This is a genomic window from Yersinia pekkanenii (assembly GCF_001152565.1).
Taxonomy (GTDB): domain Bacteria; phylum Pseudomonadota; class Gammaproteobacteria; order Enterobacterales; family Enterobacteriaceae; genus Yersinia; species Yersinia pekkanenii.
This window is the reverse complement of record NZ_CQAZ01000018.1, coordinates 57,672-101,808: the sequence shown is the minus strand read 5'-3', so window position 1 is coordinate 101,808 and position 44,137 is coordinate 57,672. Positions and strand designations below refer to the sequence as shown.

The following is a 44,137-nucleotide window of genomic DNA, read 5'->3' as shown; positions in this document are numbered from 1 at the left end:
AGATCTGTCTAAAATTTGGATTGGGTATCAAAAGCGCTGTCGTTTCACTCAATTGTAAACCATATACTGCCATAGTTGATGAAATCAACGGACGAACCGCACTATTTTGTCTCTGACTTAAGAGCAATCAATGGATCCAACTTCCTAACCATCAAGCGCCGACGGTAAAACCGAGCATCATGCCGGTATCTTCATGTTCCAGCAGGTGGCAATGAGCCATATACGGCATACTGGCCGGTGCGAGATGATTAAAGCGCACTAATATTTCACTGCGCGCGCCTTCCACCCGCACGGTATCTTTCCAACCACGGCGGTGCTCTGCCGGTGGTCGGCCGTTTTCAGTCAAAATACGGAACTGCGTGCCGTGGACATGGAAAGGATGCAACATCATGTCGCCCTCACCGGAAATGGTCCACTTCTCGTACTGGCCCTGTTTCGCGTCAAACGCCGGTTCGGTCATCGAAAACGCTTTGCCGTTAATCATATTGGCATGGCTGAAATCAAAGGCTGGGGTCGCTTTCATCACACTATGATCCATGCCTTTCATCTTGCCGTGGCCCATACCGGCCATATTGCCATTACCACCACTCATGGCACCGTGATCCATACTCATGCCAGCCATGGCTTGCATGCCATAACGGCTCATCAATGCCTGCATTCCCAGCATATCCAGCTTAGGATCCATCATCAGTTGCAACCAACGCTCTTGTAACCCCGTGGCATCGGCCAACGTTGGCACCACTACCAGAGAGTCCGGCAACACTTTACTGCCCGCCGCCAGTGATGGCTGAATACGTAATACCGGCAGCGGTTTATCAAACGGAGCCAATGTCATACCCATTTGTTTCACGGGTAAGGTGACCAGATCAAGCGCCTTGCCATCCGAGGTATCCACCAGCACCTCGAAACGTTCCCCCATCAGTATGGGCAATTCCCGCACGGCAACAGGTTCGGCCAATAACCCACCATCACTGGCAATAACATACATCGGGCGGCCATCGCTGAGTGCTAAATTGAGTGAGCGAGCATTACAGCCATTAAGCAACCGGAACCGCACCCAACCACGCGGGGTAATTTGCTGCGGATAATGTGCGCCATTGGTGAACATCCGATCACCAAACCAGCCAACGGCGGCAGTCATTACATCCAATTGATAGTCAATCTGGCCATCTTTGCCCAGTAATTTATCCTGCAAAATAACCGGGATGTCATCTACGCCCCACTGTTTTGGCAGTGGTAGTTTTTCACTGTCGCTATCCTCGATCAGCACCAAACCGCCCAACCCCATCGCGACCTGATGGCCGGTTTTACCGTGGGTATGGGGATGGAACCAGCATGTGGCAGCAGGTTGATCGACGGTAAATGTGACCTGACGTTTTGCAGCTGGCTGAATCAACGCCTGTGGGCCGCCATCGACTTCGCCGGGGATTTCCAAACCGTGCCAATGTACGGTGGTGGCTTCCGCCAGGGAATTGGTTACATCAATAGTTACCGGTTTACCACGTTGCAAACGAATGGCTGGCCCAAGCAGATTGCCATTATAGCCCCAGGTTTGGGTCGCCGCAGAAGGCTGCCACGCCACAGTGCCGGTCTGAATATTCAGATTAATATGACCGCTGGCATCCGGTTCGAGCAGTGGTGGGATAGGTAAAGGTAAAAAATCTGCGGCCAAGGCCGCACGGCTCCATAAAGGCAGTGAAGTGGCGGCTCCAAGAGCGGCCGTTAGCTTGATGAAATCACGGCGATGCATGGTCGTCTCCATTCAGGATGGTGGGTGAGTGCCAGCTCGGCACAAAACAGTAGCATAGCTGAGCTTAAACCCTCCCCTTACGGGAGGGTCAAGAAATAATCATTCAGTCTGTGAATCAATCTCCACATATTCCCCAGTCACTGGCGTTACAGATAGAAGAGTATAATAAAATTTACTCTGGGCCATCACAGTGTGATAACGTCTGCTAACAATGAATAAGCCTGTTTCCGCCATGAAAAGAACAACGTTAGTTATGCTGCTGCTTACTCTGTGCGGATTCTCATCTGCCAGTTCTGCATTAAGTGAATCTGAAGCTGAAGATCTTGCTGATCTTACTGCCGTTTTTATCTATCTGAAAAATGATTGCGGCTATAACGAATTACCTAATAACGAAATCAAACGGGCAATCGTCTATTTTGCTCAACAGAATCGTTGGGATCTGCGCAATTACAATAGCTTCAATATGAAAGCATTGGGTGAAGAGAGCTATCGCGATCTGCGTGGCATTGCCATTCCAGTTCCGATCAAATGTAAATCTCTGGCGCGTGACTCTTTAAGTTTATTGGCATACGCTAACTAACGATCCAGCCTTTACCCCTTCTGCCTGAAATTCTGCCGTGCAAGCTCAGGCAGAGTTGGCTATGATGTTTCCCCCCATTTTTCATGGCTGTTACTGCGAAGGAGAAGCCCCGAACATGTCACAGAAAGAACTATGGTATGAAACATTACATGCCAACTTCGGCCAGTACTTTTCAGTAGAAAAGCTACTGTACCGCGAGAAAACCGAGCATCAGGATCTGATCATTTTTGAAAACCCGGTGCTGGGCCGCGTAATGGCATTGGATGGCGTGGTACAGACCACCGAGCGTGATGAGTTCATCTATCACGAAATGATGACCCATGTTCCTTTGCTGGCCCATGGTCAGGCGAAGAAGGTGCTGATCATTGGTGGTGGTGACGGCGCGATGCTACGTGAAGTCAGCCGCCATAAAAATATAGAACAGATTACCATGGTGGAAATTGACGCCGGCGTGGTGCAGTTCTGCCGTCAGTATCTGCCTAAGCACAGTAATGGGGCCTATGACGATCCTCGTTTCAAATTAGTTATCGATGATGGTGTCAATTTCGTTAATCAAACCACAGAAAAATTCGATGTCATCATCTCTGACTGTACCGACCCTATCGGCCCTGGTAAAAGCCTGTTTACCTCTGCGTTCTATGAAGGGTGCGCCCGTAGCCTAAACGAAGGCGGCATTTTTGTGGCGCAAAACGGCGTCTGCTTCCTGCAACAAGATGAAGCCGTCGACAGCCATAATAAGCTTAGCCACTATTTCAGCGATGCCAGCTTTTATCAGGCCGCCATTCCGACCTATTACGGCGGCATTATGACCTTTGCTTGGGCGACGCAGAACCCATCGCTGCGTCAATTGGACCTGTCCACGCTGCAACACCGTTTTGCCGCAGCGGGCCTGACCTGTCGCTATTACAACCCAGCCATTCATATCGGCAGCTTTGCCTTGCCGCAGTATCTGCTGGATGCCTTAACGGCCAAATGTTGATAATCCGTAAGGAGGTGAACTAAATTGTCCAAGCTTAAGTTGCATGGCTTCAACAACCTAACTAAGAGCCTGAGTTTTTGTATTTACGATATTTGTTATGCCAAGACCGCAGACGACCGCGATGGCTATATCGCCTACATTGACGACCAGTACAACGCCAATCGCCTGACCGAGATTTTGACCGAGACTTGCTCGATCATTGGTGCAAATATTCTAAATATCGCGCGTCAGGATTACGATCCTCAGGGTGCCAGTGTGACCATTTTGGTCAGCGAAGAACCTGTCGACCCGCGCGATGTTGATACCTCCGAGCACCCAGGCCCCCTGCCGAGTACGGTGGTTGCCCATTTGGACAAGAGCCATATCTGCGTCCATACCTATCCGGAAAGCCACCCTGAAGCGGGGTTATGTACTTTCCGTGCCGATATCGAAGTCTCTACCTGTGGCGTAATTTCACCGCTAAAAGCACTGAATTACCTTATCCATCAATTGGAATCTGACATCGTCACCATGGATTACCGGGTGCGCGGCTTTACCCGTGATATCAATGGGGTAAAACATTTTATCGATCATAAAATCAACTCGATTCAGAATTTTATGTCTGATGATATGAAGTCGCTGTATCACATGATGGATGTGAATGTTTATCAGGAAAACATCTTCCATACTAAGATGATGCTGAAAGATTTCGATTTGAAGCACTATCTGTTTAACGCCAAGCCAGAAGAGCTGAGTACAGCAGAACGAGAACGTATTACCCGCCTGTTATACAAAGAAATGCAGGAAATCTACTATGGCCGTAACCTGCCAGAAATGTGACCTAGTGTGGGTAATATTAGGCTTAAAATCCCGGTTTTTTACCGGGGTTTTTGATTAAGGTCGTTGGATGAGTAAGGGGTATATCAGCCTTTACATCGGCTAAGGGCTAATCGCAATGCGGCACCGATTTCTGCGGGTGAGCTATTGACGGATAGAATCACCTTATCACTCTCACCTCGCCCCGTTCCACTCCAAGCCTCCAGTTTCTCATGGCGGGTAGGTAAGATCGTAATAACGCCATTGATACAGTGAATAGAACAGTTTTTCATACCCTTAAATAAGGCCCGTTTGGTTTTATAGCCATATTTCTGCATTAGCATCGCTATCCAGGCGGCATATTGCTCTTGGCCTTTTTCAAGATCAAAAAAATCAGCTGATTCCTCAAGCGATAATGTCCGGCTGTTGGATAATGCAATAAGGACAGTTTCACCAATACTTTTATCATCAGCATCTGGTGGTAATAGATGGGGAGGAAAAAGTGGATCTCTCCTCATCAACCCAAGTCCAGAGTCTGTATTAATATTCAAAAACTTATTGTTGCAAAAACAACTAGCACAATAATCTTGCCCTTGGTTAAATTTCATTATTTCACCTGTGTTACTGCGACTTTTACGCCGTGATTTTTTCCATACTCGATTGCCCGATTTATCTCCGTCCATTGTGCTTTGGTTGTATTAATGGGTACGGCCAATTGGACTTCTCTACTAGTAATCATCGCTGAATTCAGCCTCCGACCAGAAAGCTCATATGTTTTAAAACTCGCTACCACATCTATATTCCCTTTCAGTGAACTGTAGATTTGCCTTGGGTTCGCCACTCTGGCGGCAGTGGTGGTATCCAGAGTTTTTACGCTGATGGCGGTTCGGCTAATAGGATTATAGTAATCAAATGTTTTAAAATTCTTGGGTAATCGTGTATCTGCCAGAAGCTGTGTTCCCACATAATTTTCCCACGGCATACCTTGCTGATTAATACCTTGCCCCCATTTAATGCCGGTTATCCACCAGCGTCTCGGCGGCGTTCATCTCAGCATCCATCAGCTTTTGTTGATGGTGGCTGAGGTAGTTATAACGGAATGCCATTTCAGCGGCATTAGCACCACTGTATGCCCCTTGCGCTTTTCCCTGCGTTTATAAACAAATCAAACAGGTAATCTAAAAATAAATACTTTATTGAAAGTAGAAATCCCGGTTTAAACCGGGAGCTATTTTTAAGGCAGTTGAGCAAGTAAGGCGTTCACTTCCCTGATATACATGCCAGAACATTTAATATCAGCCTTTACAGCGACTAAGGGCTAAGCGCAATGCGGCACCGATTTCTGCGGGTGTACTATTCACTGAGATAACAACATCATCCGATTCCTTTATCCCTCTACCACCCCACGCCTCCAGTTTTTCATGGCGCGTGGGTGAGATCGTAATAACGCCATTGATACAGTGAATAGAACAGTTTTTCATGTCCTTAAATAATGCTCGTTTGGTTTTATAGCCATATTTCTGCATTAGCATCGCTATCCAGGCGGCATATTGCTCTTGGCCTTTTTCAAGATCAAAAAAATCAGCGGACTCTTCAAGTGATAATGTCCGGCTATTTGATAACGCCAGTAGCACTGCTTCACCAATAGTTTGATCATCTGCATCTGGTGGTAGTTGATGGGGAGGAAAAAGTGGATCTCTGCCTACCATGCCAAGCCCAGAGTATGTATCAACACTGAAAAATTCATTGTTGCAATAGCAACTAGCACAATAATCTTGTTTTTGGTTAAATTTCATTATTTCACCTGCGTTACTATTACGTTCACACCTTGACTTTTCCCATACTCAATTACCCGATTTATCTCCGCCCACTGTGTTTTGGTTGTATTAATGGGTAAGGCCAATTGGACTTCTCTACTAGTAATCATCGCTGAATTCAGCCTCCGACCAGAAAGCTCATATGTTTTAAAACTCGCTACCACATCTATATTCCCTTTCAGTGAACTGTAGATTTGCCTTGGGTTCGCCACTCTGGCGGCGGTAGTGGTATCTAAGGTTTTTACGCTGATGGCGGTTCGGGAGATGCGGTTATAGTAGTCAAAGGTTTTAAAGTTTACCGGTAACCGTGAATTTTGCGGCAGTTGTGTTCCCACGTAATTTTCCCACGGCATACCTTGCTGATTAATACCTTGCCCCCATTTAATGCCAGTTGCTGATTGGTTTACAGTCGCAACGCTTGGCACCCTAAACTTCTCAATCTGCTTACTGGCAAGGCGCGCACCGCCTTTCATTACCCCGCCTGCACCCGCTGCATAACCACCGAACTCAAACAGCAGTTTACCCCCTTCAACCCCTGAATTATAGGCACTAAGGTTACCGGCTTTCTGATAGTGTTCCTCCATTCGGTCAATTCGTGATAGCCAGTCTCGCTTAATACTTTGTCCCACCTGACCCAACACATCATCGCTGTTAACCAGCTCTTTCAGTGCCATAAAGATTTGCTTAGGCTCTTTCAGAACACCCAGTAATTCAACTGCGCTATCGTATAGTCCCTCCGGCACACCGGCGACAATACCGGCGGCAAAAGCGCCCTCTTGTGTGGTACTGGTCAGCCCCCAACGAATAAAAACGTTGCCTTTATCCACCAGCGTCTCGGCGGCGTTCATCTCAGCATCCATCAGCTTTTGTTGATGGTGGCTGAGGTAGTTATAACGGAATGCCATTTCAGCGGCATTAGCACCGCTGTAAGCCCCTTCCGCTTTTCCGGTAAATACCGCACCGGTCACGCCACCCAAGAACCGGACGAACTGGGCCTGACGTTCAGATTTTTCCTGCCACTGCTGCGGGCCGATAAAGTTATCCCCCATCACCACACCGGCAAGCTCGGCAGCCAGTGCGCCCGCAGCAGCGCCTTTAGCATTGCCACCGCCGATTTCAGCCGCAACGCCAGCCACCAGTGCATGGCTGAGCGCTTTGCCCTGCACTCCCAATACACTGCCGTTATTGCCAATTAAATGCGCCCCTTCGGCATGTAACTGACCGCCAATATTGGCAAATAATGCCGTGGTCAGATTCTCTTTAAAACTACCGCCGTTAATGCCGGTATTCAGACTGGAACTGATCATCGACTGACCGGCGACCCGCTGGGCCACCTTGCTCCAGTCACCGTTACTCAGCCGTGGTAATTTGGCGGCACTGGCACCGTCAGCGGCTTTATCCCACCCCATCGCAGCATCAAACCCAGATAAAGCCCCGCCTACTGCCATTGAAGTGACCAATGACTTTACCGACTCTTTACTGCCCAGCTCTTTGAAGGTTTTGGATATATCTCCCTGATTATTCATCAAAGATACCGCCGCCTGCGATGCCAGCGTAGACATTCCGGCAGATACCGCACCGCCTGCTACCCCGCCACCGGCAGCAGCATTCGTGGTTGCCACCAACCCCGATCCCGCAGTGGCGGTGGCCACCGCAATAGCTATCACTACCGCCACCACTGGGTTCAATTGCTCATCGCTATGATCCCAGCGGCTATAGGCATCCATCACTTTTTGCCATTGCACATCATCGCGCAGATTCAGATCGTTAAGCCATTCGTTACCCGGCGTATTGCCCAGCACAGTAATAGCATTGCGTAATGACTCGCTATTTTTTACTTTTATATTGGCACTGATGCCCTGTGCAGCAGCAACAGTTAATTCGCCGCCAGTTTGGATGGTTGGCAGCGCCCACTTCTCTTTCAGATACCCCTTGTCGCTATGTTTGATGTAGAACCCTTTCGCTAGCGTGGTTTTTTGCGCGAAAGAGCTGTTTTTGACCGCTGCGAATATCACTTTGCCGTGGGTACTGGTCAGTTTGGCATTCTGGCCTGCGGCAATTTTGCTGGCCTGATAGGTGCTGTCATCGCGGCTTAGCAGGTTAATGTCACCCTCGGCGGTGAATTCCGTGACTTTATTGGTGGCAGTATGCTGGACATTATGGTGGTGTTTCTTCCTCCCCCACCACTTGCGGGTATCCCAACGTTGTTCCGCGTGGCTGGTTTCTTCCATCGCCTGGGCGAATAAATAACCGCCTTCGGCGGCTACATCCATCACTTTTTTAGCGACCAACTGGGTGGCCTGAAACAGAATGCTGCCGTTTGAAATCAGTGTGAGGATGCCGCCACTTTTAAGTTGAGTCGGTTGCTGGAGCTTGTTATAGCTGAAATTTTCACCCCCGCCCTGATGCTGTTCATTCAGTAGCGATTCAAAGCGCATATTGCCGCCGGAGGTTAGTGTCATATTGCCGCCGGAGGAGAGTTCCGCGCCATAGGTAAGCAGTTGATCGCTTGCCACCACATTAAGCGCTTTCCCCGCCTGCAAACGCGTGACCACATGCTGATCCTGCCGCGGGCCTTCGTCCGTATAGAGTCGTGCCGCCAGTTGGGTATTTCGGCCTGCCAATAAGGCGATATTATCGCCAGCAGCCATATTCGTGGCACCGGCCAGAATATCGCGGCCGCTATTGATTAATAGATTTCCTTTAGCATTTATCTGAGTACTCAGTTCAGGGGTGCGTGAGGCAGGGAAGAATACATAGTAATCATCCTCTGGATGGAAAAAGTCCTCTTTTAGTGGCCCATCAGGCTTAGATAAGATATCACGCGATGTCAGATCAATATCGTGGGCGGCATGTAAGTTAATATCCTGCCTCGCGTCCAATGCAATACCCCGTAATGTCAGATTATTACCGGCATTAAAGGTTATATCTTGGTGACTTTTTATCTTCCCTGGCAAATAAAATAATTTATTAAGATACTGTATATTCTCTTCTCGCGTAAGAAATCTAGCGCTATTAACAGCATATAGCAGTTTTTCACTGTTTATGATGTTAATATCTTTATTTGCCGACATCGTAATATTATTGGCCGGATGCAGTAAAGTATCTGTCAGGTTAATATTTTTACCGGCAATCGCGCTAAAATCCCCATCGGCATCTATCTGATTAATTATTTTATCTCGATCAGGTTGAAGATAATAATTGTGGGAGTCATCCTGCCAGAATTGAATATCACCCTGACGGCTCAGCAACATAATATCCTGACCGGTAATTTCACCGAGCAGCGAGTTAATATCATTTAGCGCAGTAAGGGATATATCCCTGCCACGCAGGGCACTGTTATTTAAATAAATTGTATCATCTGCAATCAACGTAATGTCACCGCTGGCTTGTATCAGATCATTATTGGTGATGGTCTTAGCGTGCAGCACGATATTATTTCCCAGTACCGCGGGCAAGGTCTTTTCTTTTAGTAGGACGCTATCCCCCCACTTGCGTGGGGTTTCCGGCAATAGCGTTTGTAAATGAATGCTGTTATTAAAATCAAGCACCACATTGCCACCCGCAACGATGATACCAAGGTGGTTTTCAGCTTCAGTCCAATAGGTATACCAATCGGTTTGCATGGCATGATTTCGAGGACGCATGCCACCCTGCACCTCATAATCAACAAAGTCATCCTTTATCCAATTACTTGAACTGCTATTTAAAAAATCATTTCCGGTGAGAAAAATATCTTTCTCAGCCCCAATGCCACTAATTTTATTATTGAATTGGCTGGCGTTAATATACAGATTACCCCCGGTGTATATTTTTGCTATAGGGGTTTCACCCGCTATCTGATACAGACTTCTCTCGGTGTTAACTTTATATAAATGCCAGTGTGCACGCTCATGAATAACCCTAAAGTCGGCTATGTCAAACCATGTTTCAGGGAAGCCATCGGCGTATATTTCTTGTGTGAGTTCGGCTGTTTTTTTATGATATTTATAATTTTTATCATAGGCATAAATATTAATAAGGCTAGAGTTTGGTGCTAACTCTAACCATTCGGTGTTGAATTTAAGCCGAGTATTATCCAGTTTATCGGTACGGATAATTAAATCACCACGTCGAGTTTTAATGATGCCAGATTTATTTTCTACCTGTGTATTTTTATTCCCTGCGGCATCTTTTTGTATCCACATCTGATTATGAGCAGAAAGCTCTGCCTGTTGGCCTAAATTAACCAGGTGATCACTGAAGAGGCGCATATCGCGTCCGGCACTCACTTGCCCAGCATTGTAAAGCGCCTTATTAACCAGCGTGATATCCTGGCCGCTGTTCACTTTACTGCCGGGGAACACATATATTTGGGGTGCACTAATATTGAGATCTTTTTTCGCTGTAATATTGCCAGAGATGGCATTATCCGCATCCTTCAACTTACCTACCGACAGATAACCGGCAGTATCGATCCTGATATCACCCTGATGACTGACGATATTTTTAAGTTTGGTACCCACTTCTTTTTCTGTTGATACCAGCCGAATACGGTTGGCATACATCCCACCCAATGCACTGGAGTCTACCGCCAGTGCCAGTGCGGCTCCTACCGCTGGCAAAGGTTGAATATGGCCATTCTGATAATCGACCTGATTGGGCCCCAGTATGATATCAAGCTGATTGGCGCGGATTTCACCATCAAGCTTCAGCGTGCGGCTAATCAATGCAGCATCATTCTGATCAAGGGCATTAAAGCCTTTATTACCTACACTGATGGCTCCGCCCACCACATTTAGCTTGTCCAGTTCACCCCGCGAGTTCAACAGCGGAGTGCCGGTAGTCAAGGCGATAGCGCCCATATTGCTAAAGCGGCAACCATTACAGTTCAAACCATTGGGATTGGCGACAATAACATTGGCTTTGCCACCAAAAACTTCCAGCATACCGCCCATTGATGAGGGCTGACCACCGGTGACCTCATTGATAATCAGTTGTGCACTGTTGCCGGTTAAATGCGGGTTGGCGGCCAAATGCCTCGCCAGCGCTGAGTTCCCCGCCGTGGTGGCGTTATTCAGTACCGCCCCCGCAGAAGTGACATTAAAATCACGATAGTGATTATGAGACACTCCGGCGGCATTTGGGGCAGCAATATCAACCACCGGAATTTGACCGCGAGTTTGGACTTTAGTCCGCGCGTTATCAGGCTGAATACCGGCGGCAATGGCCGGATGAAGGGGTTGTACGGCGGTAAGATAAATCAGGAGCCAACTGGCTATACGCATCCGGGGATTATTGGGTTCTGCCATAACATCACCATCCTGGTGTGAGCGCTAAGTGAGTGGCAGAAGCATGGCCTCTGCCAATTATCTTTGATTCCTTTTATCAAGGTCGCAAATCAGCAACAGCTCAGAGTTTAACCAATTCGGTGGGGGATTATTATCGTAGTTTGGCTGATTTTATTTCCTAACCAATGGGTTATTAGGTTAAAAATTCTTATCCACTCACCAAAAAGTGTCGGTCAGCATTAACTAAAACATCTCAGTGTTAATAATAAAATTCGCCAATAATTGATCTTCAGCTATTCCCATCGCCCTGACTGGCAATGTATAAGAAGATCCTATTTTGTCCGTCTGACATTGCGCAAGGAAGATGCACCGCTAATGAACCGCCTCCCCACGCTGTATGGTATTGTCGCGATTTTACTTTGGAGTATGAGTGTCGCCCTAACCCGTGGGCTGGCTGAAACCTTGGGGCCATTTGGGGCCGGAGCGGCGATTTACACTGTCAGCGGGATTTTGGTGTGGGTGGTGGCAGGCAAGCCGACCGTACGCGGGCAACATCCGGCTTATCTGTATGGCTGTGGTGCATTATTCGTGGTGTATATGGTGGCATTTGCTTTGGCCATCGGCATGGCTAATGATCGTCAGCAAACACTTGAGATTGGCCTAATCAATTACCTCTGGCCAAGTTTGACTCTGCTGTTAGCCGTTCCGTTAGTTAAATTACGCGCCCGATGGTGGTTATGGCCGGGGGCGGCACTTGCCCTGTTCGGCGTTATCTGGGTAGTGAGCGGCGGGGATGGACTGGATATCAAGGTGCTCAGCACCAATGTCAGTAGTAACCCGCTGGCATACAGCCTGGCATTGATCGCCGCCTTTACCTGGGCGGGCTATTCCAATCTGGTGCGAATATACAGCCGAGGGCCGGGGGCGTTACCGCTGTTTTTGCTTGCCTGCGCCCTGTGTTTATGGCTGATGTTCTTTGCATTAACTCCCGGTAAGTTGCATTTTACCCCACGCGCCACCTTTGAGTTGTTACTGATGGGCGCCAATACCGCGCTGGCTTATCTGTGCTGGGATATTGCCATGAAAAAAGGCAACGCCACGCTGGTCGCTGCCCTTTCTTACTTCACACCATTATTATCGATACTGATTGCCAGTTTGTGGCTCAATACTCTGCCGTCGGCCGCTTTCTGGCCCGGGGTTGCAATGGTGGTTGCCGGTTCATTACTCTGCTGGTCTGCCAGCCGCACCGCTATTTAGTAATGATGAAAGCGCGATAGCCTTTCAATACCAAAAGAAAGTCTTCCAGGCCGCACAGGCAGAGGCTTTCTTCATCATAGTAATTCATGCCTTCTTCCATCTCATCGCCTTCAATATCTAATTGATTGGCGCGCACCATCACTTCTTCGCCATCCAGCCATAGGGTGTACTCATGGCCGTCCAATTGCCACTGACGCTCACTGCCTTTGACTTCGGCTGCCGCGGCTTCAATTAGATCCAGTTTCGCCAAATCGCCTTTAATTTCTTCATTGAGCCAATGGCCGATCACTTCATGCCCCATGGAGAATCTGACCAGCACTTGCCCGGTTAAGTCACGCATGAATTCATAGTCCATAGCACGCCCTCTGATGCTCTTATAATTATTGTAACTGTATTTAGCGGCCTCACTTGGTGCAAGCTGGCAAATAGCAGCAAAATTTCAATACGACACGGTTTTTAAAATAGAAACGGGGGGGGGGGGGGGGGGGGGGGGGGGGGGGGGGGGGGGNCCCGTAGTGCTGAAATATAACGGGTTATACGGCGGTTTGGAAGATCACACCGTCAGCTTTCTCAGTATATTGGCTCAACTGATCGAAATTCAGGTAACGATAAGTATCATCTGCGGTTTTATCAACCTGAGCCATGTAAGTCTGATATTCATCAGGAGTCGGCAAACGCCCAAGCAGAGATGCAATCGCTGCCAGCTCAGCCGATGCCAGATACACATTCGCCCCGGTGCCCAAACGGTTCGGGAAGTTACGGGTGGAAGTAGAAACCACCGTTGCCCCATCCGCTACCCGCGCCTGATTCCCCATACACAATGAGCAACCTGGGATCTCAATACGGGCGCCACTCTTGCCAAAGACGCTGTAATAGCCTTCTTCAGTTAGCTGAGCGGCGTCCATTTTGGTCGGTGGAGCAACCCACAAGCGTGTTGGTAGTTGGCCTTTGTGTTGATCCAGTAGCTTACCGGCAGCACGGAAGTGGCCAATATTGGTCATACAAGAACCGATAAAGACTTCATCAATTTTGCTGTTCGCCACATCAGACAACAGACGAGCATCATCCGGATCGTTTGGCGCACACAGAATAGGCTGGGTGATGTCAGACATATCGATTTCGATGACTGCGGCGTATTCCGCATCCGCATCGCCTTCCAGCAGATTCGGGTTCGCCAACCAGCTTTCCATACCATTAACACGGCGTTCCAGCGTACGGCGATCACCGTAACCTTCAGCAATCATCCATTTGAGCAGCACAATGTTAGATTGCAGGTATTCGGTAATCGGCGCTTTATCCAGTTTGATGGTACAACCGGCAGCAGAACGTTCAGCAGAAGCATCGGCCAGTTCGAACGCTTGTTCTACTTTCAGCTCTGGCAAGCCTTCGATTTCCAGAATACGGCCAGAGAAGATGTTCTTCTTGCCTTGCTTCTCAACCGTTAGCAGACCTTCCTGAATCGCGTAATAAGGAATAGCATGTACCAGATCACGCAAAGTGATCCCCGGCTGCATTTTGCCTTTAAAGCGCACTAACACGGATTCAGGCATGTCCAGAGGCATTACGCCCGTGGCCGCCGCAAATGCCACCAGACCAGAACCCGCCGGGAAGGAAATCCCGATTGGGAAACGAGTATGGGAGTCACCACCGGTACCGACCGTATCCGGCAGCAGCATGCGGTTCAACCACGAGTGAATGATACCATCGCCCGGACGCAGCGAGACGCCGCCACGGTTCATGATAAAATCAGGCAAAGTGTGATGAGTGGTCACGTCAACCGGCTTAGGATAAGCCGCAGTGTGGCAAAATGACTGCATCACCAAATCAGCCGAGAAGCCCAGGCAAGCCAGGTCTTTCAGCTCATCACGGGTCATTGGGCCAGTGGTATCCTGTGAACCGACCGAGGTCATTTTAGGTTCGCAGTACTCCCCCGGACGCACACCGGTAACGCCGCAGGCACGGCCAACCATTTTCTGTGCCAGTGAGAAGCCTTTGTTACTCTTGGCAACCGGCTTCGCCACACGGAATACATCGCTAACCGACAGACCCAGTGAATCGCGGGCTTTGGTGGTCAGGCCACGGCCAACGATCAATGGGATACGGCCACCGGCACGGACTTCATCCAGTAACACCTCGGTTTTCAGCTCGAAAGTAGCCAGTATCTCACCGGTATCATGACGGCGAACTTCACCCAAATACGGGAAGATATCAATGACATCGCCCATATTCAGGTTGGCAACATCCACTTCAATTGGCAGTGCGCCAGCATCTTCCATGGTGTTAAAGAAGATAGGCGCAATTTTGCTGCCCAGCACCACACCGCCTGCGCGTTTGTTCGGCACGTTAGGGATGTCGTCGCCCATAAACCACAGTACCGAGTTAGTGGCAGATTTACGGGAAGAACCGGTACCGACTACGTCACCGACGTAAGCCAGTGGGAAACCAATGGTCTTCAGCTCTTCGATCTGTTTGATCGGGCCAACACTACCCGGTTGGTCCGGGTGAATACCTTCGCGGGCATTCTTTAACATCGCCAAAGCATGCAATGGAATATCCGGGCGTGACCATGCATCAGGCGCAGGAGACAAGTCATCGGTGTTGGTTTCACCGGTCACTTTAAAGACAGTTACAGTGATTTTCTCTGCCAATGCCGGGCGGGAGAGATACCATTCGGCATCAGCCCAGGATTGCATCACCTTCTTGGCATGGGGGTTGCCCGCTTTAGCTTTTTCTTCCACATCGTAGAAGTTATCAAACATCAGCAAGGTATGAGATAACGCTTTGCCCGCAATCGGGGCCAACTTTTCATTATCTAACGCATCAATCAGCGGATGAATGTTATAGCCACCCTGCATGGTACCAAGCAGTTCAATCGCTTTCTCGGCGTTAATCAGGGGAGAGTGGGCTTCGCCCTTGGCAATTGCAGCCAGAAAACCGGCTTTAACGTAGGCTGCTTCATCAACACCGGGTGGTACACGGTTAATCAGCAGGTCTAACAGGAATTCTTCTTCGCCCGCAGGCGGATTTTTTAATGATTCAACCAGCGCGGCCATTTGTGATGCATCTAATGGCTTGGGGACGATACCCTCAGCAGCACGCTCGGCTACGTGCTTACGGTATTGTTCTAGCACGACTCTCTCCTCGCTTTAATTATCATATATTTTGCCAGGCTATCTGTGACCACCAGCCATCATCATGATGCAGTAGGTGTAAAGGTAAGATGCCCAGTTTCGCCCAGCCAGCATAGCAGTATTTGAACTCAGAGTTAATTCGTTCACATAAAAGCAACATTAAATTTTTGCTGAATCGTTAAGCGTAGTGTAATCATCTGACGTATTGATAGCGGCTCTCAGTTAGCCCCTTGCGATAGGGAAATATCCATAAAAACGGCCCCCCNNNCCGTTTCATTATCTTGCTGCGTCAGCGAAAACTTATTTCTTTTTCGCTTTCGGGTTAGGCAAGTCGGTAATGCTACCTTCGTAGATTTCCGCAGCCAGACCAACAGATTCATGCAGCGTCGGGTGAGCATGGATAGTCAGTGCGATATCTTCAGCATCACAACCCATCTCGATTGCCAGACCGATTTCACCTAACAGTTCGCCACCGTTAGTCCCAACAATGGCACCACCAATGATGCGGTGAGTTTCTTTGTCGAAAATCAGTTTGGTCATACCGTCGGCGCAATCAGAAGCGATAGCACGGCCCGATGCCGCCCACGGGAAGGTGGAGGTTTCGTAGCTGATGCCTTTTTCTTTCGCTTCTTTCTCAGTCAGACCCACCCATGCGACTTCGGGTTCAGTGTACGCAATAGATGGAATAACTTTCGGATCGAAGTAATGTTTCAAGCCAGAGATAACTTCAGCAGCAACATGGCCTTCGTGAACACCTTTATGTGCCAGCATTGGCTGACCCACGATGTCACCGATAGCAAAGATATGCGGCACGTTGGTACGCAGTTGTTTATCTACGTGGATAAAGCCACGCTCGTCAACTTCTACGCCAGCCTGACCGGCATCCAGCAATTTACCGTTAGGTACGCGGCCGATAGCCACCAGAACCGCATCATAGCGTTGTGGTTCTGCTGGGGCTTTTTTGCCTTCCATCGTGACATAGATGCCGTCTTCTTTGGCTTCCACCGCCGTCACTTTGGTTTCCAGCATCAGATTGAACTGCTTGCTGATACGTTTGGTAAAGACTTTTATCACGTCTTTATCAGCAGCCGGAATGACCTGGTCAGCCATTTCGACCACATCAATCTTCGAGCCTAGCGCATGGTAAACAGTCCCCATTTCCAGACCGATGATGCCACCGCCCATAACCAGCAGACGCTCTGGGACAGTTTTCAGTGCCAGTGCGTCAGTTGAGTCCCAAACACGTGGGTCTTCATGAGGAATGAATGGCAGTTGGATTGGGCGAGAGCCAGCCGCGATAATCGCGTTATCGAAGGTAATAGTCGTTGGGCCATTTTCGCCGTCAACCACTAAGGTGTTCGCACCGGTAAACTTACCAAGGCCGGTCACCACTTTGACTTTACGGCCTTTAGCCATACCAGCCAAGCCACCGGTCAACTGATTGATCACTTTGTCTTTCCAGACACGGACTTTATCAATATCAGTTTTAGGCTCACCAAAAACGATACCATGTTCGGCCAGCGCCTTGGCTTCTTCGATCACTTTGGCAACGTGCAGCAATGCCTTGGAAGGGATACAACCGACATTCAGGCAAACACCGCCCAGAGTGGCATAACGCTCAACCAGAATGGTTTCTAAACCTAAATCCGCGCAACGAAAAGCAGCAGAGTACCCTGCTGGGCCTGCCCCAAGTACCACGACCTGAGTTTTAATTTCAGTACTCATCATGACCTCTTAATTGTTTGTCCGGCGAAATACCCTTCATCTGTCAAACCGTAGGCGCGTTAGCTGCTCTCACTAACCCGAATCACTTACTGGTGTAAGCTCATCGGAGTTATCTCGTTTGCCGCCTTCCTACAACTTGAAATCTATTGGGTATCTTAGGCTAATTAATTTCATAACGCCTTGATCCACCGTGACGCTTGCACCGCGTGCAGTTTACAGAATTGTTAATAATCTGAAAAGCCGCATCGCGTGACGAGTGTCTCAACAACCTTGTCGACTTATGTAACAAGCCGACAAAGCCGGTTCATAGCTGTCTTTTGTCTGTCTGTAATAGTAACAAGGCCGGCGCGAAGCCGGCCTTGACGATTACATCACCAGACGGCGAATGTCGGCCAGCATGTTGTTGATGATGGTGATAAAGCGCGCACCATCAGCACCGTCAATCACACGGTGGTCGAAGGAGAGCGACATCGGCATCATCAGACACGGCTGGAACTCTTTACCGTTCCAGACTGGCTCTATCGCAGACTTGGAGACACCCAGGATAGCCACTTCCGGCGCGTTAACAATCGGCGCGAAGTGAGTTGTCCCGATACCGCCCAAGCTGGAGATGGTGAAGCAACCGCCCTGCATTTCGCCAGCGGTCAGCTTGCCATCACGCGCTTTCTTGGATATAGCCATCAGTTCACGGGACAGTTCAGTGATGCTTTTCTTGTTCACATCCTTGAATACCGGCACGACCAGACCATTTGGCGTATCTACCGCGACACCGATGTTGATGTACTTTTTCAGCGTCAGCTTCTGACCATCTTCGGACAGTGAGCTGTTGAAACGTGGCATCTGCTCGAGAGCAGCTGCAACAGCTTTCATGATGAACACCACTGGGGTGAACTTCACGTCCAGCTTACGCTTGGCAGCTTCGTCGTTCTGCAGCTTACGGAACGCTTCCAGATCGGTGATATCGGTTTTGTCGAAGTGAGTTACATGGGGGATCATCACCCAGTTACGGCTCAGGTTCGCACCAGAGATTTTCTGGATACGACCCAATTCCACTTCTTCTATTTCGCCGAACTTGCTGAAATCAACTTTCGGCCAAGGCAGCATGCCAGGCAGACCGCCGCCAGCAGCAGGGGCAGTTTCAGCACGTTTGACCGCGTCTTTCACATAAACCTGCACGTCTTCGCGCAAGATACGGCCTTTACGACCGGTACCTTTCACTTTTGCCAGATTAACGCCAAATTCACGGGCCAGACGACGGATAACCGGCGTGGCATGTACATAAGCGTCATTCTCAGCAAACTCGCTTTTGCTTTCAGCTTTAGCGGCCGGAGCTGGGGCGGCTTTAGCCGGTGCAGCAGCAGGAGCCGCTGGCTGGGCCGGAGCGGCCGCAGAGGCGGCACCTTCCACTTCGAATACCATGATCAGAGAACCGGTTTTAACTTTGTCGCCAGTGCTGATTTTGATCTCTTTAACCGTACCCGCGAATGGCGCAGGGACTTCCATTGAGGCTTTATCGCCTTCAACGGTGATCAGTGATTGTTCAGCGGCCACTTTATCGCCCACTTTTACCATCACCTCAGTCACTTCAACTTCATCGTCACCGATATCTGGCACTTCGACATTTTTAGCCGCAGTTGCTGCTGGAGCTGACTCAGTAGCCGCTGCCGGAGCAGGGGCTGCGGGTGTTTCTTCCGTTTTTGCCGGTGCCGCAGTGGCTCCGGTGGCTTCAAAGATCATCATCAGTTTGCCAGTAGCGACAGTGTCGCCAACCGCAATTTTGATTTCTTTAACTACACCCGCCTGCGGTGATGGGACTTCCATAGAGGCTTTATCACCTTCAACGGTGATCAGTGATTGTTCCGCTTCAACGGTATCACCCACTTTCACCATAATTTCGGTGACTTCAACTTCATCCGCACCGATGTCCGGTACATTGATTTCGATAGACGCTGTATTAATAGACATAGCTTCTTTACCTCTTATGCCAGACGCGGGTTAACTTTATCGGCGTCGATACCAAACTTGGTAATTGCTTGTGCAACTACGCTGGCGTCGATGTCACCGCGTTTAGCCAATTCACCCAGAGCTGCAACCACAACGTAAGAAGAATCAACTTCGAAGTGGTGACGCAAGTTCTCACGGCTGTCAGAACGGCCGAAACCATCTGTACCCAGAACGCGGAACTCGCTGGCAGGAATAAAGTTACGAATTTGTTCAGCAAACAGCTTCATGTAATCAGTTGAAGCAACTGCTGGCGCGTCGTTCATGACCTGAGCCACATAAGGAACTCGCGGAGTTTCTGTTGGGTGCAGCATGTTCCAACGCTCACAATCCTGACCATCACGGGCCAGTTCAGTGAAGGACGTTACGCTGTACACGTCAGAGCCTACGCCGTAGTCGTTAGCCAGGATCTGAGCCGCTTCGCGCACGTGACGCAAGATGGCACCTGAGCTCATCAACTGCACTTTGCCTTTGCTACCTGCAACAGTTTCCAGTTTGTAGATACCTTTACGGATACCTTCCTCTGCGCCCTGTGGCATTGCTGGCATATGGTAGTTTTCGTTCAGTGTGGTCAGGTAGTAATAAACGTTTTCCTGCGCTTCGCCGTACATACGCTCCAGACCGTCATGCATGATGACAGCAACTTCATAAGCATAGGCTGGATCGTAAGAGATGCAGTTCGGGATAGTCAGTGACTGAATGTGGCTATGGCCATCTTCATGTTGCAGACCTTCACCGTTCAGCGTGGTACGACCTGAAGTACCGCCGATCAGGAAGCCACGCGCCTGTTGGTCACCCGCCGCCCAGCACAGATCGCCAATACGTTGGAAACCGAACATCGAGTAGTAGATGTAGAACGGGATCATTGGCAGATCATTGGTGCTGTATGACGTTGCCGCAGCCAGCCATGAAGACGCCGCACCCAGTTCGTTGATCCCTTCTTGCAGGATCTGACCTTTTTCATCTTCTTTGTAGTAAGCAACCTGTTCACGGTCTTGCGGGGTGTACTGCTGACCATTCGGGCTGTAAATACCAATCTGACGGAACAGACCTTCCATACCGAAGGTACGAGCTTCATCGGCGATGATTGGAACAATCCTGTCTTTGATAGATTTGTTCTTCAGCATCACGTTCAGCACACGCACGAAGGCGATGGTGGTAGAGATCTCTTTATTCTGCTCTTCCAACAAGGCGCTGAAATCTGACAATGCAGGGATTTCCAGTTTCTCGGTGAACTTAGGCATACGGGTTGGCAGATAGCCTTCCAGCGCCTGACGACGTTGGTGCAGATATTGGTACTCTTCGGAATCTTTATCGAAGGTGATGTAAGGCAGTTTTTCGATATCAGCATCAGCCACTGGTACATTGAAACGATCGCGGAAGTGGTGAACCCCTTCCATGTTCATTTTCTTCACCTGGTGGGCGATGTTTTTACCTTCTGCGGTTTCACCCATGCCGTAACCTTTAATGGTGTGGGCTAGGATAACAGTAGGTTTGCCGGTAGTTTCTTGTGCTTTTTTCAGTGCTGCAAAGACTTTCTTCGGATCATGACCGCCACGGTTCAGAGACCAGATCTCGTCGTCGCTCATGTCTTTCACTAATGCAGCAGTTTCTGGGAAACGGCCAAAGAAGTGTTCGCGCACATAAGCGCCGTCTTTGGATTTGAAGGTCTGGTAGTCACCATCCAGTGTTTCGTTCATCAGTTGGATCAGTTTACCGCTGGTATCTTTACGCAGCAGCTCATCCCAACGACTCCCCCAAATCACTTTCAGTACTTGCCAGCCAGCACCACTGAAGATACCTTCCAGCTCATTAATGATTTTTCCGTTACCGGTAACCGGGCCATCAAGGCGCTGCAAGTTACAGTTGATAACGAAGACCAGGTTATCCAGTTTTTCACGGGTGGCGATAGTGATCGCACCTTTGGATTCCGGCTCATCCATCTCGCCGTCACCCAGGAAGGCATACACGGTCTGTGCTGAAGTATCTTTCAGACCACGGTGAGACAGGTATTTTAGGAACTTGGCCTGATAGATTGCACTGATTGGGCCAAGGCCCATAGAGACAGTCGGGAACTGCCAGAACTCAGGCATCAGTTTCGGATGCGGGTAAGAAGAGAGACCCTTACCGTGAACTTCCTGACGGAAGTTGTTCATCTGGTCTTCAGTCAGGCGGCCTTCAAGGAAGGCACGTGCGTAAACGCCTGGAGAGATGTGCCCCTGGAAGTAAACCAGATCGCCGCCATCTTTTTGGTTACGAGCACGGAAGAAGTGGTTGAAGCAAACCTCGTAGAAGGTAGCGGAAGACTGGAAGGATGCCATATGGCCGCCTAAATCCAGATCTTTCTTCGACGCACGCAACACGGTCATCACGGCATTCCAACGGATAGCAGAGCGAATACGACGCTCCAGTTCCAGGTTGCCAGGGTAAGCCGGTTCATCTTCTACTGGGATAGTGTTGATGTAATCACGGCTGGCTGAACCAGCTGCAACACTCACACCACCTTTACGGGCTTCGCCCAAGACCTGATCAATCAGATACTGAGCACGCTCAACACCCTCTTCACGGATGACCGATTCGATTGCCTGTAGCCAGTCGCGGGTTTCGATCGGATCCACGTCATTATTTAAACGTTCTGACATGGTGGTATTCCTTATCTATTTCTAATGGTTTATTTGGAGCCTATCTTCCTGTGCCTTAACCTCAGGCTAAAGCACGTGCCCTGGTGAAAACACCGGAAGATAGGCCCATCAGTTTAGTTGCCGCTAATGATTCTCAAATGAGAATTTATACCCACAGAAATTGGAGTTACAGGTAGGCAGCAAGAGAACGAATCCCGATGAGCTTACTAAGGTAAGTGATTCGGGTGAGTTCACGCAGCTAACAACCCTGCAGCTTCAAGTACAAAGGGTACAAAACGAATTATTAAGGCTTTGCAGAGGCGCAACCTGAATGATTCGTTTCTAGTCCTTGCGCTGTTGGAGCCGACGCAAAGATCGCTCACGGCGACTGTGCTCCCGACTGAGATCCAACAGGATTTCCTCAATAAACGCCAAGTGACGGTGTGAGGCTTCGCGGGCTTTCTCTGGCTCGCGTGCCACAATCGCCTCAAAAATCCCGGCGCGGTGACTGCTCACCGTTGCCAGCATTTCGCGACGCGAGTAAAGCAATTCAAAGTTTTGTCTCACGTTTTGTTCCAGCATCGGCCCCATGCAGCGCAGTAAATGCAGTAAAACCACATTATGCGCGGCCTCGGTGACAGCAACTTGATACTGCATAACGGCATCCGCCTCAGCATCTAAATCGCCGTTGTCCTGTGCTTGCTGGATAACAGTATGACATTCACGGATACGTTGCAGATCTTCATCAGTGCCACGCAATGCTGCATAATAGGCGGCAACACCTTCGAGGGCATGACGAGTTTCTAATAGATCGAATTGTGATTCTGGATGGTCGGCCAGCAGTTCAGCTAGCGGATCGCTAAAGCTTTGCCACAGATTGGTTTGCACGAAGGTACCACCACCCTGACGACGCAGCAGCAGTCCCTTAGCCTCTAAGCGCTGAATGGCTTCTCGCAGAGAAGGCCGGGAAACATCAAATTGCTTCGCCAACTCGCGCTCAGGCAGTAATTTCTCCCCCGGACGCAGCGTCCCTTCCAAGATCAGGTATTCGAGCTGCTGCTCAATGACATCTGATAATTTGGGCTGACGTATTTTGTTGTAGGCCATATTTTTTTATTATAAGTCGTGTTGTAAGTCGCGCTGTTAGCCATATTGAGTGAATCGTCTCTGCGAGTAGCTCGGAGTCAATTGGTAATACCAATTTCAAAAACGTGACGATAAAGTAACAAAGTATTCACTAGCTGTCCATACGGACCTTGACCAAAATCATGAAACCCAGCACATTTTAACAACTTCACTGATAAAGTAATGCAAGGTGATAACTTCGCGATGGTAATACCATTACCTTACATAAACGGGTTTTAACTTTTATGAAACGGATAATTAGGCAAGCTGAAGCGTTATAGTCACTTTATTTGTGAATTTAAATTCTAATTTTATGATTTTAAATTCAATATTAGACAAGAAAAATCTGTATATCCTCTTCCCCTACTTGAACACTGGTATGACCATTATGGAAATAGGCCACTGGTGATTTTTTGTGCAAAAAAGACGCGTTCCTGCTTTTCCTCAAAACAACAGCTTGATCACGCATCAACATTTTTCTTGCCATTTTGGCTAAAACTTCGCTGTTTAAAATAAAAAGCAGATGCAATAATTCTCGCCTACCACTATTCTCTTTTAAACGGTAGCCAAATAAGTAAATTCCATATAAAGCAACCGTAAACAAAATAATACAAACAATGTAATCAAAACCTTACGCATGGCAAAAGGCACTAATTTATACCCACGAGTGTAGCCAGCTTGCAAGATGACGGGTTTGCCAGCGAGAAGTCACAATGACAGAGGATGAAACGATGAGTGTTCAACAGGAAGGCGCAGAGCTAAAACGGGGGCTTAAAAACCGCCACATTCAGCTTATTGCCTTAGGTGGCGCAATTGGTACCGGATTATTTCTTGGTATCGCGCAAACCATTCAAATGGCGGGGCCTTCAGTTTTACTGGGGTATGCGATCGGCGGTTTTATCGCATTTTTGATTATGCGCCAGTTAGGGGAAATGGTCGTTGAGGAGCCGGTAGCCGGTTCGTTCAGCCACTTTGCTTACAAATATTGGGGTAACTTTGCCGGTTTTGCTTCCGGTTGGAACTACTGGGTGCTGTATGTGTTAGTGGCAATGGCCGAACTGACCGCTGTCGGTATCTATATACAATATTGGTGGCCAGAGATCCCAACATGGGTATCTGCCGCTGTTTTCTTCTTGGCTATCAACGTTATCAACCTGGCGAATGTCAAAGTCTATGGTGAGATGGAGTTCTGGTTTGCCATCATTAAAGTGGTCGCCATTATCGCCATGATTCTGTTTGGTGGATGGTTATTACTGAGCGGCCAAGGTGGCCCGGAAGCAACAGTCACCAACCTGTGGGCGCAAGGTGGCTTCTTCCCGAATGGCATCATGGGCCTGGTGATGGCAATGGCAGTAATAATGTTTTCCTTCGGTGGCCTTGAATTAGTCGGTATCACCGCAGCAGAAGCCGAAAATCCGGCCAAAAGTATCCCGAAAGCTACCAATCAGGTTATCTACCGTATCCTGCTGTTCTATATTGGTTCTCTGGCTATTTTGTTGTCACTTTACCCATGGGGAAAAGTGGTCGAAGGTGGCAGCCCGTTCGTGCTGATCTTCCATGCATTGAACAGTAATGTGGTCGCAACAGTATTGAACATCGTGGTACTGACGGCAGCATTATCGGTCTACAACAGCTGTGTTTACTGTAACAGTCGCATGTTGTTTGGCCTGGCTAAACAAGGCAACGGCCCGAAAATGCTGTTAAAAGTAGATGGTCGCGGCGTACCCGTTATTGCTATTGCTGTCTCGGCGTTTGCCACCGCTTTCTGTGTACTGATTAACTATCTAATTCCGGGCCGCGCTTTTGAATTACTGATGGCATTAGTGGTATCCGCATTAGTGATCAACTGGGCGATGATCAGCCTCGCGCACCTTAAATTCCGTGCGGCTAAAAACCGTCAGGGTGTAATCCCACAATTCAAAGCATTCTGGTATCCGTTCAGCAACTATTTATGCTTACTGTTCCTGAGTGGCATACTGGTCATCATGTACCTGACACCTGGCATCCAGATATCAGTACTGTTGATTCCAGCGTGGGTATTGCTGCTGGCTATCAGTTATATCCTGAAAAATCGGAGCCAACGGGCAAAATTCTGATAGCAGAAGTCTCCTTTTTTCCTTAGGAATCTGACGACATTATACCTAACGGGTCAGCCACAGCGCTGGCCCGTCTATTTAATGGTTTAACCAAAACCTCAGGTGGCTAAATGCGGGTTACTTGTTTGCATTCAATTGAGATAGCACTGGCCGGAACCGGACTCCCAAACCAGTGCGATAAATCAAGGCACTATACAAGTGCGCCATAAATTGTCAGTAAGGCCACCACCACAATCATCGTCAGTGTTACTTTTCGTGCCAGCAAGACAGCCGACCTAGGTGTCTGTACGGGGTCTAAATGTGGTTCACGAGCTAAAGAATACTGTGCCAACTTAGTCAGCACTTGATATTGCTGGGAACGGAAGTCACCCAACGAAGCAAGCCATGCTGGCAATGCTCTTTCACCATGCCCCAATAATGCATAAGCTACCCCCACCAACCGCACAGGTATCCAATCCAGCCAATGCAATATATGATCAATACCAGATTGAGAACGCTGTAGAGGCGTGTGATGACGTGCCAGCCAAGTTTGGTACCCCCGTAACATGGCGTAACCCGCCAACGCTACCGGGCCATAATTAGCACACATAACGAACCAGAATATTGGTGCTAAGTAATAGCGGAAGTTTATCCACAATAAGGCATTTTGCAGAGATTGCAGTCGCGTTTTTTCGCCGCTATCCATTGGTAAACCATGGAGTAGTGCTAACTCTTCGGCCATCTTATCAGTAGCATGGACATCATTTTGGCGCGCAGCTTTTAAGTAAGCTCGATAATGTTTACGGATCCCTCCAGCGCCGATGCACAGCAGGCAAATCAGTATCCAAATCAGCAATAGGGGGAAACCAAATAAGATATTTTGTACTAACCGCAAAATTAGCCATACCAAGGCCATCCACACCACAGTGAGCAAAATAGTTTGTACCAACGAAAAACGGTGTAAGCGCGCAAATATCACTTCCAGACGATGATCTAACTGCCAATGTTCGCCCAGTTTAAACAAGCGCTCCCATGCTAGCACCAGCAACAGCGTAAACAGTGTCATTAGCTCTTATTCTCCCTTTGCACTTAACCAGCCCCTGAAGCAGGGCATATGCCTCCCGGCATGCATAAACGGCAATATCATACGAGGCAATAAGCAGATGAGCGCTCGACAATAAACCGCTGTGAATACTGAATTACACCTTCATCACGATGGCAATAACTTCGCCAAACTCTGCTGATACAACGCCCAGTCAAAAGCGGGACCGGGGTCAGTTTTACGTTCTGGCGCAATATCACTGTGGCCCGTCACTCGATCTGCGGTTATTGGATAATAGGCAAATAACAGTGCACTTATCTCAGTTAGGCTGCGATATTGTGCGGGCATAAACGGTAACACATCTGTCCCTTCCAACTCGATCCCAATAGAGAAATCGTTACACCGTTCACGCCCAGAAAAAGTTGATACCCCAGCGTGCCAGGCGCGCTTATCGAACGGAACATATTGAATAAGGTCACCATCCCGGCGAATCAGACAATGGGCAGAGACACGTAAATGAACAATATCAGAAAAATAGGGATGATCATCAGCATTAAGTGTGCCGGTAAATAGTTGATCGATATACGGACCACCGAATTCACCAGGGGGCAAGCTGATATTATGAATCACCAATAGAGAAGGTGCTTCACCTTCTGGCCGCTGATCAAAATGGGGGGAAACCACCCGTTTAGCCCCTAAAATCCAGCCATTTTCTAACTGCATTATTTACCTAAGCCCCCTCTAATAGTACACATCTACCGGCTCTTTTATGGCACTTCGTCCAGCAACAGAGTAGCATGTTTGGACAACTATCTATCCGCCATTTCGGAGTTTTCTATGCCGACCCGTAGCTATAATGCAGACAGCCGCCGTGCCGAGCTATTGGAACGAATTCAACGTGATATCCCTTTGACTGTAGCTCAGGCTTTGAGTGAGGATCTTGGTGGTGAAGTCAATGCAGACCGCGACCTCACCGCACAATTGCTCCCTGCTGACAAACTGGCAAATGCCACTATTATTACTCGCGAACCCGGTATTTTTTGTGGTCAACGCTGGTTGAACCAAGTGTTCATCCAACTTGGTGCCCAAGTATCAGTTGAGTGGTTAGTGAACGATGGAGACAAGCTGGCAGCAAATCAAGAGCTTTGCCATCTGACCGGCCCTGCTCGCATTCTGTTGACCGGTGAGCGCACCGCACTTAACTTCCTGCAAACTTTATCAGGCGTCGCGACCGAAGTGAGTCACTATGTGGCGATGATCTCCGAATTGCATACACAATTACTCGATACTCGTAAAACCTTACCAGGGCTACGTACCGCTTTGAAATATGCTGTACTTTGTGGTGGTGGTAATAATCACCGGCTCGGTTTGTCTGATGCTTTTCTTATCAAGGAAAATCATATTATTGCTGCCGGTTCGATAAAAGAAGCCGTTACCAAAGCACTTTGTATACGTTCCGATGTCCCTGTTGAAGTTGAAGTTGAATCCCTTGATGAGCTGCAACAAGCATTGGACGCTAGCGCAGATATCATTATGTTGGATAACTTTTCTATTCCAATGATGCGCGATGCAGTAAAAATGCGCGACGAACAAGCTAAAACACAAAACAGTGTGCAACTGGAAGTATCGGGTAACGTCACACTTGAAACCCTGCGCAGTTATGCAGAAACCGGTATTGATTTTATTTCTGTCGGTGCGCTAACCAAGCATGTCACAGCGTTAGACCTCTCGATGCGTTTCCAATAAGCCTACCAAATTATCTTCGGCGGATCGTGCCCAAGTTCTGGCCATAATTCAGTTTTGCGAGCACCGCCGAAGTTATCTGTTCCTCCCCTGTAACAACCAAAATAACCGACAGTACATCTCGCAAATCAATGTAACCCCCCTGTTGTTATCAATTTAAATACTGCACCCTGACCTCGTTTTTTAATACACAAGGAGAGTGCTACATGACTAATCAAAAGGGTTTTACATTAATAGAATTGATGGTTTCGATCGCCATCATTGCAGTTCTCAGTGGTATTGGTATTCCGTCCTATCAGCGTTACGTCCAAAAAGCGGCACTCACCGATATGTTACAAGCCATCGTTCCCTACAAAATGGCAGTAGAACTTTGCGCGCTAGAACATGCCAAGTTTGATGGCTGTAATGCGGGCACTAACGGGATACCTGCGGGGCAATCATCACGTTATGTCAGTGCAACGACTATTGTTAAAGGTGTGATTACGTTTACAGGTCAACACACGCTTGCCGATCTGACTTTAGCGATGACACCAACAATCAGTAGCAGTGGAAATATCGTCTGGGCAAGAACATGTACCACCGTAGATAACAGCATTGCTGATAGCTGTAAGACCGTGTTCCGTTTCAATGATAAGGCTTAATTAAATGACCGAATTCATGGCATCCCCACGCGAGATAATAAATGATGAATTACACACACTCTGTCGCCGCCATAGAGCAATAGCTTTAAAACTCGATGGCAAGAGCCTGTCTATAGCCACATCCAACCCAGTGGATGACGAATTACTCACTGCACTGCGTTTTACCTGTGGCCGCAAAATCACAGTGGAATACTGGCCGGAAGCTAAGATTGAGCAATCATTGAATCAGGCGTTATCGGCAAATCAACACCTAAACCGAGGAGTAAAATCCACAGAAAATAACCAAGGCATACGTCAACAAGAAAGGGCGCGGCAAGGCGGAGCGTCGTTAACCCTGGCACAACAGGATTTGGATGAGACTTTGCTTGATAAAGAAAGCGATATACCTGTGATTCAATTTATAACGCAAACACTCAGACTGGCTATTCAGAAACGGGCATCCGATATCCATTTTGAACCTTATCAGCACCATTATCGTATTCGATTAAGAATCGACGGTGTATTACACGAATCCCACCCACCCACAAAGGAATTAGCCGGCCGTATCAGCAGTTGCTTGAAAGTTATGTCCAAATTAAATATCGCTGAAAAGCGGTTACCACAAGATGGTCAGTTAACCCTACTGCTAAATAACACTCGCTATTCAATGAGAATAGCGACCCTTCCAGTGCAATACGGTGAAAAGGTCGTATTACGAATACTGAATATTCAACAACAACCTACCCTGGAAAATCTGGGGCTGACAACAATTGCTCACCAACAGCTAACACGGGCATTATCGGCCCCACAAGGGTTGGTTCTGGTCACTGGGCCGACTGGCAGTGGTAAAACTGTGACCCTTTATTGCAGTTTGGATCAACTTAATCAGCCGCAAAGAAACATTTGTAGTGTTGAAGACCCTATTGAGATCCAGGTTGATGGCATAAATCAGACTCAAACCAACAGTAAAATTGGGCTGGATTTCTCTTGTGTATTACGCGCGATGCTACGTCAGGATCCTGATGTAATTATGCTCGGTGAGATCCGCGATAATGAAACAGCCGAAATAGCAGTTAAGGCAGCACTGACAGGGCATCTGGTACTTTCAACGTTGCATACTAACTCGACCGCTGAAACACTGATACGTCTGACACAAATGGGGATAGAACGTCACTTAATTGCATCCAGCCTGAGGTTAGTTATCGCCCAGCGGCTGGTACGCAGGCTCTGCCCCCACTGCCGGCAGGCATCTCCAACCCTTTTTCAGGCTCCGGCTAAGGTACGGGCGAGCCCATTACAACATTATCTGGCCGCAGGATGTGAACACTGCTGTGCAGGTTATTATGGTCGAACGGGCATTTACGAAATGTTAAGTGTCACTCCGCAGATTCAACAAGCTTTACTCAATAATGTCAGCCCTTCAAAACTGACTCAGATTGCACAGCAACAAGAACAAGTAACATTACTTTCTGCTGGTTTGGCATTGGTCGAAAGCGGTGTGACTACACTCAATGAAATTAATCGTGTTGTGGGATCGCTGGCTGAAGCTGGGGCAATATCTTGAGCTATCAGCGTTTATTTTACTGGAAAGCCATTAATACTGCTGGGCAATTACAAACAGGCACGCTACTGGCAACAGAGAGAGAGATTGTCTATGAACATATGTTCCGTCAGGGATTACAACCATTAGGCGTTAAATGCGGTAAACGGTTATCAATTGGCTATTGGCGAGGAGAGCGCTTGGTTGCCGTGACTCGCCAGTTAGCTACGTTGTTACAAGCCGGTTTACCTTTAGTCAACAGCTTGCAACTGCTAGCAAAAGAGATGGATGCCATACCTTGGCGGTGCTTATTACAGGAAATCAGCCAACAGGTTTCACAGGGGCAGTCATTATCCGAAGCGATGGCACGTTATCCACACACGTTCCCCCGCTTATATCCCCCGGTCATTGCCATCGGGGAGCAGACCGGTAACCTTGAACAGTGCTGTATTCGGTTGGTACAGCAACAGGAACGGCAGCAAAAACTACAAAAGAAAGTGGTCAAGGCACTAAAATACCCGGTATTTGTCTGTATTATCGCACTGGCTGTCAGTATTGTTATGCTGGTCATGGTGCTGCCTGAATTTGCACAAATTTATCAATCATTTGATACACCATTACCAGTGCTGACTGCCACGCTTCTTTTGATGTCGGCATTTCTCATTACTTATGGGCCGTACATCGCCGTATTGTTAACATTACTCTATATTGGATATTGGTATACACGGCGGCATCAGGTACCTGTGCAACAATGGGAGCAAAGGCTTTTATTACGCCTCCCATTCATCTCTACATTGGTTCGTGGAAGCTGTCTTAGCCAAATTTTTCAAACCTTAGCTATTACTCAACATGCGGGATTACCGCTGACTGCCGGATTAGATGCTGCACTTCTGTCTATCAATAACTACGCCTATCAGCAAGCGTTGAGGGAGATTCAAAAGCAAATCTACCAAGGTATCCCTCTGTATACGGCTCTTGCCCAGCACTCTTTATTCCCCCCTCTCTGCCCACAATTGGTTCGTGTGGGTGAGGAGTCAGGTGCATTGGATGTGCTGTTAGAAAAACTGGCCAGTTGGCATCAGCAGCAAACACAGGATTTAGCCGATAACCTTACTCAAATGTTAGAACCACTTTTGATGCTGATTATTGGCGGTATCGTTGGAACACTGGTGATCGCAATGTATTTACCGATATTTCAGTTAGGGGATGTTATCGGGTAAATGATGTTATTCGAGGAGGTCATAGGGTGGGTAACTAAAAGAGTATTATTGAGAAAGGGCGTTAAGTGACACCCTTTCTCATATCAATAAGTAGATTTCATGTACTCACTGAATGTTATTTCCGAGAACAAACCATCATCGGAAACTTTGTATTAATTGCTGCCGAACACGCGGTTCTCTTGCTCCGCAACACGGATAAAAGTAGTGCGTTTAGTCAGTTCTTTTAAATGCGAAGCACCCACATAGGTACAAGCTGAGCGCAGGCCGCCCATGATATCGCGCACGGTGTTATCAACTGAACCACGTAATGGCAATTTAACCGTTTTTCCTTCCGCCGCACGATATTCAGCAACACCACCAACATGGCGTTTCATTGCAGATTCAGAGCTCATACCGTAGAACAGCATGAATTTCTCGCCATTCTCTTCAACAATACGGCCTTCACACTCTTCATGCCCTGCCAACATACCGCCCAACATAACAAAATCAGCACCACCACCGAACGCTTTAGCAACATCACCTGGTACCGAACAACCGCCATCACTGACAATCTGCCCACCCAAGCCATGTGCTGCATCAGCACACTCGATAACAGCCGATAGCTGCGGATAACCAACACCGGTCTTCACACGTGTAGTACAAACTGAACCTGGCCCAATCCCGACTTTAACAATGTCCGCACCAGAGAGAATAAGTTCTTCCACCATCTCACCAGTCACCACATTACCAGCACAAATCACTTTATCCGGACAAGCTTCACGCGCTCGTTGTAGGAAGGAGACAAAATGCTCTGAGTAGCCGTTAGCCACATCGATACAGATGAATTTCAAGGCTGGAGATAACGCCAAAATTTGTTTCATTTTGTCGAAATCAGCAGAGGAAGTCCCAGTTGAGACCATAACATGACGCAATACGGATTCAGGAACACGCTTCACAAACTCGCCCCACTGTTCAACAGTGTAGTGTTTATGAACTGCGGTCAGAACATCGAACGATGCCAGAACTTCTGCCATGCGGAAAGTGCCAACAGTATCCATATTAGCAGCGATGATAGGCACGCCGGACCAATTGCAACCTGAATGCTTGAAGGTAAACTGGCGTTCCAGGCTTACTTCAGAGCGACTTTTCAGCGTTGAGCGTTTAGGGCGGATCAATACATCTTTGAAGCCTAATTTCAAACCTTCTTCAATACGCATGGCTTAATATTTCCTGGTTATTGGCGATAGATCGCAAAAAGTGATCGGGCGTAAATCACGCCATCCCAGTGAAGCTATCATACGCATGAATAATTCTACGACAAGACTGCGAATCCACCTTTATTTACGCTACAATCCCACAAATTACCTGAAAAATACCGATGACTCCTTTTATCACTGTTTTCACTTCGCTTATTTTTCCATACAGCTCAAACAGAATGCATACCTTACTATGCCTTCCCTCCTGCTTTCAGATACAATTCTGACCACTCACTAACAGTATGCAAGGCTAGGCAATGACCTATATTGTGGCTCTCACCGGCGGTATTGGCAGCGGCAAAAGTACCGTAGCAAATGCGTTCGCCAATTTTGGTGTGCCCATTATTGATGCTGATATTATCGCCCGTCAGGTGGTTGAACCGGGGATGCCAGCATTAGCCACTATTACTTCCCGTTATGGTGAAATCATTTTGCAAGCCAATGGCGCATTGAACCGTGCCGCATTACGCGAGAAAATTTTCAGTGAGCCACAGGAAAAAGCATGGTTAAATTCACTGTTGCATCCCCTTATTCAACAGGAAGCTCAGCGCCAACTCGCAGGCATTGATGAACCATATGTTCTTTGGGTTGTCCCTCTACTGGTTGAAAATGGTTTACATCACAAAGCCAATCGTGTGTTAGTAGTAGATGTAGCACCTGAAATACAACTCGCTCGGACGATGGCGAGAGATGGAATTACCCGCCAACAGGCAGAACATATTTTAGCTTCACAGGTTTCCCGGCAACAGCGGTTGGCTTATGCAGATGATATTATTGACAATAGCGGCGATCCATTAATTATCGCCTCGCAAGTTGCTTCATTACACCAGCAGTATTTAAAATTGGCAGCTGCGGCCCAACAGGATCTACACCAATGAGTGACCTTACCTCAACAATACTTTTCGAACATCCGCTTAATGAAAAAATGCGTACCTGGCTGAGAATGGAGTTTTTATTACAACAATTAGAAAGCCAACGTTCGTTAGATAACATTGCCAGTGCATTAACGTTTTTCCGTACTGCATCCGATTTAATTGATGTCCTTGAGCGCGGTGAAGTACGTACTGATTTACTTAAAGAGCTTGAGCGCCAACAACAAAAGTTACAGCAATGGGCTGATATGCCTGGCGTTGATATGTCACTGGTGGATTCACTACGTAACCAGCTAAAAAACCGAGCATCAGTCTTGATGTCTGCGCCACGCATCGGACAATCATTAAAAGAAGACCGTTTAATCAGTGTTGTTCGCCAACGCCTGAGTATCCCCGGCGGTTGCTGCAGCTTTGATTTACCCACTTTACACACTTGGTTGCATCAGCCACAAGAACAGCGAAACCAGCATATCGATAAGTTGCTCGCCGGTCTGGCACCACTCAATCAGTCATTAACCATCATTTTAAATTTAATTCGCCAGTCGGGTCCGCTACGCGCGCAAATTAGCTTGAATGGTTTTTTTCAAGATAATGCCGAAGGCGCTGATCTACTCAGATTGCGTTTGCCATTAGACGCACAACTATACCCACAGATCTCTGGTCACAAGACACGTTATGCCATTCGCTTCTTACCGCTCGACAGCGAAAATGGTACCGTGCCTGCCCGTTTATCGTTTGAATTAGCCTGCTGCTGAGTTTGCTATCAGTCGTTTGGCATTGGATAGATTTTAGGAGAAAACATGGAAAACGAAGAAATAGAGGTCAACTGCCCGACCTGCAGAAAAGTCGTTATCTGGGGTGAACAAAGCCCTTATCGCCCATTCTGCTGCAAGCGTTGCCAACTTATTGACTTAGGTGAGTGGGCAGATGAAGAGAAACGTATTTCCAGCAGTGGTGAGTTATCTGACAGTGATGAATGGAGCGAGGAAGACCCTCTCCAACATTAATAATCTCAGTCTGACCAAATGGAGCAAACGCCATTTTGCTCCATTTTAGTTATATTAACGGCCCGGCAACACTATGCAGTCAGTAATTCGATGATTGCGGCATTAGCAGGCGGAAACTCTTCGGCCAACAATTCTGATTGCTTAACCCAGCGCATAGGTTGCCCTTCGCGGCCAAAAGGTTCACCGTCCCATGCTTCAACCATATAGAAATATAATGTCACGATACGATCAGTAAAAGTATGCTCCAACACATTGAGCAAAAACGCTTTTCGTACCACAATGCCGGTTTCCTCTAGCAACTCACGCTTTAAGGCAGCTTCTGGTGTTTCACCCTGCTCAATCTTGCCCCCAGGAAACTCCCAAAACCCCGCCATATGGGAATCAATTGCACGTTGGGTAATAAAAATCTCCTGCTGAGGGTTGCGGATAATCCCTACTGCGATGTGTAAATGTTTCAATTCTCTTTCTCCTGATCAGAGCATAAACGCTGGCTTATGGGGTCTTTTACTTACCGGTTCTAAAAAAGAACGACAAAAAATAGTCAAAATAAAGGGCGGTTTTTAAGCCGCCCTCATTGTCAGTATGGCTAATGACCTAAAGTATTACTGTAGGCTACCATGACACTGTTTGTATTTTTTGCCTGACCCGCATGGGCACGGATCATTACGACCCACTTTACGCTCAAGGCTGGTAGCAACATTGACTTCTTCCTTTGACATCAATGCACTGTTGTCAGACTGATGGCTCAGTTGCTGCTGTTTCGCCAAACGTTCAGCTTCTTCACGGCGTTGTACTTCCAACGCTTCTACCTCTTCTGGCATCCGAACTTGTACTTTGCTCAGCACACTAATCACTTCATATTTCAGTGATTCCAACATTGCCGCGAACATGGCGAAAGATTCACGCTTATATTCCTGTTTAGGATCTTTTTGCGCATAACCACGTAAATGAATCCCCTGACGCAGGTAATCCATCGCAGCCAAATGCTCCTTCCACAACGAATCCAAGGTTTGTAGCATCACGCCTTTTTCGAAGTTACGCATCATATCGATGCCAACAACTTCTTCTTTGCGGTGATAAACCTCAATCGCGCGCTGAAGAATGCGTTCTCGTAATGTTTCTTCGTGCAATTGTGGCTCGTCTTCCAGCCATTGTGCAATTGGCATATCTAAATCGAAATCATTTTTCAGACGCTGTTCAAGACCTTCAACATCCCACATTTCCTCCAGTGACTGGGTTGGAATGTAGCTGTCGATAACTGTTTTGAATACATCTTCACGGATGCTATTAATGGTTTCGCTGACATCAGATACGTCCAACAGTTCGTTGCGCTGGCTGTAAATGGCACGACGCTGATCACTGGCGACATCATCATATTCAAGCAGTTGCTTACGAATATCGAAGTTACGGCTTTCAACTTTACGCTGTGCGTTAGCAATAGCCTTGGTTACCCATGGATGTTCAATAGCTTCACCCGGTTTCATACCCAGTTTACGCATCATGCCAGACACACGGTCAGAGGCAAAAATACGCATCAGAGCATCTTCCATTGATAAGTAGAAGCGTGAAGAACCGGCATCACCCTGACGACCCGCACGACCACGTAACTGGTTATCGATACGGCGTGACTCATGACGCTCGGTGCCAATAATGTGCAAGCCACCTGATGTCAGTACCGCATCATGGCGAATCTGCCATGCCGCTTTAATAGCCGCAATTTGCTCTTCAGTCGGATCTTCCAGCAAGGCAATCTCGCTCTGCCAACTGCCACCCAACACGATATCAGTACCACGACCCGCCATATTGGTTGCGATAGTGACCGCACCCGGTTGACCCGCCTGAGAAACGATCTCAGCTTCCATTGCGTGGAATTTGGCGTTCAGAACCTTGTGTTCAATGCCCGCTTTGGTCAATTCAGCAGATACTACTTCAGATTTTTCAATCGAGATGGTCCCGACCAATACCGGCTGCCCATTCGCAGTACGCTCACGGATATCTTCGATAATTGCGCCGATTTTCTCCTGTTCGGTCATATAGACCAAATCTGCCAGATCTTTACGGATCATAGGACGGTTAGTCGGTACAACGATGGTATCGAGTTTGTAAATCGAGCTGAATTCAAACGCTTCAGTGTCTGCGGTACCGGTCATACCGGCCAGTTTTTCATACAGACGGAAGTAGTTCTGGAAGGTAATTGAAGCCAGCGTCTGGTTTTCGTTCTGGATTTCCACGCCTTCTTTGGCTTCAACTGCCTGATGTAAACCATCAGACCAGCGACGCCCTTGCATAGTACGGCCAGTGTGCTCATCGACGATGATCACTTCACCGTCTTTCACAATGTAGTCAACATCACGGGCAAACAGTACGTGAGCGCGCAGAGCGGCGGTTACGTGGTGCATCAACATAATGTTGGCCGGAGAGTACAGGGACTCGCCTTCCTCCATAATGCCCGCTTCTACCAGCATTTCCTCGATCTTGATCAAGCCGCGCTCGGTCAAATGCACCTGACGTGATTTTTCATCCACCGAGAAGTGGCCTTCACCCTGAAAACTATCCGAGTCTTCTTTTTCCTGACGAACCAGTTTTGGGATCAGTTTGTTAACCCGAATATACATCTCGGAGCTATCTTCAGCTGGGCCAGAGATAATCAGCGGGGTACGAGCTTCATCGATCAGGATGGAGTCGACCTCATCCACCAGCGCATAGTGCAGTTTACGCTGTACGCGCTCTTCAGGACTGAACGCCATATTATCGCGCAGGTAGTCAAAACCGAATTCGTTGTTAGTACCGTAAGTAATATCAGCAGCATAGGCCGCACGCTTAGCGGGGGCGGTCATATTCGGCAGGTTGATACCCACACTCAGGCCCAAAAATTCAAACAATGGACGGTTATTTTCGGCGTCACGTTGAGCCAAATAGTCGTTGACGGTAACAACATGAACACCGCGACCACTTAACGCATTGAGGTAAGCAGGTAGGGTTGCAGTCAGCGTTTTACCTTCACCGGTACGCATCTCAGCAATACAACGCTCATTCAGTACCATACCGCCAAGCAGCTGTACGTCGAAGTGACGCATGCCAAATACACGTTTACTCGATTCACGAACGATAGCAAAAGCTTCAGGGATCAGATTTTCCAGCACTTCACCTTTTGCCAAACGCTCACGGAACTCATCCGTTTTGGCACGTAATTCGGCGTCTGTCAGTTTTTCAATTTCTGGCTCCATGCGGTTGATCAGATCAACCACTTTGCGCATACGGCGCAGCGTGCGATCGTTACGGCTGCCAAAAACTTTGGTTAATAATTTAATTAGCATAATTCTTTATATCTCTTACAAGACCACCAAACCGGTAGCCAAAGGTTGTATAAAATTGGCGTAAACCAAAAGAGTTATTAACTTAAATTGGCAGGCCCGGCACGAATACCTTGCACTTGTGCAAGCCAAAGACCCGGTTTATATAATGAAAGAACAGGCCGTTTAACCTGCTCGGTATAACGAATAATGGTAGGAGGTTTAAACTCGTGAGTCAGTAGCGCATTCAGCGTGTCCAGCGTGTCCAACAACGCAAGTTGCTGAATTTTTGATGGTTCTACCTGTTCGACTTCGGCTATTTCCTGCACCCGCGCATAAGCTGCCTGGGGTGCCAGAGCAAAAGAAAGATGACGAATAACCGTGCGCAGTGCATGCTGTTGCCAGTAGTCTACGCTGAATGAAGGCCGGCGATGCATATCATGCAGCAATGCCAAACTGTTAAAGTTTGTCGCACCGAGATTCTGACGGCTTTGGCTTGACGATGTATTCGGTATTGCAGCTTGGTCTGGAGCGCCAGACAGATTTGATGGCACGCCAAGACTTGCCGCGACCATCCCCAATAGGAGATGCGGCCAGAAATAACGTCTGCCAAATTGTCGCCAACGATTTAGAATACCGATCACGAGTTTAAAATCCGCCGGAGCCTTGTCAATGCGTGAAAACCGCCCACAATTATTAGATGTTCTGTTCGATGATGCAATTGCAGCAGAAAACGGGCCGCTACATAACGTACAACAACGCGCTACAGCACTGCTAAAACTTAATCGTGCGGTAAAAGGATTACTCCCTTCACAATTGCAGCCGTGGTGCCGTGTTGCCAACTATCGACAGAGTGTTTTAGTGCTAGAGACCGCGAACGCGAGCTGGTTAATGCGCCTACGTTATGAACAACCCGCGTTGCTCTCAGCACTACGAGCGCAAATTCTACCATCATTGTCTTCAATCGACATCAGGATTAATCCATCGTTAATGGCCAAGGGGCAAAACATTACGCAAGATGTGGCAAAATCATCGCAAGATCCTGCGAAATCAGCACCAGTGCGTCATTTAAGTTTGGAAAGTGCTAAGGAATTAAGAGGATTAGCAAGCCGCAGCCCTGAGAAATTGAGGATAATATTGGAACGATTGGCTGCGCTGGCCGGAGAGAGTGCCAACGCAACCAAAAGTGATGATAATAAATAAATTTAGTACGCTAATACTGTAGACGGTGCTTTGAATGCCAGTGGCATTTCGGCTTCGTCTTGGAATGTCACAAATTCCCAAGCTTCTTGCTTAGCTAAAACAGCCTGCAACAGCTTGTTATTCAAGGCATGACCCGATTTGAACGCAGTAAATGCGCCAATAATATTGTGGCCGCACATAAACAGGTCACCAATTGCGTCCAGCATTTTGTGACGAACAAACTCATCTTCAAAGCGCAGGCCATCTTCGTTAAGCACACGGTAATCATCTACCACGATGGCACAATCGAAACTACCGCCCAAACACAAACCACGGGACTGTAAATATTCGATATCACGCATGAAACCAAAAGTACGCGCACGACTGATTTGACGGACGAATGAATCGGCCGAGAAATCCAGACGGTAACGCTGAGTACTGGAGTCAATCGCCGGGTGATTAAAATCAATGGTAAAATCTAAACGGAATCCATTGAATGGAGACAATTCAGCCCATTTATCACCGTCTTCAACCCGCACCGTCTCTTTCAGACGCAGGAATTTCTTCGCAGAGTTTAACTCTTCGATACCCGCATCCAGCAACAAGTACACGAACGGACTGGCACTACCGTCCATAATCGGCACTTCGGGAGCGTTAACTTCAATAATAATGTTATCAATCCCTAACCCTGCTAAAGCAGCGTTGAGATGCTCAACAGTAGAAATACGTACGTCATGCTCATTGACCAGGCAAGTACAAAGCATGGTATCACGCACGGATTTTGCATCTGCCGGAAAATCAACCGGTGGATTCAAGTCAGTGCGACGATAGATGACCCCGGTATTAGCCGACGCGGGTCGCATTGTCAGCGTGACTTTCTTACCGGTGTGCAAACCGACGCCAGTCGCCTGAACAATACGTTTTAAAGTCCTTTGTTTGATCATCGTTTTATCTCGCAATGTTATCCATCCTACCGACCAAGCTTATAACAAGATCGGCGGGACAGTTTAGCACAAAGAGCGGAGATGCCAATACTTTCGGAAATTAGTCGGCTTGCTTACGCAAAAACGCCGGAATATCCAAATAATCGGGCTCTTTATTCGTTTGAGCAGTTGGATCATTGACCACTTTAGCCGCAGGCTTAACTTCCTGAGGTAAAGGTGACATACCATGCTGCTGGTAACGATGGTCCATTACAGGCTGAGTCTGCTTGTTGGTAACCAGCGTAATTTCAGGACGTTTGTCCATGCCGATACCGGTCGCAACAACAGTGACGCGCAGTTCATCGTTCATTTCCGGGTCTAACGATGTACCGATAACCACGGTAGCATTGTCGGACGCGAATGCACGGATAGTATTACCCACAGTTTCGAATTCATCTAAACGCAAATCGAAACCAGCAGTGATGTTGACCAACACGCCACGGGCACCAGACAGATCGATATCTTCCAACAACGGGCTGGAAATCGCCATTTCTGCTGCTTCTTCCGCACGATCTTCACCACAAGCTACACCGGAGCCCATCATGGCATAACCCATTTCAGACATCACAGTGCGCACGTCAGCAAAGTCGACGTTCATCAGGCCTGGGCGGGTAATCAGTTCGGCGATCCCCTGAACAGCACCTTTTAATACGTCGTTAGCTGCACCGAATGCATCCAGTAAAGAGATGCCACGACCCAGAACCTTCAACAATTTGTCGTTCGGGATAGTGATCAGTGAGTCCACATGCTTGGACAACTCAGCAATACCCTGCTCAGCGAATGCCATGCGTTTCTTGCCTTCGAAATTGAAAGGCTTGGTAACCACGGCGACTGTCAGAATACCCAGTTCTTTCGCCACTTCGGCGACAACAGGAGCAGCACCGGTACCGGTACCACCGCCCATGCCTGCGGCGATGAAGACCATGTCCGCGCCTTCAAGGGCTGCACGCAGAGCTTCACGGTCTTCTTCAGCTGAATTGCGGCCCACTTCTGGGTTCGCGCCAGCACCCAAACCTTTGGTAATACCGCTACCAATCTGGATGGTTTGGCCAACAGCCGTCTTACGTAGCGCCTGAGCGTCTGTATTAACGGCGAAGAATTCAACACCTTCGATGCGCTCGCGCACCATGTGTTCGACGGCATTACCACCGCCACCACCGACGCCGATGACTTTAATCACCGCGTCATTGGTTAGTTCCATAGGTTCAAACATAGTTTCTCTCCGTTTTGTGCCTGTCGCTTCGAGATCAAAAAATATGTTCAGCATGATCTCTTTGTTGAAACATTAAAACTCTTTTCTCAGCCAGCTATTGATACGTTTAAACCAATTGCCCACTGAGGCACGTTTTTCTACTTCTGACTCACCACTGAGATGAGATTCTTTACCATAGTGCAACAACCCAACAGCAGTGGAGTAATAAGGTTCCTGTGCATAATCCGTCAACCCGGTGATATTGAGCGGTTGACCAATGCGAACCTGCGCATGAAATACCCGTTGCGCGCATTCAGCCAATCCATCAATTTGTGCCGCTCCGCCTGTCAGTACGATACCGGCTGCCAGATGATGCTTCACGCCTTGCTGACGTAATTGCTCCTGCAATTGCAAAATCTCGTCATTAACCAAATTCAGCAGTTCGGTGTAGCGTGGTTCTATAACCTCAGCGAGCGTCTGTCTTTGCAGACTACGAGGAGGGCGTCCGCCAACACTTGGCACTTCTACACTTTCGTCCTTGCTGACTATCGACCCGAGCGCACAGCCGTGCCGAACTTTAATCGCTTCCGCATCTGTAGGCGGTGTACCGAAGGCATAAGCTATATCGCTGGTGACCACGTTCCCGGCGTAGGGAATAACTTTGGTGTGCCGTAACGCGCCACCGGTATAAACCGCCATATCCATGGTGCCACCGCCGATGTCGACCACACAGACACCCAGCTCACGTTCATCTTCGGTCAATACTGCATAACTTGCTGCCAAACCGGCGAAAATCAATTGGTCCACTTTCAAGCCACAACGTTCCACCGCTTTAACAATATTCTTCGCCATATCGTTATGGCAGGTAATCAGGTGCACTTTGGCTTGCATCCGCACACCAGACAGACCAACAGGATTTTTGATGCCTTCCTGGTAGTCGATGGCATATTCCTGCGGGATAACATGCAGAATACGATGTTCATCACGCACACGTACCGACTTCGCGGTATGCACTACGTTTTCTACATCTTCCTGAGTTACTTCTTCTTCTGAAATAGGAACCATCCCTATTTCATTCTGACAACTGATATGTTTACCCGATAGTGCCAGATAAACAGATGAAATTTGGCAATCCGCCATTAACTCGGCCTGATCGATAGCGCGCTGTACGCATTTCACTACCGATTCAAGATCGTTAACCCCCCCCTTATCCATGCCACGGGATGGGCAACTGCCTACACCAATAATATTGACCATGCCATCGGGCAGAACTTCCCCTACCAATGCGGAGACCTTTGCCGTTCCGATCTCAAGACCTACTACCAGTTTTCTGTCCGTCGACTTGATCATTGTTGTTTTGCCTGTGCCTGATTCTGTTGCGGATTACTGTTCTGCTGGCCATTTGTTGACTCTGACTGGCCGATAAATACCGGAGCCCAGCCTATTGCAGCCCCTGTTTCATATCGCAAATCAACATAACTGACTCGTTTATCTGGCTGCTGTTGCAACATCGGATATAACTCGATGAAACGTTGCAAACGCCCCATCCGGTCATCCCGTCCCAGCTCCAGCCGAACATCATTATCTAAGGCCAACTGCCAAGAATGTCTGGCGCTCATTGCCACCATTTTTAGCTGATACTTATTGGCCGCTAACACTTTGTTTATCGCCCGATAACCTTCCAGAACATCCTGCTCACTGCCTTCCGGGCCATACAGTAGGGGCAGTGTCTGTTTACCCATTCGCTCAGAGGGCACACTGAATGACCGCCCCTGCTCATCAACCATATGCAAATCATTCCAGCGAGCATAAGGCACATATTCCACCAGATGGATTTTCAGCTCATCCGGCCACTGTTTACGTACGCTGGCCTGCTGAATCCAGGGTAACCGTTCAATCTGCTGCTGGATGATGTTCACATCCTGCGTCATAAAAGTACCCGGTGCGCCCAATGACAGAATAGCCTGGCGAATATCATCATTGGTGGTGTAATGGCGTTCACCGGTTACCACCAATTTCGACAGTGGTAAGCGGCTAGCGTCTTTCATCCACCCCACAACCACCCACCCACCCCACAGTATTGTTCCGAGAACCATCAGCAGGAATATCAGCCCCGCCAATTGGCCTCCGTTACTGCGACGGGCAGCGCTGTTCTCAGCCGCACGTTCACGCGCATTCAGGGCAGCTTGCGACATATCAGTCAGCCAACGCCAAAATTTTCGCCACCAACTGGGAGAAACTCAACCCAGACTGGCGCGCGGCCATTGGCACCAAACTGTGGCTGGTCATCCCCGGAGAAGTATTCACTTCAAGCAGGTAGAAACAGCCGTCACTGTCTTGCATGACATCAACTCGGCCCCAACCGCTACAGCCCAGCGCCTGATAAGCCTGTAAGGCTAACGCTGCCAATTGTTGCTCTAACTCAGCACGTAGGCCACTTGGGCAGAAATACTGTGTTTTATCAGACAGATACTTGGCTTCATAATCATAGAATACACCGGGTGCCTGGATCCTGATGGACGGTAAAACATCATCACCGAGAATTGCTACCGTGAATTCCGGCCCGCTCAACCATTTTTCAATCAGCACATCAGTGTCGTGGCGGAAAGCTTCAACCAAGGCACGCTGTAATTGATCCGCGTGATCAACCTTACTCATCCCCACGCTGGAACCTTCGTGGCTTGGCTTAACAATTAATGGCAGACCAAGCGAGCCGACACATGCCGCCAATTCCTCTGACGAAAGTGTTTCAAACTGTTGACGGTTCAGTGCCACATAAGGCGATATCGGCAGACCGGACGCCTGCCACACCAGCTTGGTGCGCAGCTTATCCATGGTCAGGGCTGAGGCCATCACGCCGCTGCCGGTATAAGGTAGTTGCAGGAATTCCAATACCCCTTGCAACGTACCGTCTTCACCACCACGCCCATGTAACGCGATAAAGACCTTATCAAAACCCTGTTCTTTAAGCTGAGTGACTGGGAAGTCCCTGGTATCCACCCCATGGGCATCGATACCGGCGTCTCTCAGACCGGCTAAAACGGCCTGGCCTGATAGCAATGACACTTCACGTTCAGCGGAG

General features: G+C 48.3%; 35 protein-coding genes (1 of these 35 running past the window's edge). 13 read left to right on the top strand and 22 right to left on the bottom strand.

What is annotated here, in order from left to right; all coding sequences use genetic code 11:
* Positions 1-151: 151 nt before the first annotated feature.
* A complete protein-coding gene (gene cueO / locus AEP37_RS11115; protein WP_049613309.1) occupies positions 152-1,750 on the bottom strand; it encodes a multicopper oxidase CueO in 1,599 nt (532 codons plus the stop codon).
* Positions 1,751-1,982: 232 nt separating this feature from the next.
* Between cueO and AEP37_RS11110 the strand changes: the two genes are divergently transcribed.
* The 3 genes from AEP37_RS11110 to speD all read left to right on the top strand — a co-directional run bounded on the left by AEP37_RS11110 (position 1,983) and on the right by speD (position 4,128).
* A complete protein-coding gene (locus AEP37_RS11110; protein WP_049613306.1) occupies positions 1,983-2,330 on the top strand; it encodes a YacC family pilotin-like protein in 348 nt (115 codons plus the stop codon).
* Positions 2,331-2,445: 115 nt separating this feature from the next.
* Positions 2,446-3,309, top strand: a complete 864-nt coding sequence (gene speE / locus AEP37_RS11105; protein WP_049613304.1) for a polyamine aminopropyltransferase — start codon at positions 2,446-2,448, stop codon at positions 3,307-3,309.
* Positions 3,310-3,333: 24 nt separating this feature from the next.
* Positions 3,334-4,128 carry an adenosylmethionine decarboxylase gene (speD, locus tag AEP37_RS11100; RefSeq protein WP_049613302.1) on the top strand — a complete coding sequence of 265 codons (795 nt, stop codon included), beginning with the start codon at positions 3,334-3,336 and terminating at the stop codon, positions 4,126-4,128.
* Positions 4,129-4,211: 83 nt separating this feature from the next.
* On the opposite strand, the gene AEP37_RS11095 is transcribed toward speD, so the two are convergent.
* The 4 genes from AEP37_RS11095 to AEP37_RS11080 all read right to left on the bottom strand — a co-directional run bounded on the left by AEP37_RS11095 (position 4,212) and on the right by AEP37_RS11080 (position 11,212).
* Complete coding sequence (locus AEP37_RS11095) at positions 4,212-4,712, bottom strand: contact-dependent growth inhibition system immunity protein (protein ID WP_049613300.1); 501 nt, start codon at positions 4,710-4,712, stop codon at positions 4,212-4,214.
* Positions 4,712-5,101 (bottom strand): endonuclease toxin domain-containing protein, encoded by a 390-nt coding sequence (locus tag AEP37_RS11090; protein WP_456243159.1) that lies wholly within the window; start codon positions 5,099-5,101, stop codon positions 4,712-4,714. The genes AEP37_RS11095 and AEP37_RS11090 overlap by 1 nt, the downstream gene beginning before the upstream one ends.
* Positions 5,102-5,399: 298 nt before the next feature.
* Complete coding sequence (locus AEP37_RS11085; protein WP_049613296.1) at positions 5,400-5,900, bottom strand: contact-dependent growth inhibition system immunity protein; 501 nt, start codon at positions 5,898-5,900, stop codon at positions 5,400-5,402.
* Positions 5,900-11,212, bottom strand: coding sequence for a DUF637 domain-containing protein (locus tag AEP37_RS11080; RefSeq protein ID WP_049613294.1), 5,313 nt, complete (start codon positions 11,210-11,212; stop codon positions 5,900-5,902). The genes AEP37_RS11085 and AEP37_RS11080 overlap by 1 nt, the downstream gene beginning before the upstream one ends.
* Positions 11,213-11,566: 354 nt before the next feature.
* Here AEP37_RS11080 and yddG point away from each other — a divergent pair, with 354 nt between their 5' ends.
* The gene (gene yddG / locus AEP37_RS11075) at positions 11,567-12,448 is read left to right on the top strand and encodes an aromatic amino acid DMT transporter YddG (RefSeq protein WP_049613293.1); all 882 of its coding nucleotides are present in this window, start codon (positions 11,567-11,569) and stop codon (positions 12,446-12,448) included.
* Here yddG and yacL read toward each other — a convergent pair.
* From yacL to pdhR, 6 genes are all read right to left on the bottom strand, one after another.
* Positions 12,441-12,803 carry a protein YacL gene (gene yacL / locus AEP37_RS11070; protein WP_049613290.1) on the bottom strand — a complete coding sequence of 121 codons (363 nt, stop codon included), beginning with the start codon at positions 12,801-12,803 and terminating at the stop codon, positions 12,441-12,443. The two genes, yddG and yacL, sit on opposite strands and share 8 nt — an antisense overlap.
* 178 nt (positions 12,804-12,981) lie before the next feature.
* On the bottom strand, positions 12,982-15,579 hold the full coding sequence (gene acnB / locus AEP37_RS11065) for a bifunctional aconitate hydratase 2/2-methylisocitrate dehydratase (protein WP_049613287.1): 2,598 nt from the start codon (positions 15,577-15,579) through the stop codon (positions 12,982-12,984).
* 300 nt (positions 15,580-15,879) lie between these two features.
* Positions 15,880-17,304, bottom strand: coding sequence for a dihydrolipoyl dehydrogenase (lpdA, locus tag AEP37_RS11060; protein ID WP_162208220.1), 1,425 nt, complete (start codon positions 17,302-17,304; stop codon positions 15,880-15,882).
* Between the two features lie 366 nt (positions 17,305-17,670).
* Positions 17,671-19,269, bottom strand: a complete 1,599-nt coding sequence (gene aceF / locus AEP37_RS11055; protein WP_049613284.1) for a pyruvate dehydrogenase complex dihydrolipoyllysine-residue acetyltransferase — start codon at positions 19,267-19,269, stop codon at positions 17,671-17,673.
* A gap of 14 nt (positions 19,270-19,283) precedes the next feature.
* The gene (gene aceE, locus AEP37_RS11050) at positions 19,284-21,947 is read right to left on the bottom strand and encodes a pyruvate dehydrogenase (acetyl-transferring), homodimeric type (protein WP_049613282.1); all 2,664 of its coding nucleotides are present in this window, start codon (positions 21,945-21,947) and stop codon (positions 19,284-19,286) included.
* Between the two features lie 321 nt (positions 21,948-22,268).
* Positions 22,269-23,033 (bottom strand): pyruvate dehydrogenase complex transcriptional repressor PdhR, encoded by a 765-nt coding sequence (gene pdhR, locus AEP37_RS11045; protein ID WP_049613280.1) that lies wholly within the window; start codon positions 23,031-23,033, stop codon positions 22,269-22,271.
* Positions 23,034-23,782: 749 nt separating this feature from the next.
* On the opposite strand from pdhR, the gene AEP37_RS11040 reads away from it, so the two are divergent.
* The gene (locus tag AEP37_RS11040; protein WP_049613278.1) at positions 23,783-25,147 is read left to right on the top strand and encodes an amino acid permease; all 1,365 of its coding nucleotides are present in this window, start codon (positions 23,783-23,785) and stop codon (positions 25,145-25,147) included.
* A 190-nt stretch (positions 25,148-25,337) separates the two neighbouring features.
* On the opposite strand, the gene ampE is transcribed toward AEP37_RS11040, so the two are convergent.
* The gene (ampE, locus tag AEP37_RS11035; RefSeq protein ID WP_049613277.1) at positions 25,338-26,192 is read right to left on the bottom strand and encodes a beta-lactamase regulator AmpE; all 855 of its coding nucleotides are present in this window, start codon (positions 26,190-26,192) and stop codon (positions 25,338-25,340) included.
* 144 nt (positions 26,193-26,336) lie between these two features.
* Entirely contained in the window at positions 26,337-26,891 is a 555-nt protein-coding gene (gene ampD / locus AEP37_RS11030) for a 1,6-anhydro-N-acetylmuramyl-L-alanine amidase AmpD (protein ID WP_049613275.1), read from the bottom strand.
* 114 nt (positions 26,892-27,005) lie between these two features.
* Here ampD and nadC point away from each other — a divergent pair, with 114 nt between their 5' ends.
* The 4 genes from nadC (at position 27,006) to hofC (ending at position 31,291) form a co-directional block, all read left to right on the top strand.
* Positions 27,006-27,914 (top strand): carboxylating nicotinate-nucleotide diphosphorylase, encoded by a 909-nt coding sequence (nadC, locus tag AEP37_RS11025; protein ID WP_049613273.1) that lies wholly within the window; start codon positions 27,006-27,008, stop codon positions 27,912-27,914.
* 203 nt (positions 27,915-28,117) lie between these two features.
* The gene (ppdD, locus tag AEP37_RS11020) at positions 28,118-28,552 is read left to right on the top strand and encodes a prepilin peptidase-dependent pilin (protein ID WP_049613271.1); all 435 of its coding nucleotides are present in this window, start codon (positions 28,118-28,120) and stop codon (positions 28,550-28,552) included.
* A gap of 4 nt (positions 28,553-28,556) precedes the next feature.
* Positions 28,557-30,095 (top strand): type II secretion system protein GspE, encoded by a 1,539-nt coding sequence (gene gspE / locus AEP37_RS11015; protein WP_049613269.1) that lies wholly within the window; start codon positions 28,557-28,559, stop codon positions 30,093-30,095.
* Positions 30,092-31,291 carry a protein transport protein HofC gene (gene hofC, locus AEP37_RS11010; RefSeq protein WP_049613266.1) on the top strand — a complete coding sequence of 400 codons (1,200 nt, stop codon included), beginning with the start codon at positions 30,092-30,094 and terminating at the stop codon, positions 31,289-31,291. Before gspE ends, hofC begins: the two co-directional genes overlap by 4 nt.
* A gap of 152 nt (positions 31,292-31,443) precedes the next feature.
* Here the strand turns inward: hofC and AEP37_RS11005 are convergent, their stop codons facing one another.
* Positions 31,444-32,487: a GMP reductase gene (locus AEP37_RS11005; RefSeq protein ID WP_049613265.1), complete on the bottom strand. Its 1,044-nt coding sequence runs from the start codon at positions 32,485-32,487 to the stop codon at positions 31,444-31,446.
* A 296-nt stretch (positions 32,488-32,783) separates the two neighbouring features.
* On the opposite strand from AEP37_RS11005, the gene coaE reads away from it, so the two are divergent.
* The 3 genes from coaE to yacG are packed head-to-tail and all read left to right on the top strand — an operon-like array spanning position 32,784 to position 34,405.
* On the top strand, positions 32,784-33,404 hold the full coding sequence (gene coaE / locus AEP37_RS11000) for a dephospho-CoA kinase (RefSeq protein ID WP_049613263.1): 621 nt from the start codon (positions 32,784-32,786) through the stop codon (positions 33,402-33,404).
* Positions 33,401-34,153 (top strand): cell division protein ZapD, encoded by a 753-nt coding sequence (gene zapD / locus AEP37_RS10995; protein WP_049613260.1) that lies wholly within the window; start codon positions 33,401-33,403, stop codon positions 34,151-34,153. Before coaE ends, zapD begins: the two co-directional genes overlap by 4 nt.
* A 45-nt stretch (positions 34,154-34,198) precedes the next feature.
* Entirely contained in the window at positions 34,199-34,405 is a 207-nt protein-coding gene (gene yacG / locus AEP37_RS10990; protein WP_049613258.1) for a DNA gyrase inhibitor YacG, read from the top strand.
* A gap of 71 nt (positions 34,406-34,476) precedes the next feature.
* Here yacG and mutT read toward each other — a convergent pair whose 3' ends face one another.
* The 3 genes from mutT to secM form a co-directional block, all read right to left on the bottom strand.
* Positions 34,477-34,863, bottom strand: a complete 387-nt coding sequence (mutT, locus tag AEP37_RS10985; protein WP_049613256.1) for an 8-oxo-dGTP diphosphatase MutT — start codon at positions 34,861-34,863, stop codon at positions 34,477-34,479.
* 144 nt (positions 34,864-35,007) lie between these two features.
* Positions 35,008-37,722, bottom strand: a complete 2,715-nt coding sequence (gene secA, locus AEP37_RS10980; RefSeq protein WP_049613254.1) for a preprotein translocase subunit SecA — start codon at positions 37,720-37,722, stop codon at positions 35,008-35,010.
* A 77-nt stretch (positions 37,723-37,799) separates the two neighbouring features.
* The gene (gene secM, locus AEP37_RS10975; RefSeq protein ID WP_049613252.1) at positions 37,800-38,342 is read right to left on the bottom strand and encodes a secA translation cis-regulator SecM; all 543 of its coding nucleotides are present in this window, start codon (positions 38,340-38,342) and stop codon (positions 37,800-37,802) included.
* A gap of 28 nt (positions 38,343-38,370) precedes the next feature.
* Between secM and AEP37_RS10970 the strand changes: the two genes are divergently transcribed.
* Positions 38,371-38,901: a DUF721 domain-containing protein gene (locus AEP37_RS10970; RefSeq protein WP_049613249.1), complete on the top strand. Its 531-nt coding sequence runs from the start codon at positions 38,371-38,373 to the stop codon at positions 38,899-38,901.
* A 2-nt stretch (positions 38,902-38,903) separates the two neighbouring features.
* Here the strand turns inward: AEP37_RS10970 and lpxC are convergent, their stop codons facing one another.
* The 5 genes from lpxC to AEP37_RS10945 form a co-directional block, all read right to left on the bottom strand.
* The gene (gene lpxC / locus AEP37_RS10965) at positions 38,904-39,824 is read right to left on the bottom strand and encodes a UDP-3-O-acyl-N-acetylglucosamine deacetylase (protein WP_049613247.1); all 921 of its coding nucleotides are present in this window, start codon (positions 39,822-39,824) and stop codon (positions 38,904-38,906) included.
* A 100-nt stretch (positions 39,825-39,924) separates the two neighbouring features.
* Complete coding sequence (gene ftsZ, locus AEP37_RS10960; RefSeq protein WP_004389003.1) at positions 39,925-41,076, bottom strand: cell division protein FtsZ; 1,152 nt, start codon at positions 41,074-41,076, stop codon at positions 39,925-39,927.
* A 72-nt stretch (positions 41,077-41,148) separates the two neighbouring features.
* The gene (ftsA, locus tag AEP37_RS10955) at positions 41,149-42,405 is read right to left on the bottom strand and encodes a cell division protein FtsA (RefSeq protein WP_002210431.1); all 1,257 of its coding nucleotides are present in this window, start codon (positions 42,403-42,405) and stop codon (positions 41,149-41,151) included.
* Positions 42,402-43,250, bottom strand: a complete 849-nt coding sequence (ftsQ, locus tag AEP37_RS10950) for a cell division protein FtsQ (protein ID WP_049613245.1) — start codon at positions 43,248-43,250, stop codon at positions 42,402-42,404. Before ftsQ ends, ftsA begins: the two co-directional genes overlap by 4 nt.
* 1 nt (position 43,251) lies before the next feature.
* Positions 43,252-44,137, bottom strand: partial view of a D-alanine--D-alanine ligase gene (locus AEP37_RS10945; RefSeq protein WP_049613243.1) — the 3' portion only. Its footprint extends 35 nt past the window's final position; only the last 886 of its 921 coding nucleotides appear in the window; the start codon falls outside the window, past its right edge; its stop codon occupies positions 43,252-43,254.

Excerpts from the sequence above, each read along its gene's own strand:
- cueO (WP_049613309.1), bottom strand. The coding sequence starts at position 1,750 with ATGCATCGCCGTGATTTCATCAAGCTAACGGCCGCTCTTGGAGCCGCC.
- AEP37_RS11110 (WP_049613306.1), top strand. The coding sequence starts at position 1,983 with ATGAAAAGAACAACGTTAGTTATGCTGCTGCTTACTCTGTGCGGATTC.
- speE (WP_049613304.1), top strand. The coding sequence starts at position 2,446 with ATGTCACAGAAAGAACTATGGTATGAAACATTACATGCCAACTTCGGC.
- AEP37_RS11095 (WP_049613300.1), bottom strand. The coding sequence starts at position 4,712 with ATGAAATTTAACCAAGGGCAAGATTATTGTGCTAGTTGTTTTTGCAAC.
- AEP37_RS11085 (WP_049613296.1), bottom strand. The coding sequence starts at position 5,900 with ATGAAATTTAACCAAAAACAAGATTATTGTGCTAGTTGCTATTGCAAC.
- AEP37_RS11080 (WP_049613294.1), bottom strand. The coding sequence starts at position 11,212 with ATGGCAGAACCCAATAATCCCCGGATGCGTATAGCCAGTTGGCTCCTG.
- yddG (WP_049613293.1), top strand. The coding sequence starts at position 11,567 with ATGAACCGCCTCCCCACGCTGTATGGTATTGTCGCGATTTTACTTTGG.
- yacL (WP_049613290.1), bottom strand. The coding sequence starts at position 12,803 with ATGGACTATGAATTCATGCGTGACTTAACCGGGCAAGTGCTGGTCAGA.
- lpdA (WP_162208220.1), bottom strand. The coding sequence starts at position 17,304 with ATGAGTACTGAAATTAAAACTCAGGTCGTGGTACTTGGGGCAGGCCCA.
- aceF (WP_049613284.1), bottom strand. The coding sequence starts at position 19,269 with ATGTCTATTAATACAGCGTCTATCGAAATCAATGTACCGGACATCGGT.
- aceE (WP_049613282.1), bottom strand. The coding sequence starts at position 21,947 with ATGTCAGAACGTTTAAATAATGACGTGGATCCGATCGAAACCCGCGAC.
- pdhR (WP_049613280.1), bottom strand. The coding sequence starts at position 23,033 with ATGGCCTACAACAAAATACGTCAGCCCAAATTATCAGATGTCATTGAG.
- AEP37_RS11040 (WP_049613278.1), top strand. The coding sequence starts at position 23,783 with ATGAGTGTTCAACAGGAAGGCGCAGAGCTAAAACGGGGGCTTAAAAAC.
- ampE (WP_049613277.1), bottom strand. The coding sequence starts at position 26,192 with ATGACACTGTTTACGCTGTTGCTGGTGCTAGCATGGGAGCGCTTGTTT.
- ampD (WP_049613275.1), bottom strand. The coding sequence starts at position 26,891 with ATGCAGTTAGAAAATGGCTGGATTTTAGGGGCTAAACGGGTGGTTTCC.
- nadC (WP_049613273.1), top strand. The coding sequence starts at position 27,006 with ATGCCGACCCGTAGCTATAATGCAGACAGCCGCCGTGCCGAGCTATTG.
- ppdD (WP_049613271.1), top strand. The coding sequence starts at position 28,118 with ATGACTAATCAAAAGGGTTTTACATTAATAGAATTGATGGTTTCGATC.
- gspE (WP_049613269.1), top strand. The coding sequence starts at position 28,557 with ATGACCGAATTCATGGCATCCCCACGCGAGATAATAAATGATGAATTA.
- AEP37_RS11005 (WP_049613265.1), bottom strand. The coding sequence starts at position 32,487 with ATGCGTATTGAAGAAGGTTTGAAATTAGGCTTCAAAGATGTATTGATC.
- coaE (WP_049613263.1), top strand. The coding sequence starts at position 32,784 with ATGACCTATATTGTGGCTCTCACCGGCGGTATTGGCAGCGGCAAAAGT.
- zapD (WP_049613260.1), top strand. The coding sequence starts at position 33,401 with ATGAGTGACCTTACCTCAACAATACTTTTCGAACATCCGCTTAATGAA.
- yacG (WP_049613258.1), top strand. The coding sequence starts at position 34,199 with ATGGAAAACGAAGAAATAGAGGTCAACTGCCCGACCTGCAGAAAAGTC.
- secA (WP_049613254.1), bottom strand. The coding sequence starts at position 37,722 with ATGCTAATTAAATTATTAACCAAAGTTTTTGGCAGCCGTAACGATCGC.
- AEP37_RS10970 (WP_049613249.1), top strand. The coding sequence starts at position 38,371 with ATGCGTGAAAACCGCCCACAATTATTAGATGTTCTGTTCGATGATGCA.
- lpxC (WP_049613247.1), bottom strand. The coding sequence starts at position 39,824 with ATGATCAAACAAAGGACTTTAAAACGTATTGTTCAGGCGACTGGCGTC.
- ftsZ (WP_004389003.1), bottom strand. The coding sequence starts at position 41,076 with ATGTTTGAACCTATGGAACTAACCAATGACGCGGTGATTAAAGTCATC.
- ftsA (WP_002210431.1), bottom strand. The coding sequence starts at position 42,405 with ATGATCAAGTCGACGGACAGAAAACTGGTAGTAGGTCTTGAGATCGGA.
- ftsQ (WP_049613245.1), bottom strand. The coding sequence starts at position 43,250 with ATGTCGCAAGCTGCCCTGAATGCGCGTGAACGTGCGGCTGAGAACAGC.